General features: G+C 62.8%; 70 protein-coding genes and 2 pseudogenes (2 of these 72 cut by a window edge). 33 read left to right on the top strand and 39 right to left on the bottom strand.

Annotated elements, in window-relative coordinates:
* Both hpnE and F7Q96_RS07780 read left to right on the top strand, forming a co-directional pair.
* Positions 1-154: the 3' end of a hydroxysqualene dehydroxylase HpnE gene (gene hpnE, locus F7Q96_RS07785; protein WP_249041655.1), read on the top strand. It extends 1,394 nt beyond the left edge of the window; 154 of the gene's 1,548 nt are visible here — the last part of the coding sequence; the start codon falls outside the window, past its left edge; the stop codon is at positions 152-154.
* 35 nt (positions 155-189) lie between these two features.
* Complete coding sequence (locus tag F7Q96_RS07780) at positions 190-1,452, top strand: Zn-dependent hydrolase (protein ID WP_151022470.1); 1,263 nt, start codon at positions 190-192, stop codon at positions 1,450-1,452.
* Between the two features lie 160 nt (positions 1,453-1,612).
* On the opposite strand, the gene F7Q96_RS07775 is transcribed toward F7Q96_RS07780, so the two are convergent.
* On the bottom strand, positions 1,613-2,002 hold the full coding sequence (locus tag F7Q96_RS07775) for a hypothetical protein (RefSeq protein ID WP_151022415.1): 390 nt from the start codon (positions 2,000-2,002) through the stop codon (positions 1,613-1,615).
* A 204-nt stretch (positions 2,003-2,206) separates the two neighbouring features.
* Between F7Q96_RS07775 and ompR the strand changes: the two genes are divergently transcribed.
* The 5 genes from ompR (at position 2,207) to F7Q96_RS07750 (ending at position 6,567) form a co-directional block, all read left to right on the top strand.
* Positions 2,207-2,929, top strand: coding sequence for an osmolarity response regulator transcription factor OmpR (gene ompR / locus F7Q96_RS07770; RefSeq protein WP_006576352.1), 723 nt, complete (start codon positions 2,207-2,209; stop codon positions 2,927-2,929).
* Between the two features lie 15 nt (positions 2,930-2,944).
* The gene (locus F7Q96_RS07765; RefSeq protein WP_151022413.1) at positions 2,945-4,294 is read left to right on the top strand and encodes an ATP-binding protein; all 1,350 of its coding nucleotides are present in this window, start codon (positions 2,945-2,947) and stop codon (positions 4,292-4,294) included.
* A gap of 336 nt (positions 4,295-4,630) precedes the next feature.
* Positions 4,631-5,179, top strand: a complete 549-nt coding sequence (locus F7Q96_RS07760; RefSeq protein WP_053823112.1) for a peroxiredoxin — start codon at positions 4,631-4,633, stop codon at positions 5,177-5,179.
* A 109-nt stretch (positions 5,180-5,288) separates the two neighbouring features.
* Positions 5,289-5,810 (top strand): carboxymuconolactone decarboxylase family protein, encoded by a 522-nt coding sequence (locus F7Q96_RS07755; protein WP_053821939.1) that lies wholly within the window; start codon positions 5,289-5,291, stop codon positions 5,808-5,810.
* 181 nt (positions 5,811-5,991) lie between these two features.
* Complete coding sequence (locus F7Q96_RS07750) at positions 5,992-6,567, top strand: GNAT family N-acetyltransferase (RefSeq protein WP_053821940.1); 576 nt, start codon at positions 5,992-5,994, stop codon at positions 6,565-6,567.
* Between the two features lie 62 nt (positions 6,568-6,629).
* Here the strand turns inward: F7Q96_RS07750 and ispF are convergent, their stop codons facing one another.
* Together ispF and ispD are read right to left on the bottom strand one after the other, a co-directional pair.
* Complete coding sequence (gene ispF, locus F7Q96_RS07745; RefSeq protein ID WP_053821941.1) at positions 6,630-7,139, bottom strand: 2-C-methyl-D-erythritol 2,4-cyclodiphosphate synthase; 510 nt, start codon at positions 7,137-7,139, stop codon at positions 6,630-6,632.
* Positions 7,136-7,936, bottom strand: coding sequence for a 2-C-methyl-D-erythritol 4-phosphate cytidylyltransferase (ispD, locus tag F7Q96_RS07740; RefSeq protein ID WP_053821942.1), 801 nt, complete (start codon positions 7,934-7,936; stop codon positions 7,136-7,138). Before ispD ends, ispF begins: the two co-directional genes overlap by 4 nt.
* Positions 7,937-8,097: 161 nt before the next feature.
* Here ispD and mfd point away from each other — a divergent pair, with 161 nt between their 5' ends.
* The 3 genes and pseudogenes from mfd to F7Q96_RS07725 all read left to right on the top strand — a co-directional run.
* On the top strand, positions 8,098-11,583 hold the full coding sequence (mfd, locus tag F7Q96_RS07735; RefSeq protein WP_151022411.1) for a transcription-repair coupling factor: 3,486 nt from the start codon (positions 8,098-8,100) through the stop codon (positions 11,581-11,583).
* Positions 11,584-11,671: 88 nt separating this feature from the next.
* Positions 11,672-12,886, top strand: a complete 1,215-nt coding sequence (gene argE / locus F7Q96_RS07730; RefSeq protein WP_151022409.1) for an acetylornithine deacetylase — start codon at positions 11,672-11,674, stop codon at positions 12,884-12,886.
* A 184-nt stretch (positions 12,887-13,070) separates the two neighbouring features.
* Positions 13,071-13,619: pseudogene (locus F7Q96_RS07725) on the top strand (M20/M25/M40 family metallo-hydrolase); the annotation flags it as partial.
* 130 nt (positions 13,620-13,749) lie between these two features.
* On the opposite strand, the gene F7Q96_RS07720 reads toward F7Q96_RS07725, so the two are convergent.
* The 36 genes from F7Q96_RS07720 to F7Q96_RS07545 all read right to left on the bottom strand — a co-directional run bounded on the left by F7Q96_RS07720 (position 13,750) and on the right by F7Q96_RS07545 (position 40,258).
* Positions 13,750-13,971, bottom strand: a complete 222-nt coding sequence (locus tag F7Q96_RS07720; protein WP_144425808.1) for a hypothetical protein — start codon at positions 13,969-13,971, stop codon at positions 13,750-13,752.
* 20 nt (positions 13,972-13,991) lie between these two features.
* Positions 13,992-14,486 (bottom strand): DUF2514 family protein, encoded by a 495-nt coding sequence (locus tag F7Q96_RS07715; RefSeq protein WP_053821946.1) that lies wholly within the window; start codon positions 14,484-14,486, stop codon positions 13,992-13,994.
* Positions 14,474-14,929, bottom strand: a complete 456-nt coding sequence (locus tag F7Q96_RS07710; protein WP_053821947.1) for a lysozyme — start codon at positions 14,927-14,929, stop codon at positions 14,474-14,476. The genes F7Q96_RS07715 and F7Q96_RS07710 overlap by 13 nt, the downstream gene beginning before the upstream one ends.
* 347 nt (positions 14,930-15,276) lie before the next feature.
* Positions 15,277-17,412 carry a hypothetical protein gene (locus F7Q96_RS07700; RefSeq protein WP_151022407.1) on the bottom strand — a complete coding sequence of 712 codons (2,136 nt, stop codon included), beginning with the start codon at positions 17,410-17,412 and terminating at the stop codon, positions 15,277-15,279.
* 166 nt (positions 17,413-17,578) lie between these two features.
* Positions 17,579-19,675, bottom strand: coding sequence for a lytic transglycosylase domain-containing protein (locus F7Q96_RS07695; RefSeq protein WP_151022405.1), 2,097 nt, complete (start codon positions 19,673-19,675; stop codon positions 17,579-17,581).
* Complete coding sequence (locus tag F7Q96_RS07690; protein ID WP_151022403.1) at positions 19,675-20,898, bottom strand: hypothetical protein; 1,224 nt, start codon at positions 20,896-20,898, stop codon at positions 19,675-19,677. The genes F7Q96_RS07695 and F7Q96_RS07690 overlap by 1 nt, the downstream gene beginning before the upstream one ends.
* Positions 20,891-21,946, bottom strand: coding sequence for a DUF4214 domain-containing protein (locus tag F7Q96_RS07685; RefSeq protein ID WP_151022401.1), 1,056 nt, complete (start codon positions 21,944-21,946; stop codon positions 20,891-20,893). Before F7Q96_RS07685 ends, F7Q96_RS07690 begins: the two co-directional genes overlap by 8 nt.
* The gene (locus F7Q96_RS07680) at positions 21,931-22,395 is read right to left on the bottom strand and encodes a hypothetical protein (protein ID WP_053821952.1); all 465 of its coding nucleotides are present in this window, start codon (positions 22,393-22,395) and stop codon (positions 21,931-21,933) included. The genes F7Q96_RS07685 and F7Q96_RS07680 overlap by 16 nt, the downstream gene beginning before the upstream one ends.
* Positions 22,392-22,724 (bottom strand): hypothetical protein, encoded by a 333-nt coding sequence (locus F7Q96_RS07675; RefSeq protein WP_151022399.1) that lies wholly within the window; start codon positions 22,722-22,724, stop codon positions 22,392-22,394. The genes F7Q96_RS07680 and F7Q96_RS07675 overlap by 4 nt, the downstream gene beginning before the upstream one ends.
* Entirely contained in the window at positions 22,721-23,140 is a 420-nt protein-coding gene (locus F7Q96_RS07670) for a hypothetical protein (RefSeq protein WP_151022397.1), read from the bottom strand. The genes F7Q96_RS07675 and F7Q96_RS07670 overlap by 4 nt, the downstream gene beginning before the upstream one ends.
* The gene (locus tag F7Q96_RS07665) at positions 23,137-24,570 is read right to left on the bottom strand and encodes a hypothetical protein (RefSeq protein ID WP_151022395.1); all 1,434 of its coding nucleotides are present in this window, start codon (positions 24,568-24,570) and stop codon (positions 23,137-23,139) included. The genes F7Q96_RS07670 and F7Q96_RS07665 overlap by 4 nt, the downstream gene beginning before the upstream one ends.
* Positions 24,570-25,349 carry a hypothetical protein gene (locus tag F7Q96_RS07660; RefSeq protein WP_151022393.1) on the bottom strand — a complete coding sequence of 260 codons (780 nt, stop codon included), beginning with the start codon at positions 25,347-25,349 and terminating at the stop codon, positions 24,570-24,572. The genes F7Q96_RS07665 and F7Q96_RS07660 overlap by 1 nt, the downstream gene beginning before the upstream one ends.
* Positions 25,350-25,468: 119 nt before the next feature.
* The gene (locus F7Q96_RS07655; RefSeq protein WP_151022392.1) at positions 25,469-26,659 is read right to left on the bottom strand and encodes a P22 phage major capsid protein family protein; all 1,191 of its coding nucleotides are present in this window, start codon (positions 26,657-26,659) and stop codon (positions 25,469-25,471) included.
* A 51-nt stretch (positions 26,660-26,710) separates the two neighbouring features.
* Positions 26,711-27,460: a hypothetical protein gene (locus F7Q96_RS07650; protein WP_151022390.1), complete on the bottom strand. Its 750-nt coding sequence runs from the start codon at positions 27,458-27,460 to the stop codon at positions 26,711-26,713.
* A gap of 50 nt (positions 27,461-27,510) precedes the next feature.
* Positions 27,511-29,613 (bottom strand): portal protein, encoded by a 2,103-nt coding sequence (locus F7Q96_RS07645; protein WP_151022388.1) that lies wholly within the window; start codon positions 29,611-29,613, stop codon positions 27,511-27,513.
* Positions 29,614-30,852 (bottom strand): PBSX family phage terminase large subunit, encoded by a 1,239-nt coding sequence (locus F7Q96_RS07640; protein WP_170265914.1) that lies wholly within the window; start codon positions 30,850-30,852, stop codon positions 29,614-29,616.
* Positions 30,849-31,244 (bottom strand): hypothetical protein, encoded by a 396-nt coding sequence (locus tag F7Q96_RS07635; protein WP_151022384.1) that lies wholly within the window; start codon positions 31,242-31,244, stop codon positions 30,849-30,851. Before F7Q96_RS07635 ends, F7Q96_RS07640 begins: the two co-directional genes overlap by 4 nt.
* Positions 31,241-31,525, bottom strand: a complete 285-nt coding sequence (locus F7Q96_RS07630; RefSeq protein WP_151022382.1) for a hypothetical protein — start codon at positions 31,523-31,525, stop codon at positions 31,241-31,243. The genes F7Q96_RS07635 and F7Q96_RS07630 overlap by 4 nt, the downstream gene beginning before the upstream one ends.
* Positions 31,526-31,559: 34 nt before the next feature.
* Positions 31,560-31,946, bottom strand: a complete 387-nt coding sequence (locus tag F7Q96_RS07625; RefSeq protein ID WP_151022380.1) for a Gp49 family protein — start codon at positions 31,944-31,946, stop codon at positions 31,560-31,562.
* 86 nt (positions 31,947-32,032) lie between these two features.
* Entirely contained in the window at positions 32,033-32,542 is a 510-nt protein-coding gene (locus F7Q96_RS07620) for an HNH endonuclease (protein WP_170265913.1), read from the bottom strand.
* 130 nt (positions 32,543-32,672) lie between these two features.
* On the bottom strand, positions 32,673-33,122 hold the full coding sequence (locus F7Q96_RS07615; RefSeq protein WP_151022377.1) for a hypothetical protein: 450 nt from the start codon (positions 33,120-33,122) through the stop codon (positions 32,673-32,675).
* Positions 33,122-33,541, bottom strand: coding sequence for a hypothetical protein (locus F7Q96_RS07610; RefSeq protein WP_151022375.1), 420 nt, complete (start codon positions 33,539-33,541; stop codon positions 33,122-33,124). Before F7Q96_RS07610 ends, F7Q96_RS07615 begins: the two co-directional genes overlap by 1 nt.
* Before the next feature lie 82 nt (positions 33,542-33,623).
* Entirely contained in the window at positions 33,624-33,899 is a 276-nt protein-coding gene (locus F7Q96_RS07605; protein ID WP_151022373.1) for a hypothetical protein, read from the bottom strand.
* The gene (locus tag F7Q96_RS07600) at positions 33,883-34,137 is read right to left on the bottom strand and encodes a hypothetical protein (protein ID WP_151022371.1); all 255 of its coding nucleotides are present in this window, start codon (positions 34,135-34,137) and stop codon (positions 33,883-33,885) included. The genes F7Q96_RS07605 and F7Q96_RS07600 overlap by 17 nt, the downstream gene beginning before the upstream one ends.
* Before the next feature lie 99 nt (positions 34,138-34,236).
* A complete protein-coding gene (locus tag F7Q96_RS07595; RefSeq protein ID WP_151022369.1) occupies positions 34,237-34,689 on the bottom strand; it encodes a helix-turn-helix domain-containing protein in 453 nt (150 codons plus the stop codon).
* Complete coding sequence (locus F7Q96_RS07590; RefSeq protein WP_151022367.1) at positions 34,686-35,180, bottom strand: hypothetical protein; 495 nt, start codon at positions 35,178-35,180, stop codon at positions 34,686-34,688. Before F7Q96_RS07590 ends, F7Q96_RS07595 begins: the two co-directional genes overlap by 4 nt.
* Positions 35,173-35,601, bottom strand: coding sequence for a hypothetical protein (locus F7Q96_RS07585; protein WP_151022365.1), 429 nt, complete (start codon positions 35,599-35,601; stop codon positions 35,173-35,175). Before F7Q96_RS07585 ends, F7Q96_RS07590 begins: the two co-directional genes overlap by 8 nt.
* Complete coding sequence (locus F7Q96_RS07580) at positions 35,594-35,824, bottom strand: hypothetical protein (protein ID WP_151022364.1); 231 nt, start codon at positions 35,822-35,824, stop codon at positions 35,594-35,596. The genes F7Q96_RS07585 and F7Q96_RS07580 overlap by 8 nt, the downstream gene beginning before the upstream one ends.
* Positions 35,824-36,663, bottom strand: a complete 840-nt coding sequence (locus F7Q96_RS07575) for a hypothetical protein (protein ID WP_151022362.1) — start codon at positions 36,661-36,663, stop codon at positions 35,824-35,826. Before F7Q96_RS07575 ends, F7Q96_RS07580 begins: the two co-directional genes overlap by 1 nt.
* 11 nt (positions 36,664-36,674) lie before the next feature.
* Entirely contained in the window at positions 36,675-37,085 is a 411-nt protein-coding gene (locus F7Q96_RS07570) for a DUF1064 domain-containing protein (protein ID WP_151022360.1), read from the bottom strand.
* A complete protein-coding gene (locus tag F7Q96_RS07565; RefSeq protein WP_151022358.1) occupies positions 37,082-37,366 on the bottom strand; it encodes a hypothetical protein in 285 nt (94 codons plus the stop codon). Before F7Q96_RS07565 ends, F7Q96_RS07570 begins: the two co-directional genes overlap by 4 nt.
* A 2-nt stretch (positions 37,367-37,368) precedes the next feature.
* Entirely contained in the window at positions 37,369-38,334 is a 966-nt protein-coding gene (locus F7Q96_RS07560; protein ID WP_170266007.1) for a DnaB-like helicase C-terminal domain-containing protein, read from the bottom strand.
* Entirely contained in the window at positions 38,321-38,734 is a 414-nt protein-coding gene (locus F7Q96_RS26790; protein ID WP_170266006.1) for a hypothetical protein, read from the bottom strand. Before F7Q96_RS26790 ends, F7Q96_RS07560 begins: the two co-directional genes overlap by 14 nt.
* Entirely contained in the window at positions 38,731-39,480 is a 750-nt protein-coding gene (locus F7Q96_RS07555; RefSeq protein WP_151022353.1) for a hypothetical protein, read from the bottom strand. Before F7Q96_RS07555 ends, F7Q96_RS26790 begins: the two co-directional genes overlap by 4 nt.
* 13 nt (positions 39,481-39,493) lie before the next feature.
* Positions 39,494-39,865, bottom strand: coding sequence for a hypothetical protein (locus F7Q96_RS07550; RefSeq protein ID WP_151022351.1), 372 nt, complete (start codon positions 39,863-39,865; stop codon positions 39,494-39,496).
* 105 nt (positions 39,866-39,970) lie between these two features.
* A complete protein-coding gene (locus F7Q96_RS07545) occupies positions 39,971-40,258 on the bottom strand; it encodes a hypothetical protein (protein ID WP_249041654.1) in 288 nt (95 codons plus the stop codon).
* On the opposite strand from F7Q96_RS07545, the gene F7Q96_RS07540 reads away from it, so the two are divergent.
* From F7Q96_RS07540 to F7Q96_RS07435, 23 genes and pseudogenes are all read left to right on the top strand, one after another.
* Entirely contained in the window at positions 40,257-41,120 is an 864-nt protein-coding gene (locus F7Q96_RS07540) for a LexA family transcriptional regulator (protein WP_151022349.1), read from the top strand. The two genes, F7Q96_RS07545 and F7Q96_RS07540, sit on opposite strands and share 2 nt — an antisense overlap.
* A gap of 510 nt (positions 41,121-41,630) precedes the next feature.
* Complete coding sequence (locus F7Q96_RS07535; protein WP_151022347.1) at positions 41,631-41,942, top strand: hypothetical protein; 312 nt, start codon at positions 41,631-41,633, stop codon at positions 41,940-41,942.
* Positions 41,943-41,968: 26 nt separating this feature from the next.
* The gene (locus F7Q96_RS07530; protein ID WP_151022345.1) at positions 41,969-42,346 is read left to right on the top strand and encodes a hypothetical protein; all 378 of its coding nucleotides are present in this window, start codon (positions 41,969-41,971) and stop codon (positions 42,344-42,346) included.
* Positions 42,347-42,542: 196 nt separating this feature from the next.
* The gene (locus tag F7Q96_RS07525) at positions 42,543-42,845 is read left to right on the top strand and encodes a hypothetical protein (RefSeq protein ID WP_151022343.1); all 303 of its coding nucleotides are present in this window, start codon (positions 42,543-42,545) and stop codon (positions 42,843-42,845) included.
* Positions 42,842-43,033, top strand: a complete 192-nt coding sequence (locus F7Q96_RS07520; protein ID WP_151022341.1) for a hypothetical protein — start codon at positions 42,842-42,844, stop codon at positions 43,031-43,033. Before F7Q96_RS07525 ends, F7Q96_RS07520 begins: the two co-directional genes overlap by 4 nt.
* A gap of 88 nt (positions 43,034-43,121) precedes the next feature.
* Positions 43,122-43,313: a hypothetical protein gene (locus F7Q96_RS07515; protein WP_151022339.1), complete on the top strand. Its 192-nt coding sequence runs from the start codon at positions 43,122-43,124 to the stop codon at positions 43,311-43,313.
* Positions 43,314-43,375: 62 nt separating this feature from the next.
* On the top strand, positions 43,376-43,630 hold the full coding sequence (acpP, locus tag F7Q96_RS07510; protein ID WP_151022466.1) for an acyl carrier protein: 255 nt from the start codon (positions 43,376-43,378) through the stop codon (positions 43,628-43,630).
* On the top strand, positions 43,627-43,956 hold the full coding sequence (locus F7Q96_RS07505) for a hypothetical protein (RefSeq protein WP_151022337.1): 330 nt from the start codon (positions 43,627-43,629) through the stop codon (positions 43,954-43,956). Before acpP ends, F7Q96_RS07505 begins: the two co-directional genes overlap by 4 nt.
* Positions 43,953-44,093 carry a hypothetical protein gene (locus F7Q96_RS26785; protein ID WP_170266005.1) on the top strand — a complete coding sequence of 47 codons (141 nt, stop codon included), beginning with the start codon at positions 43,953-43,955 and terminating at the stop codon, positions 44,091-44,093. The genes F7Q96_RS07505 and F7Q96_RS26785 overlap by 4 nt, the downstream gene beginning before the upstream one ends.
* Positions 44,090-44,311, top strand: coding sequence for a hypothetical protein (locus F7Q96_RS07500; protein ID WP_151022334.1), 222 nt, complete (start codon positions 44,090-44,092; stop codon positions 44,309-44,311). The genes F7Q96_RS26785 and F7Q96_RS07500 overlap by 4 nt, the downstream gene beginning before the upstream one ends.
* A gap of 1 nt (position 44,312) precedes the next feature.
* The gene (locus F7Q96_RS07495) at positions 44,313-44,504 is read left to right on the top strand and encodes a hypothetical protein (protein WP_151022332.1); all 192 of its coding nucleotides are present in this window, start codon (positions 44,313-44,315) and stop codon (positions 44,502-44,504) included.
* 128 nt (positions 44,505-44,632) lie between these two features.
* A complete protein-coding gene (locus F7Q96_RS07490) occupies positions 44,633-45,283 on the top strand; it encodes a DEAD/DEAH box helicase family protein (protein ID WP_151022330.1) in 651 nt (216 codons plus the stop codon).
* An 11-nt stretch (positions 45,284-45,294) separates the two neighbouring features.
* Positions 45,295-45,924: a hypothetical protein gene (locus F7Q96_RS07485; protein ID WP_151022327.1), complete on the top strand. Its 630-nt coding sequence runs from the start codon at positions 45,295-45,297 to the stop codon at positions 45,922-45,924.
* A gap of 12 nt (positions 45,925-45,936) precedes the next feature.
* A complete protein-coding gene (locus F7Q96_RS07480; RefSeq protein ID WP_151022325.1) occupies positions 45,937-46,434 on the top strand; it encodes a siphovirus Gp157 family protein in 498 nt (165 codons plus the stop codon).
* Between the two features lie 632 nt (positions 46,435-47,066).
* Positions 47,067-47,474 (top strand): recombination protein NinB, encoded by a 408-nt coding sequence (locus tag F7Q96_RS07475; RefSeq protein WP_170266004.1) that lies wholly within the window; start codon positions 47,067-47,069, stop codon positions 47,472-47,474.
* 61 nt (positions 47,475-47,535) lie between these two features.
* Complete coding sequence (locus F7Q96_RS07470; RefSeq protein WP_151022321.1) at positions 47,536-48,006, top strand: hypothetical protein; 471 nt, start codon at positions 47,536-47,538, stop codon at positions 48,004-48,006.
* Positions 48,003-48,245 carry a hypothetical protein gene (locus F7Q96_RS07465; protein WP_053821955.1) on the top strand — a complete coding sequence of 81 codons (243 nt, stop codon included), beginning with the start codon at positions 48,003-48,005 and terminating at the stop codon, positions 48,243-48,245. The genes F7Q96_RS07470 and F7Q96_RS07465 overlap by 4 nt, the downstream gene beginning before the upstream one ends.
* Positions 48,246-48,378: 133 nt before the next feature.
* Positions 48,379-48,804 carry a phage protein NinX family protein gene (locus F7Q96_RS07460; RefSeq protein WP_053821956.1) on the top strand — a complete coding sequence of 142 codons (426 nt, stop codon included), beginning with the start codon at positions 48,379-48,381 and terminating at the stop codon, positions 48,802-48,804.
* Positions 48,805-48,871: 67 nt separating this feature from the next.
* The gene (locus tag F7Q96_RS07455) at positions 48,872-49,066 is read left to right on the top strand and encodes an excisionase (RefSeq protein WP_151022319.1); all 195 of its coding nucleotides are present in this window, start codon (positions 48,872-48,874) and stop codon (positions 49,064-49,066) included.
* A gap of 4 nt (positions 49,067-49,070) precedes the next feature.
* A complete protein-coding gene (locus F7Q96_RS07450; RefSeq protein ID WP_053821958.1) occupies positions 49,071-50,162 on the top strand; it encodes a tyrosine-type recombinase/integrase in 1,092 nt (363 codons plus the stop codon).
* Positions 50,163-50,234: 72 nt separating this feature from the next.
* Positions 50,235-51,140 (top strand): annotated as a pseudogene (locus F7Q96_RS07445) (amidohydrolase); the annotation flags it as partial.
* Between the two features lie 106 nt (positions 51,141-51,246).
* Complete coding sequence (serB, locus tag F7Q96_RS07440; RefSeq protein ID WP_053821959.1) at positions 51,247-52,101, top strand: phosphoserine phosphatase SerB; 855 nt, start codon at positions 51,247-51,249, stop codon at positions 52,099-52,101.
* Between the two features lie 352 nt (positions 52,102-52,453).
* Positions 52,454-52,470, top strand: partial view of a hypothetical protein gene (locus tag F7Q96_RS07435; RefSeq protein ID WP_053821960.1) — the beginning only. The gene runs 259 nt beyond the window's last position; only the first 17 of its 276 coding nucleotides appear in the window; the start codon lies at positions 52,454-52,456; its stop codon lies off the right edge, out of view.

Below are 52,470 nucleotides of genomic sequence, written 5' to 3'. Positions count from 1 at the left end.
CGTGCCGCGCCTGGCGCTGGCGGGCGACTATACCGACGGGCGCGACGGCGCCTATGGGCCCTACCCGGCCACCATCGAAGCGGCGACGCGCAGCGGCTCGGCGGCCGCGGCGCTGCTGCAACGCGAACGCGTGCCGTCCGCCGCGACGGCATGACTTCCCTTCCCATCGACGTACCGAAGAGCCAGCACATGCATTCCCCCTCTCCTTCCCTGGGCCAGTCCATTCTCGATGCCGCCGAGGCGCTCGCGCGCTTCTCCGATATGGAGGGCGGCCTGACCTGCGCCTATCTGACGCCGGCCCATCGCGCCGCCGCCGCGATGCTGGCCGAACGCATGCGCGCGGCAGGCATGCAGGTGCGCGTCGATGCGATCGGCAACGTGATCGGCCGCTACGAGGCCGATCCGTCCGCTGGCCCCGATGCGAAGGTACTGATGACCGGCTCGCACTTCGACACGGTCCGCAATGGCGGGCGCTATGACGGCCGGCTCGGCATCCTGCTGCCGATCGCGGTGGTCGGCGCGCTGAACGAGGCCGGCATCCGGCTGCCCTACCATTTCGAGGTGGTCGGCTTTGCCGAGGAGGAGGGGCTGCGCTTCAAGACCAGCTTCCTGGCCAGCAGCGTGCTGGCCGGCCGCTTCGACCCGGCGCTGCTGGCGCGCGCCGACGCCGACGGCATCACGCTGGCGCAGGCGCTGGCGCAATCGGACCTGCCGGGCGGCGGCGATCCCGAGGCGCTGCGCGCGGCCGCGGTCGACCCCGCGACGCTGCTGGCCTTCGTCGAGGTCCATATCGAACAGGGACCAGTGCTGCTGCACCATGACCTGCCGCTGGGCATCGTCACACAGATCGCCGGCAGCAGCCGCTTTCAGGTGCGGGTGGAGGGGCTGGCCAGCCATGCCGGCACCACGCCGATGACGATGCGCAAGGATGCGGCCGCCGCGGCCGCCGAGATGGTGCTGCTGGTCGAGTCGCGCTGCGCGCAGGCGCCGACGCTGGTCGGCACGGTGGGCCAGCTGCAGGTGCCGAACGGCTCGAGCAACGTGATTCCTGCCGCGTGCCACTTCTCGATGGATATCCGCGCCGGCGAGGACGCGGTGCGCGAGTCCGCGATCGCCGATATCGTCGCCGGCATCGAGGCGATCGCCGCGCGCCGCGGCGTGCGTGCCGAGGTGGAACGGGTGCCGCCGGTCAACAACGCGCCGTGCGCGCCGTGGCTGCGCGAGCAGTTCGCGGCGGTGCTGAACAAGCGCGGCCTGCAGGCCTTCGAGCTGCCGTCCGGTGCCGGGCACGACGCGATGATGATGCAGCGGATCACCGACGTGGCGATGCTGTTCGTCCGCTGCGGCAACGGCGGCATCAGCCACAACCCGCTGGAGACCATCACCGCCGAGGACGCGCAGCTGGCGGCGGAGGTGTTCGTCGATTTCCTGAGGCATTTCCGACCGCGGTAATGCGGGCGGGTAGTGCGAGCGGAGAGTGCGGGCGGGTAATGCGAGCGGCTGATGCGGGCGGCTGATGCGGGCAAAAAGGTCCCCCCGATCCCCGCCATGACTTCCCTCTCCCGCTCGCGGGAGCGGCGCGGAACGCGGGACGCTGGCGTCGCGACCGGCCCTAGTTGCCTTGGTACATCTCCCTGCTGATGTCGTACAGGCTCTGCCGCAGTTTGCGCCGTTCGTCGGCCGACAGCTTGCCGCCGCGGCCCTGCCGCTCGCCGGCCTCGCGCTCGGCGCGCTGGCGGTTGGCGCGGCCGCGGCTTTCGCGCGGCGATGGCCGCTCGCGGTCCTGCCGGGCATGGCCCGGATGCCCCGGATAGCCCTCCGCGCCCCGGCCCGGATGGCGCGCGTGGCCCTGCAGCAGCGCGCCGAGTCCCGGCGACTGCGCGGACGCGCTGGCGGCATGCAGCAGCATCGACGGCAGCAGCAGCGCAAGCAGGGCTCCGGCGACACGGCGTCGGGCGCCGGAGGCGCGGCGCGGTTCGGACCGGGTGGATTTCGCTTTCATTGATAATGGCGGTCTGGGGCTTGCCCGCTCGGGCTACCGCTGGACGACGCCAAGGCTCCCGGATCGAGGCTGACCGATTTGCCCTTTGCGGGCAGCGCGCAGTGTAAACGCTGCCCGCTGTGCACTTGGCGAGCCGCAAGGTAAAGTATGTAACCTTTTGTTAAGCCATTTTGACCCCTAGCGAGACTCGCTAAGATTAGCGCCATGGAAAATACCAGCCACAAGATTCTCGTCGTGGACGACGACCCCCGTCTCCGCGATCTGCTGCGCCGCTATCTCGGCGAGCAAGGCTTTACCGTGCTGGTCGCGGAAAACGCCACCGCCATGAACAAGCTCTGGCTGCGCGAGCGTTTCGACCTGCTCGTGCTCGATCTGATGATGCCCGGCGAGGACGGCCTGTCGATCTGCCGTCGTCTGCGCGGCGCCAACGACCAGACGCCGATCATCATGCTGACGGCCAAGGGCGAGGACGTGGACCGCATCGTCGGCCTGGAAATGGGCGCCGACGACTATCTGCCCAAGCCGTTCAACCCGCGCGAACTGATCGCGCGCATCCATGCGGTGCTGCGCCGCAAGGGCCCGGCCGAAGTGCCCGGCGCCCCGTCGGAAACGCCGGAGACCTTCGCCTTCGGCGACTTCGTGCTGAACCTGGCCACGCGCACGCTGACCAAGAACGACGAGGAAATCACGCTGACCACCGGCGAGTTCTCGGTGCTCAAGGTGTTCGCCCGCCATCCGCGCCAGCCGCTGTCGCGCGAGAAGCTGATGGAAATGGCGCGCGGCCGCGAATACGAAGTGTTCGACCGCAGCCTGGACGTGCAGATCTCGCGCCTGCGCAAGCTGATCGAACCCGATCCCGGCAATCCACGCTTCATCCAGACCGTCTGGGGGCTGGGCTACGTCTTCATTCCCGATGGCGTGAAATAAGTCCCGGCCGTTATCGTGGCGACTGTGATCCGCCGCACGGCCACGCGTTTCTTCGGTTCGCTGTTCTGGCGGACCTTCATGCTGATCGCGCTGCTGCTGGCCATTTCGCTGGGCATCTGGTTTCAGAGCTACCGGCTGTTCGAACGCGCCCCGCGCGCGCAGCAGATCGCGATGCAGGTGGTCAGCGTGGTCAAGCTGACGCGCGCGGCCCTGCTCTATTCCGACCCGGCGCGGCGCCGCTTCCTGCTGCTCGACCTGGTACAGAACGAGGGCATCAAGGTCTATCCGCGCGAGCGCGACGACGACTTCACCACGCCCACCGCGAATCCCTTCCTGACCCAGCTGGTGCAGCAGGAAATCCGTGGCCGGCTCGGCGGCGATACCGTCATCGCGACCACGGTCAACGACATTCCGGGCGTCTGGGTCAGCTTCGAGATCGAGGGCGACGACTATTGGGTCGCGATCAGCCCGGAACGCTTCGAGCGCGTACCGGGGCTGCAATGGCTGTGGTGGACCGTGGCCGCGCTGCTGCTGTCGATCTTCGGCGCGGCCTTCATCACCGCGCGGGTCAACCGGCCGCTCAAGCGGCTGGCCGATGCCGCGCGCGCGATCGGTTCGGGCGGCGATCCCCCGCCGCTGCCCGAGCGCGGCGCCAGCGAGGTTGCCCAGGCCAATCACAGCTTCAACCAGATGGTGCGCGACCTGCGCCAGCTCGACGACGACCGCGTGGTGATGCTGGCCGGCATCTCGCACGACCTGCGCACGCCGCTGACGCGGCTGCGCCTGGAGACCGAGATGTCGCCGGTCGACGACAGCACGCGCGAGGCGATGATCGCCGACATCGAGCAGATGGACGCGATCATCGGCCAGTTCCTGAACTACGCGCGCCCCGCGCAGGAGAGCAGCGAGCCGGTCGACCTGTCGTCGCTGGTGCGCGATGCGGTCAACGTCTATGCCGCGCACGACGACATCCGCATCCGCGTGCATGCGCCCGAGCCGGTGATGGCGATGGCGAACCGGATGGAGGTGCAGCGCATCCTCGACAACCTGGTCGAGAACGCCCGCCGTTATGCCAAGGACCCGGACAGCGGCATCGCCGAGGTCGAGATCACCACGCGCAACCACGACAAGGAGGCGATGCTGGTGGTCGCCGATCGCGGCGACGGCGTGCCCGACGCGCAGCTGCCGCTGCTGACGCGGCCGTTCTATCGGCTCGACGCCGCGCGCAGCGAGGCCAAGGGCGCGGGGCTCGGCATGTCGATCGTCAACCGGATCATGCAGCGCAACGGCGGCCGCCTGGTGCTGACCAATCGTCCGGCCCCGGGCAGCGGCCTCGTGGTCAGCGCCTGTTTCCGGCGCGCTTGATGCAGCGCCGCCGACCGCCACGCTGGCGTCACGCCAATGGTGTATGGTGGCGCGATGCTCCAGTTCGACCGTCGTCCCCGCGCAAGCCGGGACCCGCGGCTCGACCGGCGCATGAAGACGCTGGGTCCCCGCGTTCGCGAGGACGACAGTATCGACGCAGCAGCCAGCCCCGCCCCTATCGGGCTCTTTGAGATTTTCAATTAGCCGTGCCGAGCAGGATGCTGCATACTTCCCATTCGTTGCGTGGCGTGCGCAACGGCCCGAGAAAATCGTCTTCGACGATGGCCGTCTGTCATGCCCCGCTGGCGTCTGTTCAACCGTATCCAGGAGAAGTCCATGAAGACCGTTGGTGACAAGCTCGAACCGTTCCACGTCGTCGGTGTCAAGCCGGGTTTCAACGCCCACGAAGAAAACGGCCAGTCGGCCTTTGAAGACATCACCGAGAAGTCGTTCGAAGGCAAGTGGAAAATCATCTACTTCTACCCGAAGGACTTCACCTTCGTGTGCCCGACCGAGATCGTGGCCTTCGCCAAGCTGAACCAGGACTTCGCCGACCGCGACGCCGTGGTGCTGGGCGGCTCGACCGACAACGAGTTCGTCAAGCTGGCATGGCGCCGTGAACACAAGGACCTGAACAAGCTGAACTCGTGGCAGTTCGCCGATACCACCGGCTCGCTGATCGACCAGCTGGGCGTGCGCGAGAAGGATGCCGGCGTTGCGCTGCGCGCCACCTTCATCGTCGACCCGGACAACACGATCCAGCACGTGTCGGTGAACAACCTGAACGTCGGCCGTAACCCGGACGAAATCCTGCGCATTCTGGACGGCCTGCAGACCGACGAGCTGTGCCCGTGCAACCGCGCTGTCGGCGGCGCGACGCTGTAATTCGCGCGATGTCGATGTTGCCGGCGGTTCGCCGCCGGCAACCGCGCCCCAGTGCGCACCGAAACCCGCTCACGCGGGTTTTTTCCGCCCCAAGCGATAGGAGAATTTGATGGAATTCCTCAACACGATCAAGAATCTCATCCCCGACTATGCGAAGGACATTCGCCTGAACCTGGACGGCACCATCGCACGCTCCTCGCTGGAGGGTAACGATGCGGTGGGCGTGGCATTGGCCGCCGCCTTCGCCGCCAAGAGCAAGATCATCGTCGACGCGATCCGCAACGCCGGCGTGCTGTCGCCCGAAGAGCTGAACGGCGCGCTGACCGCGGCCGCGCTGATGGGCATGAACAATGTCTGGTACCCGTATGTCGAGATGGCCGCCGATCCCGATCTGGCGAGCCAGCCCGCGGGCCTGCGCATGAACGCGTATGCCACTCATGGCGGCGTCGACAAGCGCCGCTTCGAGATGTACGCGCTGGCGGCGTCGATCGTCGGCAAGTGCCACTTCTGCGTCCGCTCGCACTACGAGCTGCTGAAGAACGAACAGGGCATGACCTCGCAGCAACTGCGCGATGTCGGCCGCATCGCCGCCGTGATCACCGCCGCGGCCAACGTGATCGCAGCCGAGTAAGGCTGCATCGCCTGTCCTGACCGGATCCCGCCCACGCGGGCATCCCGCATCGCCGATGGCCGCCTTGGGCGGCCATCGTCATTTCCGGCGCGCCGGCGGCGCCGCGCGTCCGCATTTCTCCGACTGCATTTGTGCACGGTCCGGCCTACAATCGAGGCAGATTCTGCTTCGCGGACCCTCCATGAGCCAACTGCCCTCGCCCTCCTCGCCGCATTTCCACTATCGTCTCGCCACCGCTTCGGACTGGGGCCAGATCGCCGCGGTCACGCAGGAAGCGTATGCGCAGTACGAGCTCGAGATCATGGAGGACTGCCGCGCGTCCTTCCAGCAGGGCATGCGTTCGGTGCTCGCGACCAATACGTCCGACATGGAATGGTGGGTCGCCGAGACCGATCACGGCATCAGCGGCGCGGTGCTGTTCTGCCACCCGGGCGCGACGCTGCAGGCGCTGGACGGCAGCACGGTGACGCTGGCCCTGCCCGAGGCGCGGCTGCTGTCGGTCAGCCCGCAGGCGCGCGGCCTGGGGCTCGGACGGACGCTGATGCAGATCTGCATCGAGCGTGCGCGCGATATCGGCGCGCAGGCGCTGGTGGTGCGCACCATGCCGGAAATGGGTGCCGCCAACCGGCTGTGCCAGCAGATGGGCTTCGTCAAGCGGACCGAGGCGGGCGCGCGCTCGGGGCCGCTGGAACGGCTGGTCGACTACGTCTACGCGATCGAGCCGAAGGAAGCCGACGCGCCGCAGCCGGGCCTGTAGCGGCACGCATCGCGCCGAAAGCGCGATGCCGAGCTCTCGACGCGCTCTCGACGCGCAAGCGCTCAGTCCTGCGGCGCGACGATGGCGCCGCGCCACAGCAGCACCACCGCCTGCGCGACGATGCCCTCCTGGCGCCCTTCGAAGCCCAGCTTCTCGTTGGTCTTGGCCTTGACGTTGCAGCGGCCGGCCGCGATGCCCAGATCCTCGGCCAGATTGGCCACCATCGCGCCGATATGCGGCGCCAGCTTCGGCGATTGCGCGATCACCGTCGCATCGACATTGCCCACTTCATAGCCGGCCTCGCGCACACGCCGCACCGCCTCGCGCAGCAGCGCGCGGCTGTCGGCGCCGGCAAAGGCGGGATCGGTGTCGGGGAAATGCCGGCCGATATCGCCGAGCGCCGCGGCCCCGAACAAGGCGTCGGTGATCGCATGCAGCAAGGCATCGGCATCGGAATGGCCGAGCAGGCCGCGGTCGTGGGGAATCTCCACGCCGCCGAGCACCAGCTTGCGGCCCGGCACCAGCGCGTGCACGTCGTAGCCTTGTCCCACGCGGATATCGAAGGGCATCATCGCGGTCGGTCTCCAGAAGAACCAGAAGAAGCGGCGGCGGGCTGGCCGCCGAGCAGGACTTCGGCCAGTGCGAAGTCCTCGGGATAGGTCACCTTGAAATTGCGCAGCGAGCCGTTGACCAGCCGCGGCTTCAGGCCGAGCCGCTCGATCGCGCTGGCCTCGTCGGTCACGACCGCGCCGCTGGCAAGCGCGTCCTCCAGCGCCTGACGCAGGACGCCGACGCGGAACATCTGCGGGGTCTGCGCCTGCCACAGCCCTTCGCGCGGCACGGTGCCGCCGATGCGGGAGGGCTGCGAGGGCCGGGCCGGATGCAGCGGCTCGGCTTCGGCACGCTTGAGCGTATCGGGCACGGGCACCGCCAGGATGCCGCCGATTGCCGCGTCGGGACCGTCGCCATCGTCGCCTTCCACCGCGCGGATCAGCGTATCGATCATCAGCGGCGTCAACCCGGGACGGGCGGCGTCGTGGACCAGCACCCAGTCCTGATCCTCGGCGCCGAGCTGGACCAGATGCCGCAAGCCGTTCAACACCGATTCATGGCGCGACGAGCCGCCGACGAAGGCCGTATCGAAGCGCAGCCCGGCGAAGGCCGCCGAGCCGAAGCGCGCCTCCAGCGGCAGATCGTCCGGCGCCAGCACCAGCGCGGTCGCGCTGATCGACTCGCAAGCCGAGAACGCGGCGAGCGCATACCAGATCATCGGATGGCCGGCCAGCTCGCGATACTGCTTGGGCAGGCCCGCGCCCGCGCGGCTGCCGCTGCCGGCACAGGGAATCAGGGCAAAACGTCGTTCGGACATGCGGCGGACAGGCGGATAAGGGAATCGGCGGGCGGCAAGGCAGGCGGCGCCCGAATGTGGCGGCCGATGGCCGGGCGCTGCGCATTCTATAATACGACCCTCTTCTCGACACCCCCGCCCGCGTTGCCGGCGGGGCGTCGTCGTTTGATCCGAACCGCTTTATGTCCGACGCCAACTCGCCTCCCGCGCTTCCCGTTTCCACTCAGCTGCCGCTGGTCAAGGCCGTCCAGCGCCATCAGATCGCCGGCCTGCACGGCTCGGCCGATGCGCTGGCTCTGGCTGCCTATGCCCGCGCGCATCACGACAAGACGCACGGCCAGATGCCGATGCTGGCGGTGATCTGCGCCAACGCGGTCGACGCGCAGCGGCTGGCCGACGAGATCCCGTGGTTCGCCCCGGAGCTGCGCGTACGCGTGCTGCCCGACTGGGAAACCCTGCCCTACGACAGCTTCTCGCCGCACCAGGATCTGGTATCGGAGCGCCTGGCGACGCTGCACGATATCCAGACCGGCCAGTGCGACGTGATGCTGGTGCCCGCGCAGACCGCGCTGTACCGCCTCGCGCCGCCCGCCTTCCTGGCCGCCTACACCTTCTTCTTCAAGCAGGGCGAACGGCTCGACGAGGCCGCGCTGAAGGCGCAGTTCACGCTGGCCGGCTACGAGCACGTCAGCGCGGTGATGCGGCCCGGCGAATACAGCGTGCGCGGCGGCCTGATCGACCTGTTCCCGATGGGCTCGGCGCTGCCGTACCGGATCGACCTGTTCGGCGATGAGATCGAGACGATCCGCGCGTTCGATCCGGACACGCAGCGCAGCCTGTACCCGGTCAAGGAAGTGCGCCTGCTGCCCGGCCGCGAGTTTCCGCTGGACGAGGCCGCGCGCACCGCGTTTCGCGGCCGCTGGCGCGAGGTGTTCGAGGGCGACCCCAGCAAGTCGCCGATCTACAAGGACATCGGCAATGGCGTCCCGTCGGCCGGCATCGAGTACTACCTGCCGCTGTTCTTCGAGTCGGCGGCGACGCTGTTCGACTATCTGCCGGCCGGCACGCATCTGGCCTATGTCGGCGCGATCGACGAGGCGATCCGGCGCTTCTGGACCGATACGCAGCAGCGCTACGACTTCATGCGGCACGATCGCGAGCGGCCGCTGCTGCCGCCCGCGCAGCTGTTCCTGAACGAGGAGCAGTTTTTCAGCGCCGCCAAGCCGCTGGCGCGGCTGGTGCTGCAGCAGGGCCCGGCCGGCGCCGATGCCGTGCCGCTGTCGGCCGCGCTGCCCGACGTCTCGGTCAATCGCCGCGCCGAAGACCCGCTGGTCAATCTCGAGGCGCTGCTGCTGCGCAAGCAGGCGCGCGTGCTGATGTGCGCCGATTCGGCGGGCCGCCGCGAGACGCTGCTGCAGCTGTTCGCCGACAGCGGCCTGCGCCCGCACCCGGTCGAGGACTGCGCCGCCTTCCTCGCCGGCGACGCGACGTTCGCGATCGCGGTGGCGCCGCTGCAGAGCGGCTTCGTGCTGCCCGGTGCCGACGGCCATCCCGATCTCGCCTTCGTCACCGAGGCCGAGCTCTATGCGAATACCGCGCGCCGCGCCGGCCGCCGCAAGCAGGAACAGGCCAGCAGCGTCGACGCGATGGTGCGCGACCTGGCCGAGCTGAAGATCGGCGACCCCGTCGTGCACAGCGAACACGGCATCGGCCGCTACCAGGGCCTGGTCACGCTCGACATGGGCCAGGGCGACGAGGAATTCCTGCATCTGGACTACGACAAGGGCAGCAAGCTGTATGTGCCGGTCCACCAGCTGCATGTGATCTCGCGCTATTCGGGCGCCGACCCGGAGACCGCCCCGCTGCATTCGCTCGGCTCGGGCCAGTGGGAGCGCGCCAAGCGCCGCGCCGCGCAGCAGATCCGCGATACCGCCGCCGAGCTGCTGAACCTGTACGCGCGCCGCGCGCTGCGCGAGGGCCATGCGTTCGCGCTGTCGCCGAAGGACTACGAGACCTTCGCCGAGAGCTTCGGCTTCGAGGAAACGCCGGACCAGGCCGCGGCGATTGCCGCGGTGATCGCCGACATGACCTCGGGCAAGCCGATGGACCGCCTGGTCTGCGGCGACGTCGGCTTCGGCAAGACCGAGGTGGCGCTGCGCGCGGCCTTCGTCGCGGTGATGGGCGGCAAGCAGGTCGCGATGCTGGCGCCGACCACGCTGCTGGCCGAGCAGCATTTCCAGACGCTGTCGGACCGCTTCGCCGACTGGCCGGTGCGCATCGTCGAGCTGTCGCGCTTCAAGACGAAGAAGGAGGTGGAGGCCGCGATCAAGCAGATCAACGACGGCACCGTCGATATCGTGATCGGCACGCACAAGCTGCTGTCCGACGACGTGCGCTTCCAGCGGCTGGGCCTGGTCATCATCGACGAAGAGCACCGCTTCGGCGTGCGCCAGAAGGAGGCGTTGAAGACGCTGCGCGCCGAGGTCGACGTGCTGACGCTGACCGCGACACCGATCCCGCGTACGCTGGGCATGGCGCTCGAGGGATTGCGCGACTTCTCGGTGATCGCCACCGCGCCGCAGAAGCGGCTGGCGATCAAGACCTTCGTGCGGCGCGAGGAAGACGGCGTGCTGCGCGAGGCGATCCTGCGCGAGCTCAAGCGCGGCGGCCAGGTCTATTTCCTGCACAACGAGGTCGAGACCATCGAGAACAAGCGCGCGCGGCTGGCCGAGCTGGTGCCGGAGGCACGCATCGCGGTCGCGCACGGACAGATGCACGAGCGCGAGCTCGAACGCGTGATGCGCGATTTCGTCGCGCGGCGCGCCAATATCCTGCTGTGCACGACCATCATCGAGACCGGCATCGACGTGCCGTCGGCCAACACGATCCTGATCCACCGCGCCGACAAGTTCGGCCTGGCGCAGCTGCACCAGCTGCGCGGGCGCGTCGGCCGCTCGCACCACCAGGCCTACGCCTACCTGCTGGTGCACGATCCGGAAGGGCTGACCAAGCAGGCGCAGCGGCGGCTCGAGGCGATCCAGCAGATGGAGGAGCTCGGCTCGGGCTTCTACCTGGCGATGCACGACCTCGAGATCCGCGGCGCCGGCGAGGTGCTGGGCGACAAGCAGTCGGGCGAGATCCACGAGATCGGCTTCCAGCTGTACACCGACATGCTGAACGCCGCGGTCAAGGCGCTGAAGGCCGGCAAGGAGCCGGACCTGATGGCGCCGCTGGCGGCGACCACCGAGATCAACCTGGGCACGCCGGCGCTGCTGCCGAACGACTACTGCACCGACGTGCACGAGCGGCTGTCGCTGTACAAGCGGCTGGCCAACTGCGAGCGGCCGGAGCAGGTCGACGACATCCACGAGGAACTGGTCGACCGCTTCGGGCGCCCGCCGGCGCAGGCGCAGGCGCTGATCGAAACGCACCGGCTGCGCATCGCCGCGGTGCCGCTGGGCGTGCGCAAGATCGACGCGGGCGAGGCGTCGATCAGCGTGCAGTTCGTGCCCAACCCGCCGATCGACGCGATCCGCATCATCGACCTGGTGCAGAAGAACCGGCATATCAAGCTGGCCGGCCAGGACAAGCTGCGCATCGAGGCGAAGATGCCCGACGTGGCGGTGCGCGCGCAGACGATCAAGCAGACGCTGCGGCAGCTGGCTTGACGATGTGCCGGGGGACACGGCGCGGCAAAGTGGACCCCGGCACATGTCCAGGTGTAGGATCGGACATCCAACAGCGTGATCCTGCCGCATGCCAGCCCATACCCCTGCTCCCGCCGACGCCTTCACGGACACTCCCGAACACGCCGCCCTCGACTGGACCCGCCGGCTGATCGAGTTCGACACCACCAGCCGCGAATCCAATCTGGGCCTGATCGAGACGGTGCGCGACCACTTCGCCGCCCGCGGCCTGAAGCCCCACCTGAGCTACAACCCGCAGCGCAACAAGGCCAATCTGCATGTGACCGTGCCCGCGGCCGACGGCAGCGAGCAGCGCGGCATCGTGCTGTCCGGGCATACCGACGTGGTGCCGGTCGACGGCCAGGACTGGAGCACCGATCCGTTCCGGCCGGCGCTGCGCGACGGCAAACTGTATGGCCGCGGCGCCTGCGACATGAAGGGCTTCATCGGCACCAGCCTCGCGCTGCTGCCCACGCTGCTGCAGGCGCGGCTGCGCGAACCGGTGCACTACGCGCTGTCGTTCGACGAGGAAGTCGGCTGCATGGGCGCCCCCTATTTGATCGACGACCTGCGCGAGCGCGGCATCCAGCCCGCGGGCTGCATCGTCGGCGAGCCGACCAGCATGCGCGTGATCGTCGCCCACAAGGGCATCAACGCCTATCGCTGCTGCGTCAAGGGTCAGGCCGCGCATTCGTCACTGACCCCGCGCGGCGTCAATGCGATCGAATACGCGGCGCGGCTGATCTGCTTCATCCGCGACCTCGCCGACGAGTTCCGCGCCAAGGGGCCCTACGACGATGCGTTCGACGTGCCCTTCACCACCGCATCGACCGGCACGATCCAGGGCGGCATCGCGCTGAACACGATTCCCGCGCTGTGCGAGTTCGTGTTCGAGTACCGCAACCTGCCGGGCGTCGATCCGGAGGCGATCCGCGCGCGCATCGAGGCCTATGCCAACGACGTGCTGCTGCCGCGCATGCGCGCCGAGCATGCCGACGCGGACCTGAGCATCACGCGCATCGCCGCGGCGCCGGCGCTCGACGCCGCCGAGCGCGATGCGATCACGCAGCTGGTGCGCGCGCTGACCGGTGACAACGCGATCAGCAAGGTCGCCTACGCCACCGAGGGCGGGCTGTTCCAGCGCGCCGGCATCCCGGCCGTGGTCTGCGGCCCCGGCGACATCCAGCAGGCCCACAAGGCCGACGAGTTCGTCGCGCTGGAGCAGCTCGCGCAATGCGAGGCCTTCCTGCACAAGGTCGTCGACAGCCTGCGCCTCGAAGCCTGACGGTTCCCGTCGGGACACCACGACAGCCACGACACCCAACCCCGCGGGCGCGGCGCGCCTGCTCACCGATGGCCTGAACGGCCGGGCCGCGCATGGTCCGGCCGGAATCTCAAGGGGCACGCAGAGGCCCCGTTGCAGAACCTATCGCAACACCAACCACAACGACACCAAAGGAGAACTCGACATGGCAGCACGCCGCCCCCACGCTTTCGCTCCCAGCCAACGATTCCTGACGCTGCCGGCCGCCTTGTCGGCGCTGGCGGCGGCCGCCAGCCTGCTGTGCGGCTCCGCGCTGCTTTCGCCGGCGCTGGCACAGACCGCAACGCCTGCCACGGCGCAGAGCCCGGCAAGCAGCGGCGACCCTGCCCTGCACGCGCAGATCGAGACGCGCGCCAAGGCGGCCGAGACCCGGCTGATCGCCTGGCGGCGCGACATCCACCAGCATCCGGAGCTCGGCAACTACGAGACGCGCACCGCGAAGCTGGTCGCCGACCACCTGCGCAAGCTCGGCATGGACGTCAAGACCGGCGTCGCCAAGACCGGCGTGGTGGGCCTGCTCAAGGGCGGCAAGCCCGGGCCGGTGGTGGCGCTGCGCGCCGACATGGACGCGCTGCCGGTCAAGGAGCGCGTCGACGTGCCGTTCGCCTCGAAGGCCAAGGGCAAGTACCTCGGCAAGGAGGTCGACGTGATGCATGCCTGCGGCCACGACACCCACGTCGCGATCCTGATGGCAGCATAGATAACCGAAGAAAACATCTTTATATTCAACGACTTACAGCGAAAAATCAGGACAACATCTGCGCCAAAAACGTGCGGATACGTCCTATAAGAATCAAAGAGTTACTGCATGTTTTGAACAGCGGTCAATCCACCCCCGGCTCACGGCTGAAGTGCTCGCAGGTCACGAGCCTCGGGCACAGCTCCTCGATCGGGCAGTCGTACTTCAGGTACCAGGCGCGGTAGGCGTACTCGGTGTAGATGCGCGGCTTCGAGCACCGATAGCACGGGCCGTTCGGGATGCGATCGTAGACGGGCTGCTGGGGGAAATCGAAGTCGTGGTCGTAGGGCATGACTGCACTGTACAAAAATACAGTGCGCTTGGCTTCTACCTATGGAGTGCGTCGCTCCGGCTCAGCGCGTCGTAAGCGCGTTCACAGGCTTGCCCGGCGATCCGGGCGGCGTCAGCATATTCAGCCAGGATCCCCGCTCGGCGGTCAGCGCGGCTGAGCACGTCGGCAAGCACTCCGAGGGGATCGCCGGCTGCCTCGCTTCCGCTGGTAGCGGCGGGATTGCCGGCACGGCTGGCGGCGACGAGTTCGGCGACACGCTGGCGCAGCTGGCCAGCAACAGCATCAGCGGCGCGAGCATCAGCGCGCGCCTTGTCGGCTTCCTGTTTCGCAGCATTGGCAATCTCCGATTGAGCCGCGATGCGGCGTTGTTCTTCGGCGCGAGCCCGGTCAGCGGCCTTGACCTGATCGACCGCGGCCGCGCGCCGAATCTCGGCTATCTCGGCATCCTTGCCGCGCGCGGTGAACTCGGACCCAGCCAGGAACGCCAGCGCGAGCGCCGCAACGGCGGCGATGGTCTTCACCCAAGGCATAGCGCCCTCTCCTGCTCCCGGCGATTCACCAGTCCGGGCAGCTTCACGCCCTTGGCGTAGATCCAGCGCGGCAGCTCGTTGCAGGCGCCCACGTAGTCCCCGGCATTGAGCTTGCGCACGAGCGTCGATCGACAGAACTGGCCCCGGCCGACGTTGTAAGCGAACGACACCAGCGCGATACGCTGTCCTTCGCTGAGCGGCACGCGCACGCACGAGTTCACACCGGCATTCGCCTCCAGCAAGTCCTTCGCCAGCAGGTCGTCGCACTGCTCGCGTGTGTAGACCTGGCCAAGCCTCACGCCATGGGTCGCCCCAAAGCAAGCGGTCGGAATCCCAACCGGGTCAAGGTAGGCAGTGCGGCGCAGTCCCTCGAAGGTGGCGACCAGTGGCACGGCGGCGGCGATTCCAGCAGCGGCAATACGTCGGCGCAGGTCAGGATTCATGGCCGGGTCCCAGCGTTCGCATCCTGGCCGCGTGTTCTTCCGCTTCGCGCTGATCCTTGCGACGGATATACCAAGCGTTGTAACCGAACGTCAGAAGTGCGGTCACGATACCGACGATGATGCCTATGTCGGTAAGGGTGAGAGACGCTCCAATGGATACGATAGACCCGGCATATCCGGTAGCCTCAATGGGAGTAGGCAAGCGCATGTAAACCCCACAAGAATGCCGCTCTGCGGCGGCAGGAATAAATGGAAAGCAAGATCCTGAGATGATCTATGGCCGCAAATCCGCAAAAAATGTTGCTAACGTGCTTTCTTCATGCAGGTACTAAATACGACGAAACCATTCACCTCTTAACCCTCATCGCATTAGCCTCAAACTGGCAAACAACACGTGAATTGTTGTTGGTCACGGCTGCCCTAAGCCACCACTGCCCTCCGTTGGAATCCACGGCGAAAGGTGTAGCCATGATGTGGGATTTTGCAGATGCACCATAACCACCTCCACCGGAAAAAGAGACTTGCGGAGGAGACGTATAGCCGCTACCTGCAGCGGTAACCGTAATGCCGGTAACTGAACCGTTTGCGACCGTAGCAGTAGCGGTAGCACCGCTGCCTCCGCCGCCAGAAATCGTTACAGTTGGGGCAGACGTATAGTTAAACCCACCCCCAGTTACTGAGATAGACTCGACGCCGCCAGTAAATGCACCTGCGTTGTAGTCGATTTTGACCAGATCGAGATTCGGGGTGTCCCTCATCTTCGGGGACAAAATAACGCAGCCACCATAGTTTGCATTAGCGGTAGTGCTGCCAGCATAGGCAGCCTTTGCATATTGAAATTCGGAGCGACATCTATGCATGTCCAACTCGAAGGGGGTGCGCTCCCACTGCATGAATCCCCATCCTTGCCGATGCTCGACGGCGAAGTAGTCGTGCGTGTAGTTGCCGTTTGCCCCACAAGTTATTGCAGTCGTAATGTAGTCCGTTCCTGGAGTACCGAATGTGATGGGATTCCCATATCCATCGGTAGTTAGCTGAGGCACTTCATAATTTACGACGTAGTCATATATCTTCCCATCGGTGTTCAGGGAGAAACCTTGAAGGTTGACGAAAACAGCCGGCGACCCTCCAGCCCCAAAGTTGTACGTCATGCGAACATTGACTTGATTGTCCCCGGATACCCAACGGGCACGCATCCGGAAAGTGCGTTTGCCATAGCGGCGGGCATCCCTAGTGCATGTTCCGATCTCGGCTGAGTTGGTGCCGATGTCCATCATTCCGATAACCGGGTCCAAATACTGTCCCTCGGTACCGTTGAAACCTGTGAATGAGGCACGCAGGTAATACGGTTGCCCTTCTAGTAGATTTGTGTTGCCGTATTCCTTACGCTCAAGGACGAGCGTACCTGCACCAGGATTGACGCTTGGGTTATTCGGGTTATATGCACCACCCCATACTTTCCCCCACCACATGTCAGGGCCATACGTGCGCACACCACCAGTTCCGCTGTACGTATTGGCATCACCAAATGTCGGAGAAGGACACGACACACTGTTCCCCCCCGAAATGTCCAACCTTTGCCAAATGCGGAAATACGGGTTGATGTACTCATTCTTCCCGTATCCGTAACTAAGCCCATCGATCTGGTCGGCAAGGTATTGTTGGCCGGTAGTAATGCGAGCCTTGTTGAACTCTATGGCTCCCCCTCCGTTCCCAGGCTGCCCGGCGAAATGGCGCTTAGAGATGTTGGCGCCTTGGTCAATAATCCACACCCCTGGTTGCGACATATCGGAGTTCACCCGCCAGTCACCCGGCGGCACGAGCCGCTCTGTGCATGCGTCCGCTATCGCGTTGAATGCTGCTGTATCGTCAAACACACCGTCGCCCTTGGCACCAAACTGGCGAACAGAAACGATCTTTGTGTCGGCCAGTCTCCACCTGCCGCCATCATTGGCCACGATAATTGTGCCGCCATTGTCTTCGCTAGTATCATCGGCAGCATCGACCCAATAGCGGCCACCGCCCATATCACCGGGCTCGTAATACCCCAGCACTTCGACAAATTTTGCACCGTTTTTTGGAAGGGCTTTGAGGTCGTTAATCGACTTCACTACTCGCGGCGCTCCCCCGATAAGGGAAACTCCATTTTCAGGGTCGATATCATCTACGAGGCGCGCAAGTAAAGTGTTTGTGGACGCCCCTGCCAACGTATCGATGGACTCAATGTTGTCGCGATCCCAAACCGTATTACCCTTGCTGTCCTTCAGGATCATCCGGTAATTACCAGATCCGTAGACAGTGGCCTCACCACGAGCATTCAGCGTGATTGGATTGCTGTTCGGGATGCTTCCGGCTTGGTCTTGAAACGTCGCTTTAGGCGTCAACGTGCCAGCCGCATAGGTGTACAGCTTCCCGCCAGATAGGGGGCGACCGTTGAAGTCCTCGAAGGACATTACCGGCTCTTGCAACAGGCTCAAGGTCATATTCGGGCCTCAGAAATGACAAAGCCCGCTCGGTGGCGGGCGTAAAAATGCCCGCGCTCGGCGGGCTGATGCTTTGTGCTAATCTTTAGGGATGGACTGGATACACCCTGCAACGCTCGAAAAAGGCCTATGGCTCCTCGCGATCTATGGGGTGATCCAATTCATCCTAGGGTTCCGTGAGGGAAGGCGTGAGCGTCGAAGCGGCGGCTGGCGAGAGGTATGGCGCGAGCCGTTGCAGGAGAGGATTCGACGCCGCCTGCGAGGACAGCGCGGCACCACCACCTTGGAGCGGCGCGACTGAGCGCGAAATCAGGCGATTGGTCAACGCATTGCTACCCAACGCAGCATTCGCCAAGCGCCCCACAGTAAGTCCGGTTCCCACCGAAACAGGGTCAAACAAGGCGCCGGTACCGAGCACGCTGTAGACTCCGGCGCGCTGCGCGGTACCAGAGTCACCGACTCGACCCTTCAGAAACTGACCGGCGATGTCCGCCAGTTCTCCCAAATCCTGCGACCGGATATTGCGGGAGTTAGCCAAGCGAGCAGCCGAGATATCACCCTCGGCGCCACGCGGCACAATTCGGTCAAGCTCCATCAGGTTCGCCCACTGCTGGCGCGTTTTGGCAAACGACCTTCCCCCATCTGGCAGAGAACGGTTGAGCGCATCCATCAGGGCATTCCGAGTCTCCCTCGCATAGTGGGCAAGCGTCGAAGCGTTCGACTTGGAAAGGCGGTCAAGTCCCTTTTTGATGTTGTACGCTGCGTCAGCGTCAATAACATCCCCGGCCTTCACCTTGTTCAGAATGTTGTTGACCTGTTTAGCAACAACACCGAACTGGTCTTCAGTCAATTCGTTCTGAGCGTCAGAAACGATGCGTGCGAGATCATTCTGGAACGTCGTATCCGCCTTGACGGCCGTGTTCTTCAACACCCTGTCGAATTCGCCGCCAAGCCGCTTTTCCGCGCTCTTAATGGCCTGAGCAACGTTATCGGTGTTCTCGCCAATCGTGCGCGCGATTGCCGTATTGAACTGCTTCTGTTGCGCGTTCATGGCTGCGCCCTTCCCGGAGAAAGGGACATAATCCAGGGCGGCGGATAGCGCATTCATCGGCTTGCTGTTGACAAGCTGATCGGCACGGATATCAATGCCCTGCTGCTGGGCGCGTTGAGCCAGTTGGGCTACTTCGGGCGACACGGAGCCTAAGCCAACTGCACTACCAATACCACGACCTGCCGCACGTAGACCGGCGCCCACCACAGGGAACGCACCACCAATTGCTGCGCCCGTCCCTGCTTGCTGCGCCTTCTCGCGCCAAAAGTCGTCTCCCTGCACAGGCTGCGCGACACCCGCTAGCGCACCCGCAGCTCCGCTGCCAAGGGCTCGAGCTGCCAAGCCACCGCCCGGGATCAAGGCCCCAACTGGAAGCGTGGCGACGATCTCGCCGGCGACTTGGCCAACCTTCCCGGCAGTCGTCTTTCCCGCCCCTCTCTCGAACTCGCCAGTCCATTCCCGGATCGATCGATCAAGGTTATCCGCCTTGCGGCGCACCGTCTGCGCGTAGTTCGAATTCGGGGCGACAGCGTTCACGGCGGAAGCAAGCCCGCGCGTGCCAAGCTGGGCTAGCCCTCCCACTACGCGACCCACGCCTTGGAATGCGCCTTCACCCAAGTCTGCGAGTGTTGAGCGCCCTTCCTCTGCCGGCGCAGCGCTCGATACCCCGTCCGACGGCTGCTCACCAGCATCTCCAACGACTGGCGCGCTGGCCCACCATTCCCCGTCAGCGTTCTGCGCCGCGGCTGGAGCGGCCTGGGCGGACGGGATGGCTGCGTTCAAAATTCGGGAGGCTACCTGCTTCCCATACTCCAGCGTAGTGGGGGCCTTCGGGTTGCGAGGGTCAGATACGGCAACCCCTCGGCGAGCCTTCTCCAAGCCACCGGGGCCACCGTAATATCCAGCAGCAGTCAGCGCCGGATCGCCTCCGGCACGTTCATACATCTGCTTGATGTAGCGAATGCCAGCGCGTGCATTGTGCTCGGGATTGTTGATGTCCCACCCCCTGTCTGCGACGCTGTTGAACGTAGTCGGGATGATCTGCATACCGCCGACAGCGCCAGCGTTAGACGTCTTGGTGTTCTTGCCGCTGCTCGACTCTTGCTGATAGATGCTGCGCGCAATGGCCGCGATTTTCGGATCGACCGCTTCTGCTTCCAGTGCAATATCGAACGCGTCAGCTTTGGGTGCAGCATCCCACCAGTTAGCCATTACGGTTTCCTCCGGGTCGTCCCGTCGGGCGCCACGAACAGCGTGCCGGACGGGAGCGCGTCAAATTCTGCCTTGCTCGTAATTCGTCGAGCGCCGCCTTGTGCCGTTGCCTGGGACGGACCACGAGATAAAGGCAGGCCGCCTCGCGCTTGGTATTCCCGCAACGTCGGCTCATCGACGCCAGCAACGACATTGCGCTTCACCGCGTCGAGGTTGCGTCGCACATTCGCCAAGCCGGAACGCAGCTGGTCATCGGTGGAAAGAACGCCGGTGCCAAGTTCATTCAGCAGGCGTTGCAGCTCCTGATTCGTGACCGCAGCCCCCGAACGGTCCTTCAACGTCAGGTTCTGGAGCTGCGCGATCTTCTGGCGCAGGCGCTTGCCTTCGTCGGTCAGCATGAACTGCGGCAGCTGTCCGGACCATCCATAGCCTGGAACATCCTTGTTGGCATAACGAGCGATGTCCGCCTCAATGTCAGAAAGCAGCGACTCGAACTGCGGAATGTTGGTCTTGTCCAGTTGCGTAGACAATGCCGTCACCTTCTTGTCCAGCGCCTCGTTTGCCTTGTTCTCGCGGGCAGTTTGCGCCGTTTCGATGGCGCGTTGGCTTGTCAGGTTCTGCCCGCGAATCGTTACGTCTCGATTCGCAGCGTCGTTTGCACGCTGGTAATCGAACTTCTCACGGTCGAACGCCCGTTGCTGTTCCTGGCGCTCCCGGATCTGCTCCTCCTTCCATTGCTCGATGACGGGGATCATCTTCATCCGGTTTTGCTGGATTTGCGCCGGGTCGAACTGCGGTGGAAGTTTAGCCGCGATATCCGGATAGACCGCTGCCGCCCTTTGGCGAAACTCGTCCCATCCGGCCTGATCCCGGACGTTGGCCATATTCTTGTCGGCCCAGTCGAATTGCGCGATGAGTTCCTCGCGCTGGGCCTTTTGAGCGTCGCGCTGCGCCTGCTCCTGCTCGGACACGACCTTTCTGTAGCTCAAGAATTGAGCTGGATCAGCCGTGGCAATCTTCGGAAGTGCTTCCCGACGCAGATTCCCCTGTTCGTCATACGTATCGGCAGACGAGAGAATTGCCGCCAATGCATTCTCACGTCGCAATTCTTGTTCGCGTTGTGCCATCGCGATGTCAGCGAGCTTGTTGCGGCGTGCGTTGTCATATAGCGCCTGCGTTCCTTGCAGGCCACGCTGAAAGGCGAGCGGATCAAGTTCAGCCATAGGTTCCACCGAAGCTCGAATATGGGGAATAGGAGTACCCGACACCTGAATTCATGCCGGTGACCGGGCTCACGCCGTTCATGCCCCCAACTGTTCCAAAAATTCCGGACGGGGCGCTGGCGCCAGAACCAAATGCGCCCCAGTTGGTATTGGCAGCAATTCCGGCCAGAGATCCTAGACCGGAGTTGATCGCGTTGGCTTGGTTGATATAGCCCGAGCCTCGCGCAGTGCCACCATATTGGATGGCATTCCCGGCCTGATTGGCATAGTTCTGCCCAGCCTGCCCAAGCTGATTCGTTGCCGTCTGCCCAACACCGGCTATCCCAGCAAGCCGGTTGAAGGTATTCGTCTGATCGTTGGTGAAGCGGTTATAGGCGTTCTGGTACTCGTTCGAGGCGAAGTTCTGGCTGTACTTGGTCATCGCCTTAGCTGCGGCGCCGGAGAGAAGACCGCCGCGTGCTGCTGCGGACGACTCCAGAGCCTTCTGGCCTTCCCCGAGGCGGAACTCGTACCCGGGATCCGTCTTGAAGTCCTGTTCCGTGAACCCGCGCAGAAGACTGCCAAATGCCCCGCTAGGCTGCGAGCCACTCTGCTGTTGTCCGTACTGTTGCGCGTATGTCCCTACAGTCGGCGCATCCACTCGGCCACTCCGGACGGCGTCTTGCGCCTCGGGGCTGCTCGCTATGCTGCGTTCGATATCCGCGATGGACATCCCGCTGTTGGCGAGCTTCATGTAGTTTTGAAAGCCGCTCTCATCAGGCTTGCGCCCAAGATACGTCTGGTAGAGGTCCGAGATTGCCTGCGCGGGATTTACGTTCTGCTGTATGCCTAGCAGATAGGCGAGTTGATTGAGCGCGGCACCCCCAGTGTTTCTCCACGGCGCTTGGTCCTCGCGCTGCTGCTGGTACATGTCCCATTGCAGGTCGAGTTGACGATTTGCCGCGTCTGCTTGAGCCTGCCCAGCCTTCTTCGCAGCTCGTCCACCGATTACTGCACTACCGATCGCTCCAGCCGCGCCGATCGCTGCGGCCGCTACTCCGAAAGACATTTGCTCATCTCCGTTCGGTTGGCCAACAATTGCCGATTCTCTGGCGCGCCCAACAGTTCTCGGCTCGTGGACTCAGTAAGTTCCTCTACCAACTTGTCCAGATCGGTTTCGTCCGTCGCATGCACGGTCGTCCAGTACGTGTCTTCATGCGCATAGCCTGCGCGCTTCGCACCAGGCTTCGACGTGATAATCGCGTGTGCATCAGTGATGCGCTTTACGCCATCATCCGTCGTGACCTCGATGTCACCGGAGATGATGCATAGATGCTCCGTCTTATGAACGGCGCCGGTAAGGACGGTCCCCTTGCGGATGAGCATCTTCCGCGCATACAACCCGGGAGCGAAGTGGTGCCATACCGGGCATTCCACTTGTGGGTAGCGTGAGATGGCGCCCTCTAGGCGCTCTACCTTCTCACGCTGCGCAAACGTGACCAGCGGTGTGACTTTCATTCCGGTACGTTCTCCGCGCCAGCGATGGTCAGGGTCACGCCGTCACCGGCAGCGAACAGCAGCATGCCCGGCTCCAACTTCATGTTCACCAGATCGGTCAGCGGCGCCGATGTGCCATTGGGGATCGACTTGGTGGCAACCTTGGTACCGTCCGTCGCGGCGCCTCCTGCTGGCGCGATCCAGACATCGACGGTCACGGCGGCAGCACCAGGGTTGAAGCAAGTAGCGGCGTGAATGGCGGCGTAGGTATTGGCCGGAGCGGTATAGGCCGGCGTCGCGGGCGTTCCCGTAGCCAAGACGCCCTGATAGAGTCGTTTCCAGCGGATCATTGGTTCACCATGGTTTCGATGTCGGCTACGCGCCGAGAATTGGGTACGGACCCGACCGGCGACAGGTCGTCAGTGCGGCGCGCAGGCGGCTGCATAGCCATCGAGGCGACCTGCACTTCCAGAGACGCGATGCGCAGCAGCAGAGCGCCCACGAGCACCGCGCCGGAGAACCCTTGCAACAGAGTGTCCACGTCATCGACATGCTGGTCCACCGCGGCGACTTCCGCGCCGAGTTCGTTCACGTCCTGACGAATGGCCGCGATCTGGTTCTCCAGCTCGCCAATGTCTGGCGCATCGCTGCCGCCTACGCGCACGAAGATGCGCTGCAGGAAAAGCCACCACGTCCGGCTGATCTGGCCCGAGCGCGGGTCGATGAATGGCTCCTTGATGTTCGGGAAGCCGATCGATGTCGTCACGATGTCCCCGAATGCGCCTCAAGGAAGGCGCCCTGCAGTGCAATCTTGGCGTTGGCCGATGTGGCGACGCGGAAGATGCGATCGCGCCCGCTTCCCAGCCTGTTCCACTGGACGCGCTGCCAGAACTCGCCCAGTTGCCCCAGCTTCTGCACCAGCGTGGACGACCACGTATTGCCACCGTCGTCAGACCAAGACAGCCATATTTCGGGATCGACCTCACCCGGCACGTCCAGGCCGCCATTGCCGACGGCGACTTGGCAGTCCAGCACGAACTTGCTGAAGAACTGCCGGTAACCAGAGTTCACCATGTGCGGGAAGTCCTTGATCCGCTGGATCTCCGCGCCGTTGTCGGTGTAGGTGTCGAGGTCGAGCTCGTAGACGTTCCCGTTCTCGAAGTCGCCGACGAGGTTCTTTCCGTCGTAGTAGGCGTGGCAGTTGGCCCGGTGCCGCGTTTTCTCGTTGTCGCTGATCCGGTATTCCCGCTCGTGCCACTGGTTCGTGGATACGTCGTAGCACCACGTTTTCTTGGCGCTCGGGAAGGTCAGGACGAAGAACGAATGGCCGTCCTGCTGGTAGGTCCACGAGAACGCGTCGTCGATCCGGCTGTAGCTCGCAATCTCGGCCTCAAGCGCATGGTTGCTGACGCGCTGTGGCTGGTAGTTGTTGGCCCGGTAGACGATGCTGCCGCCGTTACGGTCGCGCGCCAGCCAGTAGATCGTGTTGTCGAGGCGATTGACCGAGTGCGGCGCCGCGCAGCCAACCTCGTTGAACGCCCCCTGCATGCGCGCAAACGGTGCGTCTGCATCGCCGGAGTCGTAGAAAATCTCGATCGTCTGCGGGCCGAACCACCAGAGCTCCAGGTGATCCACGACGCCAGACACAATCGGATCCGGCGAGCCTTCGGCGCTGGCGAAGTCGAGCGGATCGAGGGTCAGGGCATACAGCCCCGTCCAGTAAAACTGCTGCGTGCCAGGCTTGTTGAAGATCAGGCGACCATTGAGAAAGAACACGAAGTTCGCGCCGTACCAGCCCTCGCCTGACATGGAGCCAGCAACGAAGGTGGATAGGTTGACGGTCGGCGCAGTCGTCGTGCCGTCCACGAACACGGCATCGGTGCCATTGTCCGATCCCACCACGCGCCCTTCCGCCGTCGCCAACGTGGCGACCTGCGCCCAATTGCCACTGTTGTGCCGATACAGCTTGTTGCCTCGTACACCGAACAGAGAGCCTAGGCTGCTGACGAACAGCAAGCGCACCGCCCCATCACCAGGGATCGTGCTCCACATCTTCAGGCCCGGCGTCCCGTAGAACGTCAGCGGGGCCGGCGAGTCCTGAGGGTTGATCTCGGGATACAGGTTGACGCACCGTTGGGCGCCAGCGATCTTGCTCCGCGCCGTGTAGGAAGCGGAGGTAAGGGCGACACGAGGCATCAGTACACCATGTCGCCATAGATGTTGTAGCGGCCATTCGGCAGCAGCCCGGGGGGCAGCTTGGCCATCGGAATCGCCGAGTTGTTGCGTTTGATCGCGCGCTTCGAATTGACCGCCATCGCCTGGATGTCCGGCCGCAGCGGGGAACCGTGCATCGCGCACAGAAGAACGGCCAGATTCGATCGGATGGCCCCTTCGTACTCTCGAGGAAGGCTCACCTCGTCACCGACGGTCAGATATTCAGGCAGTTCCTTGCGGACGGTGACATGGATGTCGCCGTAGTCCGGCTGCGGCCAGATGAACAGCTCGCCGAGCGGGAAGTCCGGGCGGTAGTAGACGATTGCAGGTACGCCCTGCAGCGTCTTGACGCCGAGTCGCTGATAGTCCTCGAACGCTGTCATCACCCGCAGCGGGTAATCGACATCGATATTCCGCCAGAACGCCGCTTCGATCGCGACAGGACGCGGGATATTGACGTTCCCGCCTGCGCCGATGGTGTAGGACAGCGCGCCATTGGCTTGAAACGAGATGTCCTGCTTGGCGTAGACGGCGATACCCTCCGTCTGCCACTGCGCGATCATCTGGTTCAGAGTCATCAGCGCGTCCTCTGCCGTCTCCGCGCTTGGCGTCTGGCCTTCGCCGATGACGCCGACATCCTTCAGCGCCAGATTGATCAGCTTATCGATCGTCGCCATTGCGCTCTGCCTTCGGTGGGCGACCGCGGCGCTTCGCCGGCTCGCCGACCTGCGCAACCTTCTCTGGATGGTCCACCCATCCATCTCCGGCCTTGTCCAGCGCGTCGGCCGTCTCGAACAGCTTGGCGCCGTGCTCGGCGTGGTACATCCAGCATGGAAAGCTCATAGGAACAGGCGCCCCGTTGCCGAGGCGCCCCTCACGCTTAGTTGTTGACGGCGCGAACCGCGAGCTGCGGGTACAGAGACGCCGAGCCGTACAGCACATCAACGCGGCACGGGAAGGCGTCCGTGTTGATGTCGTACTGGCGGATGATCCGCAGCGAGATACCGTCGTAGGTCTGGCGCGAGGCAAAATCCACGCCCTGCGGCAGCACCAGATCGGCGGTTGCGAAGGTGAAGGCCGACTCGTGGAACTGCAGCGACTGCTGGAAGGCGGTCGAGGCAGCGCCGATGAAGGTCATCGCCGCGTTGTCGGCGGGCGAGCCGGAGACGGTCTGGTAGGCACCCGAGGTGATGATGGCCGGCGAGATTCCCACGCTGCCAGCGCCGCCAGCATAGTCAGCCGTCACGACGAATTGCTGCAGGACGCCGGTGGATTGGCGGGTTTCCGGATGGACCTGGAACACACCGGCGATGGTGAACACGTCACCAGCCTTGAGTGCGCCAGTGCCGCCATCCACCACCAGCGACGAGCCGGTCTGGCCCGCGCCGTTCACCAGATAGGCGTCATCCACGCCAGCACCTGCCGTATGAATCGGCATCAGGGTGTTTTCGTAGAAGTCGAAGCCGGCAGTACGGCCCATCATGCCTTCCTTGTACTGCTCCTTGATCGCGGCCGAATCCTGGAACAGACCCTTGAGCGCATCGACCAGATCGACGTTGGCCTGGGTGTTCAGGATCGTGAATCGCTTGCCGTCGTTCGGCGCCAGGTTGTCGTTCAGCTTCTTGCGGCCTTCCAACACCGTCTTCAGGCTGTTCAGCGGCGAGCCCGGCGTGCCCACGACGTTGAACACGTCCTTGTAGCGCTTGGACAGCACGTCGAATTCCACCGAAGCGGCCAACTGAGCCATGGCAGGTTCGATGAAGCGCTTCGAGAACTCGTCGATGTCGAGGGTCAGTTCAGCCGAAGTGAACGACATCGGCACGTGCTTCTGGTTCGTGATCGGCAGCGAAACGCTGGTTTCGGTCGAGTCCTGCGAGCCGAGTGCAGCGCCATCGGTCACGGTGTAGCGGACCGGCTTGCGAATACGCAGCGTGTCGCCGATCTTGGCGCCGGACTTGGCGAACGAGTCGTCGTACTGGCGGTTGATGTTGCCGACGAAATTCAGCTTCTGGTGAAGGATGCGCAGCGCCTCCTTCGTGATCATGTCGGGGGTGAGCAGGGTATTTGCCATCGTAGGCTCCTAGAAATGCAAAACCCCGCCGAAGCGGGGTTGGGTTGGCGATCAGCGCCGAAGCTGCTTGTTCCGTCGCCGCATCCACTCATCGATAGGGATGTCGTCGCTCAGGCCAGAGTCAGCCGTCTTCCCCGTGCCGATAGGCTTGATGGGGTCGGGCGCTTTAGAGACAGGTTTCGGTGCGGGGGGCTGCTTCATGCTGAATTCCAGCTTCGTCAGCTCACGCGCCATCTGTACGGGCGGCAGGCGCAGAATCCGCGCCGCTTCGTCCATGTCGTTGCCAAGGCGATGGAGCAACTTGTGCCCTGCATCAGACTCGACCACCAGCTCCAGGAATTCCCGGTTGGCGCCCAACATCTGAAGGTTCGAGACGGCACGGTCGAAGTCCGGAAACTCCTTGGTGCCAGCTTCATATGCCTTGTTGCACGACTCGTTGAAGCGTTGTTCTGCCAGCTTTGCCGCCGCCCGCTGCTCCACCAGAGATTCGACATCCACATGGGGGGCATCAGGCATCTGCGGCGCTGCTTCGCCTTGCTGAAGCCGAGCCAGTTGCTCGCGGTACTGCTGCAACTCGGCTTGGTACTGCTCGGCGGCACGCCTTGCCTCGTACTTTTCGCGGGTCAGCTCACCGATCCGCTTCTGGAACCAGGGCTCCTTCTTCTGCTCCGGCTCCTGATGCTCGGTTTGCTGTTCCGCTGCCTGCTCTGCGGTCGCTTCAGAGCTAGTGGTTTCGACCTGCTGCACCTGTTCGGCATCATCTGCCGGCGCCGGGATCGCGCCTTGCACTTCGTCGTTCATGGTTTCCCAAGCGATTAAGCCCGGTGATACGCGCCGGTACGGTTAAGCCCTCACATGGGCTGTTGATCCGGGGCCTGAAGGCCTGCGGAATCTGTGGGCATAAAAAAACCCGCCGAGGCGGGTTCCTGTTGCATTTCTTCCTGTCCGGGAGGGCCACCCGGATAGATGTCCGGAGACGCCATGGCCTGCAGGCCCATATCCGCAGCGATCTCGTTGGCGATCGGAACGGGCATCGTCGGGTAAATGAGCTTGAGGCGCTCCGTCTCGGCCTTGTAGCGATCGATGAGAAGCTTCTGGCGATCCAGATCCTTGCCCTCTGCCAGCTTGTTGTACTCCTGACCAAGCGTGGCAAGCTGGCCCTGCATCTGCTGCAGCTGCTTCCGCATTTGAGCAATGGCCGGCGATTCGTCTTCGCCCTTCAACTCCTGCGGCACCATCTTTTCCAGCCGCTCGGCCAGCTCATCCGCCATCGGGAAGTCGGCTGCCTTCATGATCAGGTCGCCAGCCGTCGCCAAAAGCTGCGGGTTGCCTTGCACCATCTGCGTCAGCGCGTCAAACGCTTCCTGGCGACGCGTGGTGTAGCTCGGACCGACGCTCACGGCCACGTCATAGCGGCCGACAGCGGGGTTGTAGATGCGCTCAATCTCCCCGGTCATCGCGTCACGCTTCTCGACAAACGCGCGCTGCTGCTGCGGGTCGATCTTGGCGTGATCTTCGCTGCCATCCTCGCCAAGAATCCGGACGATCCGCGGCGTGTCGTAGATCTTCGGGATCAGGTCGATCAGGATGCGGCCTGTGTACTTGATGGCCCGAGCGACGTTGTCGACGAAGTGGAACGTTGCCGTATCGCCCTCGCGCTGGCGCGCCATGATTGCCTTGCCGCTCGTCTCGTTGGACCGCGCTCCCATCGAGGCATCGTACTGGCCCGATGCCATCTTCAGTTCTTCGGCCGCGATGCGCATGCCGTCAACGTAGCCCTGAGCCATCGTCGGCGGCATCTGACGCTGCGGCGGCGTCACTGGCTGACCTTCCGCGTCCACGTCGTTGTAGGGCAGGTACGGGAAGTTCACCATGTTGGCGTTGTTCCAGTACTTCTCGTAGCCCTCGAACGCCCGGGCGGGCCCCACATAGGGCGATTTGCCCTGCAGGGCGACGAACTCGGTGGCGCAGGATGTCCAGTAGTTGTACATCCGCTGCGCATCCTTCAGCGCACGCGTGTTGCCCTTCCGATCCGTCTTGCCGTCGATGTCCACCTCATCGCCGACGACGCGGACGATGGGGATGTACTTACCGAGCCAATCTCGCTGCTCAAGCACCTTGTCGCCAGCAATGAAGTACCAATTGACCTTCCGGCGCTTGACTGTGCGCTTGCGCTGGATTGGCATCGCGTCGATCAGCTCGCGATCTTCCGGCGACATTGCCGACATCAGAATGGTGTTGCCATTCTCATCGGCGATCAGCGTATCGGTCAGCTCCTCGATGCAGAAGTATTCGGCGATGCGGATGGTGTCCTTGTTCAGCCACGCATCACCGCCGCCCAGCTTCGGCCAGCCGATCTGCTTGGCGTTCGGATACTGCGCCTTGAATTCCTCGCAGGGCAGATCCTGGAACACGAATGCGAACTTGGCATCAGAGCCGTCCGCTTCCTCGATGTTCGGGTCCAGGAAGATGTTCAGCGGGTTCTTGACACGCCGGATGTAGATTTCCTGCTCGAAACTCTCCTCGCTGACGTACTCGGTCGTCACGCGCCAATAGCCAATGCCCGCATCCACCGCAAATTCCGCCGCGGTGTCGTAGGCCGTATCCGCATCCGAGTTCTGCTCGATATGGCGGATGATCCCGTTGTAAATGTCGGCCGTCTTCTTGTCGGCCCCACTGTCCACCGGATAGACGCGAATGGACGGCTTGTTCTGGCGCGCCTCGTTCGAGATCTGGCGGTTGTGCTGCTTGACCTTGTTGACCGTCAGAATCGGGCGCTGATCCTCCTGGCGCGAGCGCAGGATCTGATCGGGCCACTGGTAATGATTGTCGGGATCTCCATTAGCAAAGCGCAGGTCTTCGAGGAACAAACGGCGATTCGTCGCCTCTGCTTCCTCGCATAGAGCAAAGCGCTTGTGCGCTTCCTCTACGATCGCCTTTTCACGTTTTGCCATTTATGCCATCCATGCGCCGGCGCCGGTCGACCGGGTCGGCAACTTCAATTTCACAGGAGCACGACCAGTAGCCGCCGCTCGCCGGGCACCCTCGCAGGCATACCGAAGCGCGTCTATCACGTGGTTGTGCTTGTCTTCAAGGATCGGCAGAACCTGACCCGTCAACGGGTCCTCCTTGTACCGATACAGCGTCAGTTCATCGATCAGGTGCTTGCAGCGTGGATGGACCACGATGTCAAAGCTCTTAAGGAACTCGACGCCCTCTTCAAGGGACTTGGCGCCCTTGATCGCTGGTCGGATCTTCGGGAAGCCGTTCTTCTGCATGTGGCTGATCGTTTCTGGCCGCGCAGAATCAGCCGTGATCGGCCACTTCTCGGCGTCCGGCACCGACATGAACAGCTCAGGCAGGTTCACGATCTCGCAGCCGATCATGTACGCCTCGTAATCGACGTACAGCCGGTTGCCTTCGATGGCGCAACGGATCAGCACCGTCGGATCGACCGAGAACCCCCAGTCCGCGCCAAGCCGGTAGATCGTGCCTTCCGGAAGCTCGAATTCCTCGACCTGCCAATTGCGGAACACGCGCGCCTCGGTGTTGCGCTGGTACTGGCCAAGCCAGATGTGCGCGTACTTGTCCGGGTCGCGGCCCTTGTCGTACTCCATTTCCTCCCGCAGCACGTCGGGGAAGAACGGGTTGTCCGAGTAGTTGACCTCGATAACCACAGCGCCAGGAGGCGGCTTTGGCCCGCGCAACAGCACGTCAACCGGGTCCGTCTCTTGGCTCGGGTTCCAGCTGAACCACAGTTCCGATCCAGGCTTGCGGATCGTCGGGCGCAGTAGGTCAAGGCTGCGCTGGCTCAGGCTCTGCGCTTCCTCGACCCACGCCACGTCGTAACCTTCCAGCGACTTGATCGAGTCCGCCGTATGGTTCTGCATGCCCTGGAAGATGATCCGACCGCCGTTCTTGGCCAGGATCTTCTTGTCCTGCACCTCGAAGTAGGCGCCGGCATTCATCGCCTCGATCTTGCTTTCCAGCAGCTTCTTGACAGACTGGTCTAGAGACTTCTGGACTTCTCGAACGCAGACCCCATCGGTGCGCTGCATGATGCTGCGCTCGATCAGCATTTCCCCGAAGAAGTGGGACTTGCCCGAGCCTCGGCCACCGTGCGCGCCCTTGTAGCGCGCTGGCTCGAGCAGCGGGAGAAATACCCGCGGCGTCTGCAACTGCAGGACGGTCACGAACCGAACACCTGCCGCCGGTATTCCCACATAAGGCGCTGCGAGATGGACTGAACCGCGTAAGCCTCGAACTCTGGGCTCGGGTTCCTTTCACCGATCAGATCTCGCGTCTCCTGCCAGATGTGGACTGCCTCATGGACCAGAAGGCCAGCAATCTCAATCTGATCCCGATCTTTGTCCGGATGAATGCAAACGATGCAGCAAACATCCTTCGCGGGATTGTTGAAGAAGTGCGCCGTTGCGTCTGCGCGCGCCGTTGTCAGGAAATTCGGCCACGTATCGCGCGGCACTTTCATGCTGCGCAGCTCTGCGTGGAACTGAGCCGCGTTGGTGCACAAAGTGAAGTAGACCGGCGACCGCAGCAAATCTCGGTCCAGCCATTCGTTTCTCACTTCTGTCCCTTAGGATCGACCACGACCCGCTGAATGACGCTGATGGGCCCACCGTCCTCGCCAGTGAGCTCGGCCTTAACCTCTTTCGGCAAGACCTTCGGGTAAATCTGCGACCAGAAGATGCGCTCGTTGACCTCGTTCGTCTGAGCCCAGCGCAGCATTCCTTCGGGACCTCCCAAGCCTTCTGCTACCTGCAAGATGGCTTCTCGGACGTCCTTGGTCAGCTTGTTCGGCGTACCTTTCGGGCGTCCGGCGCCTTCACGCTTTCCGCCGTGCGCCATGATTTCTCCCGATTCTTTTTCAACTCAGTTGCATTTACTCGTCACCCTCCAGAACGGCCAGCTTCTCGCGCAGCGAGTAACCCATCAGCGGCCACACCTTGGTGACAGCGTTCTGACGCGCGATCTTGCGGCCGATTTCCGGATTGAAGTTCTCCGGGCTGGCACAGGCCGACTCTCCCGTCACGGTGAAGCCGTTGCGCAGCACCAGCACGCAGAAGGTCAGCAGCGCCAGCGGCGCCGGCACCGTTGTCTCCCGGTAAAGGCTTTCCCCCTTGCTGGCCTCCACCTCCGCACCGAATACCCCTTCGGCCGCCGTGAAATAGTGCTCGCTGGCGATGTTGGCCTCGACATCGGCCGGCGTCACTCGCGGCGCGGTCTTGCCCTTCGCTTGGATTTCGCGTTCGATTTCGGCGTCAGTCATAGGACTCAGGAATAAAAAAGCCCCGCATTAGGCGGGGCAGTCTCGCGGGTGGGGTGCGAGGGTAGGAGACAAGTTGAGGGGCCGCTCTATCTAGCAAACTCGCCGTACATCTCTTTCGCAGCCGCCCGGTATGCGTCGACCGCTTCTTCCTTCGTTTTGAAGGAGCCTATTCGAATCTCCTTCCCATCTCGATAGATCCGAGCGATCCATCTATTCTTCTCTGGCTTGAATCGGACACCGCGCTCGCCCGACGCGCCGGGCCGTGCGGCAGTGTTGATCTGGTTCTGCGAATGATTTGCTGGGCGCAGGTTCTCTATCCGATTGTCATCTTTCACGCCGTTGATGTGGTCGATCTGCGTTGGCATCACTCCGTGATGCAGCAGAAAAACCAAACGGTGCTCCTGATACCTCTTGCCAGAGATCTGGATGGTTCTGTACCCAGTTTGCAGCAAGCGGCCGGCCCTATTTCCAGCCTTCGCATTGCTGCCCCGATCGACGCGCCAGTAAAGGCCGCCATCACGGTAATCGAATAGGTTAATAAGCGTTTCTTGGTTCACGACTTCATCCTTGTCTGAACGATCAATCAGGCTGCGCATTCCCTCACGGCTGACACCTCGTACCCGGCCGGGTCGGTTCACCGCCGCGGTCCGCAGCGGATGAGGTGCCATGCGTGAGTAAACGCAAAAGCCCGGCGCTTGTGGGCTGCCGGGCTGTTTTTAGACGCACCTAGGGCGACTCTGATGCGCAGAGTACATCATCTCCATCGAGAACGCAAGCTATATAGTGGTCCCCTTTGCGTTTTTGCTTCATCGCCTCACTCCGGGTTTCAATTCCCTTCGTTCTCCCCTTCGGGTGCGCCCATCCATAGCCGTTAACAGGTGCGCCGCCTCGCTCAATTGCCTCTTGGCGCTTTTTATCCACGCGCTTGCCGCGCCGGTGATAGTCCATCATGTTGCCAAGGTTTGTCGTGATGTAGACATTCCCGACAGCATATGGGCCCTCGTCCCGCTCCCTTCCCATGCACAGGCCGTTCTTCCCACGGCCCCGGAGGTGGTAGACCGGCTCCCAAATTTCCCACCACTGTTCAAAGGTCAGTTCCCAGCCAATGCCGCGAGATTGCGCATTGCGCTTCTGCATTTCGAAAGCCGCTCTTGGGGCAATCTTCTTCTCGCTCATCAGTACTCGACCCCCTTCCGCCGCAGGATCGGCTTGATTGCTTCCTTCGCCTGGGCATAAGCCTCCGGCTGCCGATCCCCTGCCCGCGGGTTCCGGTACACCGCGGGGCCCATGCGGTTGCGTTGCTCGATCAGGATGGCGAGCCGATAATCGCCGGGAAGCTCATCCATCGCCGCCGAGATCAGGGGCATGACATAGGCTTCCACGCGGCTATCGAGCACGTCATCGATGCTGTCCCACTGGCGCGAGGTCACAGCGTGGGTGCAAGCCGGATCGACGCGGCTGTATCCGATGACTGGCGCATAGTTCTGCTCGCGCTGGAACCAGTCATACAGCAAGTCGTCAAGCGCGTCGTACCGATAGGACGAAAGCGCCGAAGGGCGTTCCTGTCTAGTTGGGGTTGCGGTATATGCCATCATTCCTCCTGATAGCTGACGGCGAGCGCCGCAATCGCTCCTACGCACGCGCCAAGCATGAATATTCCAACCCCAAGCAAGATGGTCATGCCGCCTCCATAAGTAGCCGGATGGTGTCGTTCAACACTGAGATTTCGTCCTTCTTTAGCACCTTCCACATGCGCTTCTGCCCGTGGATCCCGTTGAACGCGCCGGTATGGCAGTCCTGGCAGAGCGGGATTGCCGTGTACCACTGGCCTTGGTTGATCTCGTGCGCATCGCACGGACCACGGGCACCACAGCACCCGCAGTCCATCGACTTGATGCGCTCGATGTGCCGGCGCTCTGCGGTGGTGGGCTTGGATTTATTCTTGGACCACATGCGGTATCTCCGCGCGGATGGCGTCGGCACAGGCTTCTGCATGCCACGCGCCTACCGGGCTTTCTGCTTGTCGGCAGCACTCTGCGTGAACGCGACACACCTTTTCGGCCTGCTCCATGCCGGCGGCGAAGCCGATGGTGTGGGCTGCGTACCAAGCCGCCCGGAATACGGTGTAGTTGACGGCCGTGGCCCGGATGCCGGACTTGAGCCACGCCTCGCGCATCTGGTCATTGGTCATCGCGCGGTCCTTTCCTCAACGCCAGATACACGGCCACAACCGCCATGAGCCCCAACGGCGCGAAACAGGCCAGTTGCAACAGGAATTGATGAAGCCACGTCATCCCTTCTCCCCCTTGCTGGCCTCAACCGCGACCATGAGCGCCGCCTGCGTGCCGTGGATACCCTTGTCGGCAAAGAACTTGGCTGTGAGCGATGCGAGTTCAGGCGTAGCCGGCTTGCGCCCCATTTCGATGGCGGACAGCTCTGCCGGCGACTTGTCCATGCTCACGGCCATTTCATAAAGGGACGAGCCAGCAACGATCCTGAGTGCGCGGATCAACATCCCATACGGGGTCAGCCGGCTGCGGAATAACGCTTGAATACGTTCATCCGGAGACGCCGGCTCTTGCCTCTCCGGGGCTTCTGGCGCGACTGCCAGCATCGCACCGTATCTCGCTCGCGTCGAACTGCCCGGGGTTGCGAATGTTCTGTCAGCTATGACGATCATTTCCGGCGTCGGCTCTACCGGCACCAGTTTCCACTTCGTGTGGTCGTAGGTGATCGTCTTCATTTCGTGTCCTTGGACGCAGCGGCGATTAGGTCTTGGCACAGTTGGCGGAACACTTCGCGGTATTGATCCGGCCGCAGTGCGTCGGCATTCCGCTGATCGATGTCCCACAGGTAGCAACCGTCCCCACTGGGCGACGTAATCTCGATGCCTTCCTCGTCCTGCGATATCCTCCACCCCTCCGGCACGGTCGATATCGCCATTCCGATATCGGGCGTGGGCGCGGCGGCAAGCATGTGCCGCCATGCAATAGACAGTCGGCCCATCCATTCGAGGAAATTCATGCCCAGGCCGCCGCTGTTCGCTCCAGCCTTGATCATTTCCGGCGTGAGTTCCACGGGCATCAGCACATACCCCTCCGGCACTCCCGCCCGCTGCCCGTTCGTGGCGTGGCGGTCCAGAGCGGCAATCGCGCGCCGCAATGCTTCCTTTGTGCGCGGGCCACCGGTTCCATTCTCAAGGCTCCAGCGAAGTTCCTCGATCAGTTCAGCCATGTCCTTTCTCCTTGCGTGCCGTGTCGATGGCGGCGTCGAATGTGGGGCCGCGCAATTCCATCCCTCCGAATAGCCAATTCGGGTTGCCCATCTTGTAGGACTGGACTTGGATCGCGGTGTCACGCAGGAATCGATACCGCTCCGCAATGGTCCGCAGTGCGGCGTTCTCCTGCTCCAGCTCGCGGATGCGGGCGATCAGGGCCGGCAACGCGGTACGTGCTTCCGCGATGAAGCGGCGATCCGCCTCGGACACCACGACGGTTGCGTACTCGTTCCGGATATTGCAGGCATACAGCACGCCGCCATCGCGTCCATCCGAGCCACTAAGGCGCAGGAAGCTATTGCTGGTCCACCATTCCCACGGCCCCGGCGTTGCCGCCTTCGCCAGCCGCCCCAGCTCGTCCAGGTTCAGCTCACCCATGATTGCGCTCCCCCTCTGCCGCTTGCGAGGCGGCGCGCAAGTCGTCGTACCGGGTGACGAGGCGGTCCATTTCCTTCTTGCAGGTGGCGATGATCCGGTTTGCAGCCTTCTCGCTGGCGACGCCGCCGTAGACCGTGCCGCCTTCCAAGACGGCGATAACGGCGCCGAACGTCGTCAGGTTCGAATGCAATCGCGTCAGTTCGTCCAACGTGCGCTTGTCCATCACGCTCCCTCCTTCGACGCGGCGAGGGCGGCATCAATTCGTTGCAACAGGTCGTGGTCCGCTGCCGTGTTGCTTTCATCCCATTGCCGCTCCACTACGCCGCGCGCTTCACGTAACAGCGCGATCAGCCCCTGCGCCCCGGTAGCGGCTTGCGGTGCGGTGTAGACCGGGACCAATCCGCCGATGCGTTTGGCGATCCGTTCGGACCGTGTGAAATAGTTGCCATTGCTGGCGCTGGCCCATCCGAACGGTTTTCCGTGCCCCGTCCCTGCGGCGGGCGCGGCGAGCAGGGCGACCAGCGTATCCGCATGGGTGAGCGCGTCGTCGCATGCGCCGTTCCAGTGGTCGCCAAGGATTTGCTTCGCCGCCATAAGGCAATTGGCAACGATCTTTGCATGCGTGACGACATCCACCCCGCGCGCTTCCTCGGCGGGCTGCTCGGCCAGCATCCGCGATTGCTGCATCGTCAGCCCACACGAAGAACAAGCGATGCCATCCGGCTCGGCCTGCTGCGCGCTCGGCGCGGCGCGGGATAGCAGGGCGCGCTCGATGGCGCGGGCAAAACGCAGGCGCAGTGCCTTCTCGAACCCTTCATGAACTGGAGACAGGTCTTTCCATTCAACGCCGCTCCAAACTTCTTCGATCTGCTCATCCGTCAGCCCCGCCGCCTGCGCTGCCGGCTGCTGCGCGAGGTGCTCGGCGCGTAGGGCGGTGCGGCCAGCTTCCCATGCGGATTGCGCTGATTCGGTATGCCCATACTCGAACGAGTCCGAGTCGAACCACCACTTCTCGAACGCCTCGCGCTCGGCTTGTTCCATCCCCACCGCTTCCTTGTCCATGTCAGTTCTCCCTAGAATGTCTCAATCGCCCAACCGCCGCCGTCCTTCTTCGCCTTGGCCTTCACGGCCAGGAACGTGAGCGGGTATTGCTCTGCTGCTACCTTGATCTTCACGCGCGCATCGTCGGTCCAGAAGCCCTTCACTTCGTGGCACTCCAGCTGTCCGTCGGCCGCCATCACGGCAAAGTCCGGCGTGTAGAACGTGTTGTCCGCGAGCCGCAGCTTCATGCCCTCGAACCGGAACCACAGCACTTCACCGGCTTGCCTGCGCAGGTCCAGATGCCGTGCGTAGGCTTGCTCGGTCTTGTTCATCGCGCCGGTCTTGAGCCGGCCTAGGGCGCGCATGCGGTCTCCCGCGCGCGTAGTGGCGACAGGCTCCGGGTCGCAGCAAGTAGCGATGGCCAACATTTCGTCTTGCGTCATGCCTTCCGCTCCAGTGCATCCAACTCAGCGCCGGTGAATTCGCGCCCATAGGGATCGGGCAGACCGTTCTTGGCGCAGAAGTCGTCCAACTTCTGGAACCCGTTCTCAGCATGGAAGCGATACCCGAGGCGATGCGCCTGCGCGAATACGGTCCAGAAATGCTCGAAGAATTCCGGGTTCTCGCGGATTGCCTGCCGCACCTCGGCCTTGTCGGCTTCCTCCCATTGGAGTTCGGCAGACAGGTAGCGAAGATCCGCGGCCAGCTCTTGGGTGATCCTCATGGTCAGAATGCCCCCTCGATATCAACCGTTTCCGAACGAGGCCGCTCCGCCTTGGGCAGCTCGACCTTGTAGCGTTGTGGCACGTCACCACGCGCTTCCAGGTACTGCAGGGACGCCGGGTCGAACCAGAAGCCGTAGTGCCCCTCCGTCTCGCCGTTGCGCTGCTTCTCGAGCTGCAAAATCGTGTCTGGCTCGCTGAGGTCGTACTTCATGTCCCCGCTGCGCACAGCCTCTTCCTTGGCCTTGTTGCGCCACACGATGAACACGTTGTCCACCAGATCGGTGATCGAGCCCGCGCCCTTCACGTCGAACTTGCCGGGCTGCTCCTTCTCGCTCTTGCTCTTGCGCACATGGGCAACAAGGTGGACATGGACGCCGGTATCGTGGGCCACCGTACAAAGCCGGTTCACGAAGTCCTTTTGGGCGTTGTAGTTGTCCTCGCCGTCCACGACCTTGGTCAGGTTGTCCACGACGAACTGCTGGATCCCGAACTTGTCGGCGGCGTATCGGATGATCGCCACCATGGTCTCGGGGTTCGAGTTGCCCACGTGGTCATAGAGCCAGAGACGGCCATCCGTCCATGCATGGAAATTCCGGATGAAGTCCATAGACGGCTCGTTACCGCCCCACGCCTGGCGCGACATACGGGCCATCGAACGCTTGGGCGCCATCTCCAGCGATGCCACGCACACGCGCTGGCCCTGCTGGCACTGATTCAGCGTGACATGGCCGACGAACTGGGATTTGCCGTGGCCATTGATGCCGGCCCACAGCGTCACCTCAGCCGGACGAATCTCGAAGTCAGCCCACGTCTTCTGGAAGCCCAGCCCAACTTTCGGGGCAGTACGCGGTCGGTAGAAAACGTCGATCACGTCCTTTGCCCACTCGCTGGCCGCGCGTACCTTGTGGCCTTCCTCCGGCTCGCGGAGGTACGGCGTCAGGTCTACAGAATCGTCAATCAGTCTCATCGGTCCCCCGGAATTGCTTGTTCTCGTACTGCGTCCACGGCCAGTAGATCGCCGCGTAGTCACTCGCCTCGAAGCGGCGCTTATCCAACGAATCCGGCTTGATGTGGACGATGCAGTCGGCGCCCTCATGCGACTCCACGTCCCACAACCCCAACCACTCCGGGGCGAACCGCCCGATTCCGATCAAGGTCGGTGCAAACCGGATACCCGGCTTGGCAAAGACGCATGCCTTCAGGCCACGCATCCAGCGCCAGTCGTAGTCCCGATCCGGGTTCGCCAGCACCACCGGGTTCACCTCATCCAGCGCGCCAACCAGCGAGACGATCACCAGATCGGCAGGCCGCTTGCCGTTCAGGCGAGCATCCAGAATCGGCTTTGCACCGTAGGGCAGCGTCGTCATTTCAGCCCCGCGAATCGGCTTTGCTGCGGCAGGTCTGGCTTCTCGTCCTTGACCCAAGCTGCCTCGAATCCTTGCCAGCCCCGCGCCATGCACTTCGTCACGACGGCTTCCAGCGACCACCCTGCTTTCGCTGCCTCGGCCTTCAGACCATTCCAGGCTGTCTGCGTTAGAGGCGCGCGCTTCTGCTTGCGGAATGCCAGCCAGTCGGTGGCCGTCTCTGCTGTCAGACCGTCAGCAACAAGGTCTTCAACGGTGAGCGCGACACGCGCTGTTTTTGTTTTTATTTCTTCTCTACTCTTATCTTCTCTGTCGTTCCCGTGCGTTGCATCGCGTTGCATGTCGTTGCATTGCGATGCTTCGCGTTTCTTTTTCTCGCGGTGGATGCGGGACCTCTCAGTGCTGGAAAGCGCGCCAGTAAAGGGATTGCCGGAATCTTCGCGTTTGGGCTGACGTTCGTTCCACTTGGCAATGGCGCCGTCAACGATCAGTCCCTTCTGCTCCATCGCCTCGAAAATCGCGCTGACAACCCCGTCCTCGAAACCGAACGCAACGTCGAAATCGCTGCAATCGAACGATGCAACGTTGCCTCGCGTTGCATCTGCGTTGCATTGCGTTGCACTGCTGGCGTGCTCAAGAAGAGCTGCCCACACAGCGATGACCGATCCAACGCACTGACCACTCTTGCGGGCCACCCATTGGAACTTCGGGTCATTCACGGTGCCATGCCACCAGCGAAACCAATCCATCCCTTGCTCCTGCTTATGCCGCCTTCCCCAGGATCTTTGCCCGGAGAGTTGCAGCCTTCTGCTCGGCTTCGTGCAGCTCGCGCAGGTCATCGTTGAACATCAAGTCGCGCTGGTAAGCGATCCACTGAGTAATCAGGGTATGGCCGACCAAGCATTCGAACCGGGCCACAGACGTGATGGGCATGTGCCAGATCTTCCCTGCCGAGTCGCGTCCGTTTTTGATCTTGGAGAATTGGCTAGGCGAGAGGCCCAGGTATCCCGCATACGTCTTTTCCAGGAACTTGAACCGCGACAGTTCGATCGCCTTGCGGATCAGTTGAGCCTCGCTGCTGATGGCCGCCACGATGTTGCTGTCAACAGGTTTTGGCTTTTCCATCAGGCACATAAGAGGCATTTCGAACTGAGTGGGGACAGTTGACACTGGAGTTGACACTTGAGCCTCGCCTAAAAAAGAAGGCATCGAATGGATGCCACGGCTAAATAAATGACCTTATTGCTTGTTCTTCTTCGACTTCTTCCTGCTCGACAGCCCAACCGGGGGCTGCACGTCGTCGCTTGCGTCCTGGCTGTGCGTGATCTCACGGAGGAACAGCGCCGGGAAGGCGATCTTTACGGAGGGGGGGATGCCTCGTACCCTCCAGTTGTGAACTCGCTGGATACCGCCCCGCTTGTCGTACCCAAGCAGCTCTGCGACTTTGGCGGGGCCGCCAAGGCTCTGGATGATTTGCCAGTCCGCATGGACGGCGGTCTTTTTCGCGTTCATGCGGGTATTAAACATGACGTTTAACGGAAAGTCAAACACTACGTTTATCAACGAAACGTTTACTCGTGAGAACATCCGCGCCATGCACGAAACCATGGTTCGCCTTTACGAGGCCGCGAGAAAACTGAAGGGGCTAGAGACGCCTACGGAAGTGGCTCGTGTGCTTAATCAGTCACAGCAAACGATCAACAATTGGGAGCGGCGCGGGATATCCCAGCGGGGGATGTTGAAAGCTCAGGCAGAAATTGGCTGTAGCGCCACATGGCTACAAACTGGTACGCCACCAATGGTCGCTGTCAAGCTCCCTAACGGCGCAATTCAGATAGAAGAAACACTTAACGAGAATTCTGTAGCGCTTGCTTACAATCCTCTGCCATCCCCAACGACGCTTGCGGGGGTGGTAGTACGGCCAATTGTTACTTATGAGAGCCTAGAAGAACTCCCGAAGGAGTCCACGGTTCTGGTTACGAGGATTGACGTGGAATTGTCGGCGGGGAGTGGGAGGGAGGCTTGGCACATCGAGGAAAGGGAGCCGTTGCCGTTTCAGGCGGACTACATACGACGACTCGATGCAAAGCCAAAAAATCTGGTAGCGGTGAAGGTCAATGGAGACAGCATGGAGCCGCGACTGTTCCATGACGACACCGTGATAGTCGATCGCGCAGATACGAGAGTGCCGGCCAATGGGGGCGTCTTTGCCTTGGTCTATGCTGGCGAGCTGCTTGTCAAGCGCCTATTCAGGCTGCCAGATGGGGGGTTGAGGGTGGTCAGTGACAACCATGAGCGATATGAGCCCATCATGGTGGCGCCGGAACACACAGAACACATCAGCATCATTGGCCGCGTCAAGTACCGGTCAGGCGTTGGAGATTTTTGACGGAGGGTGAATAGATGCGAAACGCTTTTGCGGCACTCCTGGCCGCGCTGGGGGTTACTTATGCGAATGCCCAAGTGTATGTGGCTCCGCACGTAGACCGAAATGGGAACTACCATCAGGGGCACTACCGAAGCGCGCCAGATGGCAATCCCTACAACAACTACAGTACCGCTGGGAACGTGAATCCTTACACAGGACAGCCTGGAACGCGAAACCCATACCCGGCGCCCGCGCAACTGGACCCTCACGCATTCCAACGAGGCGCTGGCACGATGCCTTTGCCACCGCGGCCCCCTGCCGGCCAGATTGACCCGTACGCCTTCCAACGCGGCATGCGCGGCTACTAAGCTTCCTCCACTTCACTGGAAGCCCACCCTCAGAGGTGGGCTTTTTGTTGTCCGCTCGCTACACACTGCGTTTGGCCAATCTTCATTAAACATGGCGTTTGACATCCAGCTAAACGTCGTGTTTAATAGAATCCATCGACGCACTACACCACTGGAGCAAGCGATGCCAGCCACCCTCACCCAAGCCCCGATCCGAGTCCCCGGCCAGCCCGAGGTGGCGGACGACTTGGAACACCTCTGCTCGTCCTTCTTCGGCGACCTGCGCGTCGAGGTGTACGGCAACGTCGTTGGCCACGGCATGAGCGCTCGGATCTATGTGGCCGACGTCGCCATCGCCGGTACGACGATCAGCCTGCGCGACTCGCTCGAGGGCACCCACTGGGAGCGATTCGAACGCGATGCCCGCGAGGCATACGAGCGGTCGCTACGCCCGGTCAGTGACTGGCGCGGCAATACCCACTGGCAAGCCGCCTGAACAACGACAACGCGAGGGGAAAGACGATGAGCCGTTACGAAGTTCTTGAGGTCAATGACAGCCGCGATTTCTGCGAATGCTGCGGGAAGACGGGATTGAAGCGTGTTGTCTTTATTCGCGACACGGAAACCAATGACGTCAAGCACTTCGGCACGACGTGCGCCGCCTCCCCGACCAAAGGGTTCGGTGTGGACAAGGAGATTAAGGCCGCGGTTGCGAGATTTAACTCTCAAGGAACTGCGGTAAGCCGCGCGGCGTACTACGAGTACAAGCGTCGCGGTGGCAGCTACATCGCCCATCCGACGAAAGCACACACCTGGATTCCTGCCGATCAAACGGTATTCGATGCCGTACATGCGGAAATTCTGGCCTCACTCAAGGAGCAACGCTATGCCGGCGCCTGAGAGGAAAGTCGTGCCGCTTCAGAAAGAGCGACGCCGGAAAGAAACCTACCGATACGCAAGCCTCGTTCTTGAAGCGTGGGACCGGATGGAACACGAGAGTAAGCGCGAAAGGCTCGAGCAGGCCGCAGAGGTACGGCGCAAGGCGCGCAACACGCTCTAACCCAACGCGCCCGCACTCGCGGGCTTGGAGACAGACATGGATCAACAGGACAAGAGCGGGCAGAAGTGGCCGAAGGGTAAGTGGCGCTTCGAGCCGTCGATTCCGTACGAAGGTGTGGAGTGCTATTGGATCTATGCGGGCACAAATCGCATCGGCTCCATCGACGGGCCGCAGATCGAAGAGCAAGAGGCGGCAGCAACGCTGTGCGCCGCCGCGCCGGAGCTGTACGAGGCGCTGCAATGGATGGTCCAGCGCTCAGACGAAGGCGGATATCCCGATGGCAAGTGCCTTGCTGCTGCCCGCGCCGCCCTCGCCAAAGCCACCGGGAGCCGGCAATGACGACCGACGAAGCCGTGAAGCGCCAGGCCGAGCACGAATGCCTGATCGAAGAACTGACGCAGACGCTCAAGGGAATTGCCGAGGCCGACCCGAGAACGTGGGACCCCGAGATGCGCGACCAATTCCAGCAATGGGCGCAAAGCCGTGCCCGCGCAGCGCTGGCCCGCGCCAAGGAGCAGCATCAATGAGCCGCTACGCCCTCTGTATCGCCCTACTGGTGTACGTGGTGCCGACGCTGGTCGCGGCGATTGTCGTGTTGCTGTGGGTGGCGCTGACATGAGTCAACGATCCACGCTTCCGGCGCATCGCCTGTTGTGCGGCCTTGTGACCGACGACCACGGAAACGAAATGCAGATGGTCCCGCCCGTCGTCAGCTCGGATACGTACGAGCAGGGAGTGCTCTTCTGGTTCGACGGCTTCTGCGACCCGGACATCTTCGAGCGCCACATCAAGGAAACCACGCAATGACGCCCCAATGGACCGACGCCGGCCTAGCGCGGCTGCTGAACGACGTGAAGAAGGAGAACGGGATGGAACACCAATCGAACATCGCTGGACGAGTCCGCAAGATCATCGCCGAACAGTTTGCAATCGACGACGCCGAGCTGACGAACGATAACCGAATCGTCGACGACTTCGGGGCTGATTCACTCGACACCATTGAGCTGGTGATGACCATCGAGGATGAGTTTGGCATGGAAGTCCCTGACGAGGACGCAGAGAAGATCCAAACCGTCCAGCAGGCTATCGACTACGTTGCGATGCGCGTCGGGGGTGCGGCATGACGACGATAAAGGACGGTGAGCCGGCGTTCCCGTGCCAAGCAGAAGGCTGGACCCGCAGTGATGCAAGCGGCCTCACCGCGCGCCAGTACGCCGCTATCCACCTTCGCGTGCCGGACAGCGGCACCGACTGGCTGGACGACATGATCCGCAAGGCCCAGCGCGACGAGTTCGCGGCGAAGGCACTGCCGGCTGTGTACAGAGATTTATGGGATGACGTTCGCGCAGGAAGGCACGGCTGCGTTCCAGAAGAATGGAAGATGGGTGTCGCGCTTGATGCCTATGCACTGGCCGACGCCATGCTCGCCGCGCGGGAGGGCAAGTCGTGATCCACGACATCCGCGACTTCAACGCCATGCGCCAGCGCCAGGCAAAGAACCTGCGCCGTCTGCGCGCGGCAACGTGGCTCGCCATCGGCGTCCTGCTGGTGGCCAACATCATCGACATCGCAAGGAGCTGGCTGTGAACGAACAAGAACTGACGCCGTGGTTTCCTGCTGACGTGAAGCCGGCGCGAGACGGCGTGTACCAGCGCGACTACGGCTCCGTGAGCTTGTACTGCGCGTATCGCCGAGGGAAATGGCGCGTGTTCGGCTACACACCGGAAGCTGCCGCATGGGAAGTCGCTGCAAGCAATATCGAAGCGCCGTGGCGCGGCCTGGCAAAACCCGCGAAGGAGCAATGACATGACCCCGACCAAAGGATTCGACCTGCGGCACTACGAGTCGCCGCTGACCGAGGCAGAAAAGCGCCAGGCACGCGAGGACGGACTGCGCGAGAAGGCCAAGGCCGCGCTAGGCGATCGCTACGTGCTGTCGCTGGCCAATGCCCCGCGCAAGGGCCAGTACAACGCGATGACGGGCGCGAGGTTGGCCTGACATGGACCCGGCTTACTGGCAGACCGTGGCGCAGTGGCAGCAGGCCGAAGAAGAAGAACTAGCCGAGTACATGCGCTGGCACGAAGAGTACCGAGACAGATTGAATCACCTGAACTGCGAGAACGACCATGAGCATAGCGACATTGATCCTTGGGCAGAGCGGCACCGGCAAGAGCAGCAGCCTCCGCAACATGGACCCTACTGAAACGCTGCTGATCCAGACCATTCGCAAGCCGTTGCCGTTCCGTGCGAAGGGATGGGGCTACCGGAGCAAAGAGAACCCGACCGGCAACATCTTCGTATCCGACAAGTGGGACACGATCACCGGTCTGATGAGCAAGACTCAGCGGCCCATCGTCGTAATTGACGACTTTCAGTACCTGTTGGCTAACGAGTTCATGCGCCGAAGCGACGAACGGGGATTCGACAAGTTCACGGACATAGGGCGCCATGCCTGGGAAGTCCTGAATGCCGCGAGCACGCTGCCGGACGATGCCCGCGTCTACATCCTCAGCCATACCGAGGAAGACCAAGGCGGCACGACGAAGATCAAGACCATCGGGAAGATGCTGGACGAAAAAATCACCATTGAAGGCATGGTGACCATCGTCCTGCGCACGATGGTGCTGGACGGTGAGTACCGCTTCAGCACGAAGAACAACGGGCGAGACACCGTGAAGAGCCCCATGGGCATGTTCGACAGTGACACCGTTGAAAACGACTTGGCGATGGTCGATCAAAAAATCGCCAAATTTTACGAACTGACCACTACCGCATAAGGATCTAGAGCATGTACAGCCTGAACACGACCGCAGCCCGTCAAGCCGACCAACGCAGCGAGCGCATTACCGAGATCGGCAAGTACATCGGCGTTTTCACCCGAGCCGAAGATGTCGAGAGCACGAAGGGAACTCGGGGCATCGACTTCGCCTTTCAGACCGACGCCAAGCAAACCGCCAACTTCACTCTGTGGACGCTGAACGCAGACGGGAAAGAACTGTTCGGCTACAAGCAACTGCAAGCGCTGATGACTTGCCTGCGGGTCAAGCATCTGGAGACAAAGACCGCCATCGTCAAGAAGTGGGATCGCGTCGCCAATCAGGTTCTGGACGTGGAGGCTGACATCTTCGAGGACCTGATGGACCGCCCTATCGGCATTCTCTTCGAGACGGAGGAATACGAGAAGAACGATGGTTCCTTGGGTCTCAAGGTAGTGCCGGCCGCCTTCTTCGATGCCGACACTGAACTGATGGCGTCCGAGATTCTGGACAAGAAGGTGCAACCCGCGCAGCTGGCAAAGATGCTTCCCACTCTGAAGCATCGCCCCCTCAAGAAGGCGGTGGCCACGCAACAGCGCCACGCTAGTCCCGCTCCTTCCGGGGGCGGCTTCGATGACATGGACGACGACATCCCCTTCTGACGGAGACCCACCATGAGCGCCCTCACCCTCTACCAGATCGCTGCTGAACATCGCTCTCTGGCCGATACGCTCCAGAACATGGACCTGGACGAGCAGACCATTGCCGACACACTGCAGGCCGAGTCGGGCTTGGTCGAAAAGTCGCAGTCCGTCGCCTTCGTGATCCGCAATCTCGAGGCGTTCGCGGATAGCGTCAAGGCCGAAGCGGACGCGATGGCGGACCGGGCCAAACGTGTCCGGGCACGCGCAGATGCCGTGAAGAAGTACCTGCACCAGTGCATGAACATGGCTGGTGTCCAAAAGATCGAGCATCCGCAGTTCACGATCACCGTTCGCAAGAACCCGGATTCTGTGCAGATTGACGGCGTGGACCTGATCCCGAAGGACTACATGCGCGAGATCCCGGCCAAGTACGAGCCGGACAAGACCCTCATCAAGAAGGCCATCAAGGACGGATTCGAGGTTCCCGGCGCCAGCCTTGTGAGCAGCGAACGTCTGGAGATCAAGTAAATGGCAACCGCTCTCCGCACCTTCGTACTGCGCGGCGACAGCAACGCGCAAGCTCCTACCAACGCCACACCACGCTCGAAGACGCGCGAGTATCGAATCTGGTGTTCCATGCGCGCCAGATGCATTTATCCGTCGGCTTCTGGATACAAGCGATACGGAGGCAGAGGAATAAAGGTCTGTGAACGATGGGCGCACAGCTTCGATGCCTTTCTGGAAGACATGGGGCCGTGCCCTCCCGGTTATTCGATCGACCGAATAGATCCTCATGGCAACTACGAGCCCGGGAACTGTCGCTGGCTGAGCATGGCGGCCCAAGCGTCTACGAGAACTAATAACAGGCTAGTCGAGTACCAGGGCGAAGTGATCACAGCAGCCGAATTATCCAGGCGCACTGGCATCCCTCACGCCAGGATTCTATACAGGCTTAGCAAAGGCTGGTCAGTCGATCAGGTGCTGAGTATCCCGAAGCAGAGGAGGCCGCCTCAGGTAACTGGACGCGCGATCCTTACCATTGAAAAGGTAAGGGGAATAAGGAAGTTGCTTAAGGCTGGAACCAATCAAGAAGAAATTGGAAGGCTGTTCGGTATTTCAAGGCAGACGGTTAGCGCCATCAAGCGAAAGGAGGTATGGCAATGGCTGGATTGAGCTTATCTCGGGTCTTCGTCTTGCGAGGGGACGATGGCGCTCAGGCGCTTTACGCCTTCCTCCGGGGCAACTGGCGCCAACTGGCCGACGCCGGCAAGCCGCTGGCCATCACGGTATCCGAGCACCGGGCCAAGCGAAGCACGGACCAGAACAAACGCTACTGGGCCATCTTGAACGAGATCGCCGATACCGCATGGCTCAACGGCAAGCGTTACAGCGCGGAAGCGTGGGCCGAGCACTTCAAGCGCCAATTCATCGGCACCGAGGAATTGCCGGATGGCAGCAGCGTCGGCATTTCCACCACCACGCTCAACGTGGAGGAGTTCGGGGCGTACATGACTCGCATAGAGGTGTATGCCGCAACCACGCTCGGCGTGGAGTTGAGCACCGTCTGACCGCTTGCGGCGCGCCGTGTCACCCCGGCTGGCGCGACCGCCTTTTTATTCCTGTGACGCCATGAGCAGAAGCCAGAAGCCCCGCAAGCCGTACCGCCCCAAGTGGAACTCGGGCGGCGTCAAGCTGCGCTCCGAACCCTGGAGGGTGGCCGCGGTGTTCAACCCGCTCGAATCCATGCTCGACGCGATCGAGCGCGACGGCGAAGTGATGGCCACCCGCGACGGTACACCGATCTTCCGCGACCTGAACGATGGCCACTACTACGAGACCGCTCCGGCGCTGGAAGGAATCATCGACGCCTTCCATACGCACGCCATGCGACAGCACAGACCGATGCCTCTTGACCCGCTGCGGCTGCTGGCTCGTAAGCTGCGCTATGCGATGCCGCTGGAGATGGCCGACATCACAGCAGTGCGCCAGGCAATCAAGGTGCTGCGCGCCGAGTCGATGGAAATGACGCTGCAGTACGCAAACGACCTGATCCGGACGACGCAGATTCGGATTGAGCTCGACGAGCGGGAGGCAGCATGAAGGATGTAAATCTAGACGCGCTGGAGCGGCTGGCCGAGGAAAAGCGCGGTCGAGCCTCAATGAGTGTGACGCCGCGGCAAATTCTCTCCCTCATCGCCCACATCCGCGAGCTGGAGCAGGACGCGGCGCGGTATCGGTTCCAGCGTGCGAATGCTGTGGAAAGCGCTGGCATTACGGCAGATCAATGGGACGCCCTTGTAGACGCCGCCATGCCCCCCAGCAACGGGGCCAAGGCATGAGAACGTGTCTCGACGTTGTAGCGGTGACGCTGGCCGTATTCGTCATAGGCCAGAAGCTATCGGTAAGCAACGCAGAGGCATTCGTCTTGTCGTTCTGCGGCTGCTGGATGTACCTGCGTTGCGTGAAGGAGAAATGATGAAGGTATCTGAACTGGAAGGCGCGCTACTGGACTACTGGGTGGCGCGAGCGGAGGGCATCCCGCTAACCGAGGTCGAGCTAGATCGTGGCGCAATTTGCCGCGTGTACCTGCCTGACGAGGCGCGACGGGACTATCTCGGCGGTGTGGGGGACATCATCCCAGGAGAATGGGTCTACTACCAGCCGAGCGTCTGGTGGCACAACGCCGGCCCGATCATCGAGCGGGAGCGCATTACGCTCTTTGCTTGTCCGAACTTTAGCGGCCCTGAGTGGGAAGCAATAGTAGGAGCCTACGATACCTACGACGGATTGGATGGCGATCACAGCATGTACGCCACAACCCCATTGATTGCCGCCATGCGCGTCTACATAGCCAGCAAATTTGGCAAGGAAGTGCCTGATCTACCCGATACCGCATAGCAAATGGAAGCAGCAGCAGCACGCATCATCGCCCTCACCCGCACACTATGGAATCTGGAGAAGGCACATGAAGAAGCGCCTCGATGAATGGCTGAAGAGCCAGTTTGATCCGCCCCCGGCCATCCGAACCGCGCGGCTCTGGATCAAGGATGGCAAGATCTACCCGCCGCCCGTCAAGGTCGGCCGGGCCTACTACGTCGAGGAAACCGCCGTGTTTCAGGACGGCGTGAAGCCTCGCCTCGCGCAGCGCGTGTTCGGATAACGCCATGGCTGCCAGACCACGCATCCGGAAGCGGGCCCATTTCCCGCCCAACCTGCACGAGCCGCGCCCGGGCTACTACACCTGGCGGAATCCGCTCGACGGCAAGACCCACGTCATCGGCCGCGTGCCGTTGGCCCAGGCCATTCAGGAAGCCAACGAGGCGAACGCGCATGCAGAACGCGCCTCGCCACGGCGATCGCTGATTGATCGCGTTGCCTTCGGGCAAGAAACGATCCGCGATTTGCTCGCTCAGATGCCGGACCAAGGCACGGCAGTAACCACGCAGCGCAAGCGTCGCTCGATGGACAAGACGATCTGCGAACACATCGGCGACATCGAATGCAGCGCCCTCGAGGTGCGGCACATCGCTGAAATGCTGGAGGCGATCAGCAACGGCGGAAAGCCTGGCTGGGCGAAAGACATCCGCAATCGCATGATCTCAGCGTGCGCCAAGGCGCTGGCAAAGGGATGGATGAAGACGAACCCGGCTGCTCTGACCGAACGCCCAAAGGTCAAGGTGCGACGCCAGCGTTTGACACTAGACGCATTCCAGGCGATCCGCGCCAAGGCACCCGAAGTGAATCTGTGGCTCGAGAACGCAATGCTGCTCGCCCTGATCAGTGGGCAGGACCGAGCGACGGTCACCAGTTGGAAGCGCGCCCAGGTTTCCGGCGACACGGCAACCGTGAGCCGTGCCAAGACGAAGCATCGACTGGTGCTGGCCATTCCTACTGCCCTGCGCTTGGAAGTGATTGGCCTGTCGCTGGCCGACGTGATCCAGCGGTGCAAATCGACCGGCGTGGTAAGCCAGCATCTGATTCATCACGTCGTGCCACAAGGCGCCGCACGCCGCGGCGACCCTGTGAGCCCAGATACCGTGTCTGCGGCATTCACTGAAGCGCGGCGTTTGGCTGGCATCTCGGACGAAGGCGCGCCGACCTTCCACGAGATCCGCAGCCTCAGCAAGCGCCTGTACGACCAGCAGGGTAACGTCGACACGAAGACATTGCTCGGGCACACGACCGACAGCATGGCGGATCTGTACGCAAATTCGCGCGGCGCGGAGCCTGTCAGGGTGCGTTACAACGCTTCGTGATTTCACACGAATTTTGAACACCTATTGAACAGCCACCCGCAAACCGTTGCTGGGCGCGGCTCTCCAGCAAACAATGTGGCCATCCTGATGGCGACCGCCGAGGTGCTGGCCGGGATGAAGGACCAGCTGCCCGGCACCGTCAAGTTCATCTTCCAGCCGGCCGAGGAAAGCCCGGCGGACATCGAGCCGGACGGCACCAATATCTGGGGCGCCAAGCAGATGGTGGCCGAGGGCGTGCTGGAGAACCCGAAGGTCGATGCGATCTTCGGCCTGCATGTCAGCAGCGGCATCGAGTCGGGCAAGCTGGCCTGGCGCAGCGGGCCGGCGATGGCCGCCGCCGACCAGTTCTGGATCGACGTCAAGGGCCGCCAGACCCATGGCGCGCGCCCGTGGGGCGGCATCGACCCGATCGTGGTGTCGTCGCAGATCGTGCTCGGTCTGCAGACGATCCAGAGCCGGCAGGTCAATGCGATGCTGGAGCCGTCGGTGATCACCGTCGGCACGATCCACGGCGGCAACCGCATGAACATCGTGCCGGAGAAGGTCGAGATGATGGGCACCATCCGCACCTATGACGAGGGCATGAAGAAGGACATCCATGCGCGGATGAAGCGCACCACCGAGTCGATCGCAGCCAGTTCCGGCGCCGAGGCGACCTTCCGCGTGGTCGAGCTGTACAACGCGACCGTCAACCAGCCCGCGCTGACCGAGAAGATGGCGCCGACGCTCAAGCGCGTGGCCGGCGACGGCAACTGGATGCTGGCGCCCAAGGCCACCGCGTCGGAGGACTTCTCGTTCTACCAGGAGAAGGTGCCGGGCCTGTTCTTCAATCTCGGCGTGACGCCGAAGGGCACCGATGTCACCAAGGCGCCGTCGAACCACTCGCCGGAGTTCTACGTCGATGAGCCGGCGCTGATCCATGGCGTGCGGGCGCTGTCGAACCTGACGGTCGACTACATGACGATGGCCCAGCGCTAAGGGGCCGGGCGGGCCGGGCGCAGGGGCAGGCGCGGGACGATTACAATAGCGTCCTTTCACCGCCGCCCCTGCCCCGTACGGGGCGGCGCATGCATCCGACCCGTCCATGCCCCTGATTGTCCAAAGCCTCCAACCCATCGCCTCCCAGGATATCGACGCGCTGCGCGCGCTTGCCGACGCGCCCGGCCTGAGCCTGCGCGCCGACACCGTCGCCACGGCCGAGGCCTGCGCGCCGCTCGACGACCGGCTGCGCGATGCGCTGGAGACGTTCTGCGAGCCGCGCCGGCTCGACTGGGCGGTGCTGCCGACGCACCGGACCCTGTCCGACTTCCGGCTGGTCGCGATGGACATGGATTCGACGCTGATCACGATCGAGTGCATCGACGAGATCGCCGATTTCTGCGGCCTGAAGGCCGAGGTCTCGGCGATCACCGAGGCGGCGATGCGCGGCGAGATCACCGACTTCAACGAAAGCCTGCGGCGCCGCGTCGCGCTGCTCAAGGGGCTCGACGCCAGCGTGCTGGACCGCGTCTACGAGGAACGGCTGCGGCTGTCGCCGGGCGCCGAGCGGATGCTCGCGGCCGCCCGCGCCGCGGGCCTGCGTACGCTGCTGGTATCGGGCGGCTTCGTGCACTTCACCGAGAAGCTGAAGGCCCGGCTGGGCCTCGATTACGCCCGCGCCAATACGCTCGAGATCGTCGACGGCAAGCTGACCGGCCGCGTCGAGGGCGAGATCGTCAATGCCGAGGTCAAGGCCCGCACCGTGCGCGAGACCTGCGAAGCGATCGGCGCCGATCCGCGCCAGGCGATCGTGATGGGCGACGGCTCGAACGACCTGAAGATGATGGCGATCGCCGGCCTGTCGGTCGCGTTCCGCGCCAAGCCGGTGGTACGCGCGCAGGCCAGCGTGGCGTTCAACCATGTCGGGCTCGATGGGTTGTTGAATCTGTTCGCGGCTTGACCTCAGTCGACCTCAGTCGACCTCTGTCGGCCTTTGTCGACCTCTGTCGGCGGGCCTCTCTGCCGACCAGGCTCTGTAGTCCCCTGCCGCCGCATTGCCCTGTCCCCGACCCTCTCCCGCAAGCGGGAGAGGGAGAACGCCGCCGGTGTCGGCGACCCCATCCCCGGTCCGTAACGCTTCCCGCCTCCGCCACCCGGCTCCCCTCTCCCGCCTGCGGCAGAGGGACTTGAGGCGTGGCAAGCCGCACCTGTCACCCCGCCTTCCAATACATTGCAAACAATATCAATAACTTGCATCGTCAAATACGAATCATTACCATTTGTGTTTTGAATTCCGTAACAAAATATTGGCGATGCAACTCTTTGCCGC

This window comes from Cupriavidus gilardii (assembly GCF_008801915.1).
Taxonomy (GTDB): domain Bacteria; phylum Pseudomonadota; class Gammaproteobacteria; order Burkholderiales; family Burkholderiaceae; genus Cupriavidus; species Cupriavidus gilardii.
This window is presented reverse-complemented; position numbering and strand designations above follow the sequence as displayed.

What these genes read in the sequence shown, in the direction of transcription:
- F7Q96_RS07780 (WP_151022470.1), top strand. Translation starts at nt 190, where the DNA reads ATGCATTCCCCCTCTCCTTCCCTGGGCCAGTCCATTCTCGATGCCGCC.
- F7Q96_RS07775 (WP_151022415.1), bottom strand. Translation starts at nt 2,002, where the DNA reads ATGAAAGCGAAATCCACCCGGTCCGAACCGCGCCGCGCCTCCGGCGCC.
- ompR (WP_006576352.1), top strand. Translation starts at nt 2,207, where the DNA reads ATGGAAAATACCAGCCACAAGATTCTCGTCGTGGACGACGACCCCCGT.
- F7Q96_RS07760 (WP_053823112.1), top strand. Translation starts at nt 4,631, where the DNA reads ATGAAGACCGTTGGTGACAAGCTCGAACCGTTCCACGTCGTCGGTGTC.
- F7Q96_RS07755 (WP_053821939.1), top strand. Translation starts at nt 5,289, where the DNA reads ATGGAATTCCTCAACACGATCAAGAATCTCATCCCCGACTATGCGAAG.
- F7Q96_RS07750 (WP_053821940.1), top strand. Translation starts at nt 5,992, where the DNA reads ATGAGCCAACTGCCCTCGCCCTCCTCGCCGCATTTCCACTATCGTCTC.
- ispF (WP_053821941.1), bottom strand. Translation starts at nt 7,139, where the DNA reads ATGATGCCCTTCGATATCCGCGTGGGACAAGGCTACGACGTGCACGCG.
- ispD (WP_053821942.1), bottom strand. Translation starts at nt 7,936, where the DNA reads ATGTCCGAACGACGTTTTGCCCTGATTCCCTGTGCCGGCAGCGGCAGC.
- mfd (WP_151022411.1), top strand. Translation starts at nt 8,098, where the DNA reads ATGTCCGACGCCAACTCGCCTCCCGCGCTTCCCGTTTCCACTCAGCTG.
- argE (WP_151022409.1), top strand. Translation starts at nt 11,672, where the DNA reads ATGCCAGCCCATACCCCTGCTCCCGCCGACGCCTTCACGGACACTCCC.
- F7Q96_RS07715 (WP_053821946.1), bottom strand. Translation starts at nt 14,486, where the DNA reads ATGCCTTGGGTGAAGACCATCGCCGCCGTTGCGGCGCTCGCGCTGGCG.
- F7Q96_RS07710 (WP_053821947.1), bottom strand. Translation starts at nt 14,929, where the DNA reads ATGAATCCTGACCTGCGCCGACGTATTGCCGCTGCTGGAATCGCCGCC.
- F7Q96_RS07700 (WP_151022407.1), bottom strand. Translation starts at nt 17,412, where the DNA reads ATGACCTTGAGCCTGTTGCAAGAGCCGGTAATGTCCTTCGAGGACTTC.
- F7Q96_RS07695 (WP_151022405.1), bottom strand. Translation starts at nt 19,675, where the DNA reads ATGGCTAACTGGTGGGATGCTGCACCCAAAGCTGACGCGTTCGATATT.
- F7Q96_RS07690 (WP_151022403.1), bottom strand. Translation starts at nt 20,898, where the DNA reads ATGGCTGAACTTGATCCGCTCGCCTTTCAGCGTGGCCTGCAAGGAACG.
- F7Q96_RS07685 (WP_151022401.1), bottom strand. Translation starts at nt 21,946, where the DNA reads ATGTCTTTCGGAGTAGCGGCCGCAGCGATCGGCGCGGCTGGAGCGATC.
- F7Q96_RS07680 (WP_053821952.1), bottom strand. Translation starts at nt 22,395, where the DNA reads ATGAAAGTCACACCGCTGGTCACGTTTGCGCAGCGTGAGAAGGTAGAG.
- F7Q96_RS07675 (WP_151022399.1), bottom strand. Translation starts at nt 22,724, where the DNA reads ATGATCCGCTGGAAACGACTCTATCAGGGCGTCTTGGCTACGGGAACG.
- F7Q96_RS07665 (WP_151022395.1), bottom strand. Translation starts at nt 24,570, where the DNA reads ATGCCTCGTGTCGCCCTTACCTCCGCTTCCTACACGGCGCGGAGCAAG.
- F7Q96_RS07660 (WP_151022393.1), bottom strand. Translation starts at nt 25,349, where the DNA reads ATGGATGGGTGGACCATCCAGAGAAGGTTGCGCAGGTCGGCGAGCCGG.
- F7Q96_RS07655 (WP_151022392.1), bottom strand. Translation starts at nt 26,659, where the DNA reads ATGGCAAATACCCTGCTCACCCCCGACATGATCACGAAGGAGGCGCTG.
- F7Q96_RS07650 (WP_151022390.1), bottom strand. Translation starts at nt 27,460, where the DNA reads ATGAACGACGAAGTGCAAGGCGCGATCCCGGCGCCGGCAGATGATGCC.
- F7Q96_RS07645 (WP_151022388.1), bottom strand. Translation starts at nt 29,613, where the DNA reads ATGGCAAAACGTGAAAAGGCGATCGTAGAGGAAGCGCACAAGCGCTTT.
- F7Q96_RS07630 (WP_151022382.1), bottom strand. Translation starts at nt 31,525, where the DNA reads ATGGCGCACGGCGGAAAGCGTGAAGGCGCCGGACGCCCGAAAGGTACG.
- F7Q96_RS07625 (WP_151022380.1), bottom strand. Translation starts at nt 31,946, where the DNA reads ATGACTGACGCCGAAATCGAACGCGAAATCCAAGCGAAGGGCAAGACC.
- F7Q96_RS07620 (WP_170265913.1), bottom strand. Translation starts at nt 32,542, where the DNA reads ATGCGCAGCCTGATTGATCGTTCAGACAAGGATGAAGTCGTGAACCAA.
- F7Q96_RS07615 (WP_151022377.1), bottom strand. Translation starts at nt 33,122, where the DNA reads ATGAGCGAGAAGAAGATTGCCCCAAGAGCGGCTTTCGAAATGCAGAAG.
- F7Q96_RS07610 (WP_151022375.1), bottom strand. Translation starts at nt 33,541, where the DNA reads ATGATGGCATATACCGCAACCCCAACTAGACAGGAACGCCCTTCGGCG.
- F7Q96_RS07605 (WP_151022373.1), bottom strand. Translation starts at nt 33,899, where the DNA reads ATGTGGTCCAAGAATAAATCCAAGCCCACCACCGCAGAGCGCCGGCAC.
- F7Q96_RS07600 (WP_151022371.1), bottom strand. Translation starts at nt 34,137, where the DNA reads ATGACCAATGACCAGATGCGCGAGGCGTGGCTCAAGTCCGGCATCCGG.
- F7Q96_RS07595 (WP_151022369.1), bottom strand. Translation starts at nt 34,689, where the DNA reads ATGAAGACGATCACCTACGACCACACGAAGTGGAAACTGGTGCCGGTA.
- F7Q96_RS07590 (WP_151022367.1), bottom strand. Translation starts at nt 35,180, where the DNA reads ATGGCTGAACTGATCGAGGAACTTCGCTGGAGCCTTGAGAATGGAACC.
- F7Q96_RS07585 (WP_151022365.1), bottom strand. Translation starts at nt 35,601, where the DNA reads ATGGGTGAGCTGAACCTGGACGAGCTGGGGCGGCTGGCGAAGGCGGCA.
- F7Q96_RS07580 (WP_151022364.1), bottom strand. Translation starts at nt 35,824, where the DNA reads ATGGACAAGCGCACGTTGGACGAACTGACGCGATTGCATTCGAACCTG.
- F7Q96_RS07575 (WP_151022362.1), bottom strand. Translation starts at nt 36,663, where the DNA reads ATGGACAAGGAAGCGGTGGGGATGGAACAAGCCGAGCGCGAGGCGTTC.
- F7Q96_RS07570 (WP_151022360.1), bottom strand. Translation starts at nt 37,085, where the DNA reads ATGACGCAAGACGAAATGTTGGCCATCGCTACTTGCTGCGACCCGGAG.
- F7Q96_RS07565 (WP_151022358.1), bottom strand. Translation starts at nt 37,366, where the DNA reads ATGAGGATCACCCAAGAGCTGGCCGCGGATCTTCGCTACCTGTCTGCC.
- F7Q96_RS07560 (WP_170266007.1), bottom strand. Translation starts at nt 38,334, where the DNA reads ATGAGACTGATTGACGATTCTGTAGACCTGACGCCGTACCTCCGCGAG.
- F7Q96_RS26790 (WP_170266006.1), bottom strand. Translation starts at nt 38,734, where the DNA reads ATGACGACGCTGCCCTACGGTGCAAAGCCGATTCTGGATGCTCGCCTG.
- F7Q96_RS07555 (WP_151022353.1), bottom strand. Translation starts at nt 39,480, where the DNA reads ATGGATTGGTTTCGCTGGTGGCATGGCACCGTGAATGACCCGAAGTTC.
- F7Q96_RS07550 (WP_151022351.1), bottom strand. Translation starts at nt 39,865, where the DNA reads ATGTGCCTGATGGAAAAGCCAAAACCTGTTGACAGCAACATCGTGGCG.
- F7Q96_RS07540 (WP_151022349.1), top strand. Translation starts at nt 40,257, where the DNA reads ATGACGTTTAACGGAAAGTCAAACACTACGTTTATCAACGAAACGTTT.
- F7Q96_RS07545 (WP_249041654.1), bottom strand. Translation starts at nt 40,258, where the DNA reads ATGTTTAATACCCGCATGAACGCGAAAAAGACCGCCGTCCATGCGGAC.
- F7Q96_RS07535 (WP_151022347.1), top strand. Translation starts at nt 41,631, where the DNA reads ATGCCAGCCACCCTCACCCAAGCCCCGATCCGAGTCCCCGGCCAGCCC.
- F7Q96_RS07530 (WP_151022345.1), top strand. Translation starts at nt 41,969, where the DNA reads ATGAGCCGTTACGAAGTTCTTGAGGTCAATGACAGCCGCGATTTCTGC.
- F7Q96_RS07525 (WP_151022343.1), top strand. Translation starts at nt 42,543, where the DNA reads ATGGATCAACAGGACAAGAGCGGGCAGAAGTGGCCGAAGGGTAAGTGG.
- F7Q96_RS07520 (WP_151022341.1), top strand. Translation starts at nt 42,842, where the DNA reads ATGACGACCGACGAAGCCGTGAAGCGCCAGGCCGAGCACGAATGCCTG.
- F7Q96_RS07515 (WP_151022339.1), top strand. Translation starts at nt 43,122, where the DNA reads ATGAGTCAACGATCCACGCTTCCGGCGCATCGCCTGTTGTGCGGCCTT.
- acpP (WP_151022466.1), top strand. Translation starts at nt 43,376, where the DNA reads ATGGAACACCAATCGAACATCGCTGGACGAGTCCGCAAGATCATCGCC.
- F7Q96_RS07505 (WP_151022337.1), top strand. Translation starts at nt 43,627, where the DNA reads ATGACGACGATAAAGGACGGTGAGCCGGCGTTCCCGTGCCAAGCAGAA.
- F7Q96_RS07495 (WP_151022332.1), top strand. Translation starts at nt 44,313, where the DNA reads ATGACCCCGACCAAAGGATTCGACCTGCGGCACTACGAGTCGCCGCTG.
- F7Q96_RS07490 (WP_151022330.1), top strand. Translation starts at nt 44,633, where the DNA reads ATGAGCATAGCGACATTGATCCTTGGGCAGAGCGGCACCGGCAAGAGC.
- F7Q96_RS07485 (WP_151022327.1), top strand. Translation starts at nt 45,295, where the DNA reads ATGTACAGCCTGAACACGACCGCAGCCCGTCAAGCCGACCAACGCAGC.
- F7Q96_RS07480 (WP_151022325.1), top strand. Translation starts at nt 45,937, where the DNA reads ATGAGCGCCCTCACCCTCTACCAGATCGCTGCTGAACATCGCTCTCTG.
- F7Q96_RS07475 (WP_170266004.1), top strand. Translation starts at nt 47,067, where the DNA reads ATGGCTGGATTGAGCTTATCTCGGGTCTTCGTCTTGCGAGGGGACGAT.
- F7Q96_RS07470 (WP_151022321.1), top strand. Translation starts at nt 47,536, where the DNA reads ATGAGCAGAAGCCAGAAGCCCCGCAAGCCGTACCGCCCCAAGTGGAAC.
- F7Q96_RS07465 (WP_053821955.1), top strand. Translation starts at nt 48,003, where the DNA reads ATGAAGGATGTAAATCTAGACGCGCTGGAGCGGCTGGCCGAGGAAAAG.
- F7Q96_RS07460 (WP_053821956.1), top strand. Translation starts at nt 48,379, where the DNA reads ATGATGAAGGTATCTGAACTGGAAGGCGCGCTACTGGACTACTGGGTG.
- F7Q96_RS07455 (WP_151022319.1), top strand. Translation starts at nt 48,872, where the DNA reads ATGAAGAAGCGCCTCGATGAATGGCTGAAGAGCCAGTTTGATCCGCCC.
- F7Q96_RS07450 (WP_053821958.1), top strand. Translation starts at nt 49,071, where the DNA reads ATGGCTGCCAGACCACGCATCCGGAAGCGGGCCCATTTCCCGCCCAAC.
- serB (WP_053821959.1), top strand. Translation starts at nt 51,247, where the DNA reads ATGCCCCTGATTGTCCAAAGCCTCCAACCCATCGCCTCCCAGGATATC.